The sequence below is a fragment of the Acinetobacter sp. TSRC1-2 genome (assembly GCF_049895885.1).
GTDB lineage: Bacteria > Pseudomonadota > Gammaproteobacteria > Pseudomonadales > Moraxellaceae > Acinetobacter.
The window spans coordinates 1-57,671 of sequence record NZ_JAFCTF010000003.1 but is presented as its reverse complement, the minus strand read 5'-3'; the positions used below and the strand labels follow the sequence as shown (position 1 = coordinate 57,671).

The 57,671-nt window shown below is 39.8% G+C and carries 58 protein-coding genes and 4 pseudogenes (1 of these 62 running past the window's edge); 37 read left to right on the top strand and 25 right to left on the bottom strand.

Features of this window, described 5'->3' with window-relative positions; translation table 11 throughout:
* The 4 genes and pseudogenes from ACP69Y_RS04975 to ACP69Y_RS04960 form a co-directional block, all read left to right on the top strand.
* Nucleotides 1-396: the 3' portion of a GNAT family N-acetyltransferase gene (locus ACP69Y_RS04975; protein ID WP_425916690.1), read on the top strand. It extends 54 nt beyond the left edge of the window; only the last 396 of its 450 coding nucleotides appear in the window; its start codon lies off the left edge, out of view; the stop codon is at nt 394-396.
* 192 nt (nt 397-588) lie between these two features.
* Nucleotides 589-1,299, top strand: a pseudogene (locus ACP69Y_RS04970) (hypothetical protein).
* 202 nt (nt 1,300-1,501) lie between these two features.
* Nucleotides 1,502-4,441 carry an insulinase family protein gene (locus ACP69Y_RS04965; protein WP_425916688.1) on the top strand — a complete coding sequence of 980 codons (2,940 nt, stop codon included), beginning with the start codon at nt 1,502-1,504 and terminating at the stop codon, nt 4,439-4,441.
* Between the two features lie 24 nt (nt 4,442-4,465).
* Nucleotides 4,466-5,620 (top strand): phospholipase A, encoded by a 1,155-nt coding sequence (locus ACP69Y_RS04960; protein WP_425916686.1) that lies wholly within the window; start codon nt 4,466-4,468, stop codon nt 5,618-5,620.
* A gap of 68 nt (nt 5,621-5,688) precedes the next feature.
* Here ACP69Y_RS04960 and ACP69Y_RS04955 read toward each other — a convergent pair whose 3' ends face one another.
* Nucleotides 5,689-7,029, bottom strand: coding sequence for a TrkH family potassium uptake protein (locus tag ACP69Y_RS04955; RefSeq protein ID WP_425916684.1), 1,341 nt, complete (start codon nt 7,027-7,029; stop codon nt 5,689-5,691).
* A gap of 3 nt (nt 7,030-7,032) precedes the next feature.
* The gene (locus ACP69Y_RS04950; protein WP_425916682.1) at nt 7,033-7,683 is read right to left on the bottom strand and encodes a potassium channel family protein; all 651 of its coding nucleotides are present in this window, start codon (nt 7,681-7,683) and stop codon (nt 7,033-7,035) included.
* 305 nt (nt 7,684-7,988) lie between these two features.
* Here ACP69Y_RS04950 and ACP69Y_RS04945 point away from each other — a divergent pair, with 305 nt between their 5' ends.
* Nucleotides 7,989-8,534 carry a hypothetical protein gene (locus ACP69Y_RS04945; protein ID WP_425916680.1) on the top strand — a complete coding sequence of 182 codons (546 nt, stop codon included), beginning with the start codon at nt 7,989-7,991 and terminating at the stop codon, nt 8,532-8,534.
* 60 nt (nt 8,535-8,594) lie between these two features.
* Here the strand turns inward: ACP69Y_RS04945 and ilvA are convergent, their stop codons facing one another.
* A complete protein-coding gene (gene ilvA / locus ACP69Y_RS04940; RefSeq protein WP_425916678.1) occupies nt 8,595-10,133 on the bottom strand; it encodes a threonine ammonia-lyase, biosynthetic in 1,539 nt (512 codons plus the stop codon).
* 107 nt (nt 10,134-10,240) lie between these two features.
* On the opposite strand from ilvA, the gene rpiA reads away from it, so the two are divergent.
* The 8 genes from rpiA to ACP69Y_RS04900 all read left to right on the top strand — a co-directional run bounded on the left by rpiA (nt 10,241) and on the right by ACP69Y_RS04900 (nt 17,750).
* Entirely contained in the window at nt 10,241-10,912 is a 672-nt protein-coding gene (rpiA, locus tag ACP69Y_RS04935) for a ribose-5-phosphate isomerase RpiA (RefSeq protein ID WP_425916676.1), read from the top strand.
* Nucleotides 10,913-11,076: 164 nt separating this feature from the next.
* Nucleotides 11,077-11,754, top strand: a complete 678-nt coding sequence (locus tag ACP69Y_RS04930; RefSeq protein WP_425916674.1) for a M48 family metallopeptidase — start codon at nt 11,077-11,079, stop codon at nt 11,752-11,754.
* 220 nt (nt 11,755-11,974) lie between these two features.
* Complete coding sequence (locus ACP69Y_RS04925; RefSeq protein ID WP_425916672.1) at nt 11,975-12,316, top strand: hypothetical protein; 342 nt, start codon at nt 11,975-11,977, stop codon at nt 12,314-12,316.
* A 362-nt stretch (nt 12,317-12,678) separates the two neighbouring features.
* Entirely contained in the window at nt 12,679-13,734 is a 1,056-nt protein-coding gene (gene argC / locus ACP69Y_RS04920) for an N-acetyl-gamma-glutamyl-phosphate reductase (protein ID WP_425916670.1), read from the top strand.
* 78 nt (nt 13,735-13,812) lie between these two features.
* The gene (locus ACP69Y_RS04915) at nt 13,813-14,568 is read left to right on the top strand and encodes a DUF6776 family protein (protein WP_425916668.1); all 756 of its coding nucleotides are present in this window, start codon (nt 13,813-13,815) and stop codon (nt 14,566-14,568) included.
* Between the two features lie 18 nt (nt 14,569-14,586).
* Complete coding sequence (clpS, locus tag ACP69Y_RS04910; protein ID WP_425916667.1) at nt 14,587-15,000, top strand: ATP-dependent Clp protease adapter ClpS; 414 nt, start codon at nt 14,587-14,589, stop codon at nt 14,998-15,000.
* 9 nt (nt 15,001-15,009) lie between these two features.
* Entirely contained in the window at nt 15,010-17,286 is a 2,277-nt protein-coding gene (gene clpA / locus ACP69Y_RS04905; RefSeq protein ID WP_425916666.1) for an ATP-dependent Clp protease ATP-binding subunit ClpA, read from the top strand.
* A gap of 110 nt (nt 17,287-17,396) precedes the next feature.
* Nucleotides 17,397-17,750, top strand: a complete 354-nt coding sequence (locus ACP69Y_RS04900; protein WP_425916664.1) for a YnfA family protein — start codon at nt 17,397-17,399, stop codon at nt 17,748-17,750.
* A gap of 25 nt (nt 17,751-17,775) precedes the next feature.
* On the opposite strand, the gene ACP69Y_RS04895 is transcribed toward ACP69Y_RS04900, so the two are convergent.
* The 3 genes from ACP69Y_RS04895 to ACP69Y_RS04885 form a co-directional block, all read right to left on the bottom strand.
* On the bottom strand, nt 17,776-18,246 hold the full coding sequence (locus ACP69Y_RS04895) for a hypothetical protein (protein ID WP_425916662.1): 471 nt from the start codon (nt 18,244-18,246) through the stop codon (nt 17,776-17,778).
* A gap of 99 nt (nt 18,247-18,345) precedes the next feature.
* Nucleotides 18,346-19,266, bottom strand: coding sequence for an ornithine carbamoyltransferase (argF, locus tag ACP69Y_RS04890; protein WP_425916660.1), 921 nt, complete (start codon nt 19,264-19,266; stop codon nt 18,346-18,348).
* 112 nt (nt 19,267-19,378) lie between these two features.
* Complete coding sequence (locus ACP69Y_RS04885) at nt 19,379-20,029, bottom strand: TetR/AcrR family transcriptional regulator (protein WP_425916658.1); 651 nt, start codon at nt 20,027-20,029, stop codon at nt 19,379-19,381.
* Between the two features lie 248 nt (nt 20,030-20,277).
* Here ACP69Y_RS04885 and prpB point away from each other — a divergent pair, with 248 nt between their 5' ends.
* Together prpB and prpC are read left to right on the top strand one after the other, a co-directional pair.
* Nucleotides 20,278-21,153: a methylisocitrate lyase gene (gene prpB, locus ACP69Y_RS04880; RefSeq protein WP_425916656.1), complete on the top strand. Its 876-nt coding sequence runs from the start codon at nt 20,278-20,280 to the stop codon at nt 21,151-21,153.
* A gap of 24 nt (nt 21,154-21,177) precedes the next feature.
* Nucleotides 21,178-22,314, top strand: a complete 1,137-nt coding sequence (prpC, locus tag ACP69Y_RS04875) for a bifunctional 2-methylcitrate synthase/citrate synthase (RefSeq protein WP_425916654.1) — start codon at nt 21,178-21,180, stop codon at nt 22,312-22,314.
* 51 nt (nt 22,315-22,365) lie between these two features.
* Here the strand turns inward: prpC and ACP69Y_RS04870 are convergent, their stop codons facing one another.
* The 3 genes and pseudogenes from ACP69Y_RS04870 to ACP69Y_RS04860 form a co-directional block, all read right to left on the bottom strand.
* The gene (locus ACP69Y_RS04870; RefSeq protein ID WP_425916652.1) at nt 22,366-22,989 is read right to left on the bottom strand and encodes an aminotransferase; all 624 of its coding nucleotides are present in this window, start codon (nt 22,987-22,989) and stop codon (nt 22,366-22,368) included.
* 2 nt (nt 22,990-22,991) lie between these two features.
* Nucleotides 22,992-23,468 (bottom strand): annotated as a pseudogene (locus ACP69Y_RS04865) (CinA family protein).
* Nucleotides 23,469-23,732: 264 nt separating this feature from the next.
* Nucleotides 23,733-24,173 (bottom strand): internalin, encoded by a 441-nt coding sequence (locus tag ACP69Y_RS04860; protein WP_425916650.1) that lies wholly within the window; start codon nt 24,171-24,173, stop codon nt 23,733-23,735.
* A 226-nt stretch (nt 24,174-24,399) separates the two neighbouring features.
* On the opposite strand from ACP69Y_RS04860, the gene ACP69Y_RS04855 reads away from it, so the two are divergent.
* The 7 genes from ACP69Y_RS04855 (at nt 24,400) to ACP69Y_RS04825 (ending at nt 31,315) form a co-directional block, all read left to right on the top strand.
* Nucleotides 24,400-26,040 carry a CTP synthase gene (locus ACP69Y_RS04855; RefSeq protein WP_425916648.1) on the top strand — a complete coding sequence of 547 codons (1,641 nt, stop codon included), beginning with the start codon at nt 24,400-24,402 and terminating at the stop codon, nt 26,038-26,040.
* 35 nt (nt 26,041-26,075) lie between these two features.
* A complete protein-coding gene (gene kdsA / locus ACP69Y_RS04850; protein ID WP_171537914.1) occupies nt 26,076-26,933 on the top strand; it encodes a 3-deoxy-8-phosphooctulonate synthase in 858 nt (285 codons plus the stop codon).
* Between the two features lie 45 nt (nt 26,934-26,978).
* Entirely contained in the window at nt 26,979-28,268 is a 1,290-nt protein-coding gene (gene eno / locus ACP69Y_RS04845) for a phosphopyruvate hydratase (RefSeq protein WP_425916646.1), read from the top strand.
* Between the two features lie 16 nt (nt 28,269-28,284).
* Nucleotides 28,285-28,680 (top strand): septum formation initiator family protein, encoded by a 396-nt coding sequence (locus ACP69Y_RS04840; protein WP_425916644.1) that lies wholly within the window; start codon nt 28,285-28,287, stop codon nt 28,678-28,680.
* Nucleotides 28,640-29,362: a 2-C-methyl-D-erythritol 4-phosphate cytidylyltransferase gene (gene ispD, locus ACP69Y_RS04835; RefSeq protein ID WP_425916642.1), complete on the top strand. Its 723-nt coding sequence runs from the start codon at nt 28,640-28,642 to the stop codon at nt 29,360-29,362. Before ACP69Y_RS04840 ends, ispD begins: the two co-directional genes overlap by 41 nt.
* 82 nt (nt 29,363-29,444) lie before the next feature.
* Nucleotides 29,445-30,581 (top strand): rod shape-determining protein RodA, encoded by a 1,137-nt coding sequence (rodA, locus tag ACP69Y_RS04830; RefSeq protein ID WP_425916640.1) that lies wholly within the window; start codon nt 29,445-29,447, stop codon nt 30,579-30,581.
* Nucleotides 30,582-30,655: 74 nt separating this feature from the next.
* The gene (locus ACP69Y_RS04825; RefSeq protein WP_425916638.1) at nt 30,656-31,315 is read left to right on the top strand and encodes a DUF6988 family protein; all 660 of its coding nucleotides are present in this window, start codon (nt 30,656-30,658) and stop codon (nt 31,313-31,315) included.
* Between the two features lie 46 nt (nt 31,316-31,361).
* Here ACP69Y_RS04825 and ACP69Y_RS04820 read toward each other — a convergent pair whose 3' ends face one another.
* From ACP69Y_RS04820 to ACP69Y_RS04770, 11 genes and pseudogenes are all read right to left on the bottom strand, one after another.
* On the bottom strand, nt 31,362-31,658 hold the full coding sequence (locus ACP69Y_RS04820; RefSeq protein WP_425916636.1) for a cyd operon YbgE family protein: 297 nt from the start codon (nt 31,656-31,658) through the stop codon (nt 31,362-31,364).
* A gap of 3 nt (nt 31,659-31,661) precedes the next feature.
* Nucleotides 31,662-31,763 carry a cytochrome bd-I oxidase subunit CydX gene (gene cydX, locus ACP69Y_RS04815; protein WP_002120988.1) on the bottom strand — a complete coding sequence of 34 codons (102 nt, stop codon included), beginning with the start codon at nt 31,761-31,763 and terminating at the stop codon, nt 31,662-31,664.
* A 31-nt stretch (nt 31,764-31,794) separates the two neighbouring features.
* Nucleotides 31,795-32,940 (bottom strand): cytochrome d ubiquinol oxidase subunit II, encoded by a 1,146-nt coding sequence (gene cydB, locus ACP69Y_RS04810; RefSeq protein ID WP_425916632.1) that lies wholly within the window; start codon nt 32,938-32,940, stop codon nt 31,795-31,797.
* Complete coding sequence (locus ACP69Y_RS04805) at nt 32,937-34,523, bottom strand: cytochrome ubiquinol oxidase subunit I (RefSeq protein WP_425916631.1); 1,587 nt, start codon at nt 34,521-34,523, stop codon at nt 32,937-32,939. The genes cydB and ACP69Y_RS04805 overlap by 4 nt, the downstream gene beginning before the upstream one ends.
* A complete protein-coding gene (cydP, locus tag ACP69Y_RS04800; protein ID WP_131214356.1) occupies nt 34,523-34,714 on the bottom strand; it encodes a cytochrome oxidase putative small subunit CydP in 192 nt (63 codons plus the stop codon). The genes ACP69Y_RS04805 and cydP overlap by 1 nt, the downstream gene beginning before the upstream one ends.
* A 421-nt stretch (nt 34,715-35,135) precedes the next feature.
* Nucleotides 35,136-35,931 (bottom strand): annotated as a pseudogene (locus tag ACP69Y_RS04795) (IS982 family transposase).
* A gap of 161 nt (nt 35,932-36,092) precedes the next feature.
* Nucleotides 36,093-37,205 (bottom strand): porin, encoded by a 1,113-nt coding sequence (locus ACP69Y_RS04790; protein WP_425916629.1) that lies wholly within the window; start codon nt 37,203-37,205, stop codon nt 36,093-36,095.
* 255 nt (nt 37,206-37,460) lie between these two features.
* Nucleotides 37,461-37,874 (bottom strand): HIT family protein, encoded by a 414-nt coding sequence (locus ACP69Y_RS04785; RefSeq protein WP_005247210.1) that lies wholly within the window; start codon nt 37,872-37,874, stop codon nt 37,461-37,463.
* Nucleotides 37,875-37,906: 32 nt separating this feature from the next.
* Complete coding sequence (locus ACP69Y_RS04780) at nt 37,907-38,176, bottom strand: YARHG domain-containing protein (RefSeq protein WP_067724748.1); 270 nt, start codon at nt 38,174-38,176, stop codon at nt 37,907-37,909.
* Between the two features lie 81 nt (nt 38,177-38,257).
* Nucleotides 38,258-39,130, bottom strand: coding sequence for an NAD(P)-dependent oxidoreductase (locus ACP69Y_RS04775; RefSeq protein ID WP_425916626.1), 873 nt, complete (start codon nt 39,128-39,130; stop codon nt 38,258-38,260).
* A 10-nt stretch (nt 39,131-39,140) separates the two neighbouring features.
* Nucleotides 39,141-40,232, bottom strand: a complete 1,092-nt coding sequence (locus tag ACP69Y_RS04770; protein WP_425916934.1) for an alpha/beta fold hydrolase — start codon at nt 40,230-40,232, stop codon at nt 39,141-39,143.
* A 135-nt stretch (nt 40,233-40,367) separates the two neighbouring features.
* Between ACP69Y_RS04770 and ACP69Y_RS04765 the strand changes: the two genes are divergently transcribed.
* From ACP69Y_RS04765 to trpB, 9 genes and pseudogenes are all read left to right on the top strand, one after another.
* The gene (locus ACP69Y_RS04765; RefSeq protein WP_425916624.1) at nt 40,368-41,555 is read left to right on the top strand and encodes an O-succinylhomoserine sulfhydrylase; all 1,188 of its coding nucleotides are present in this window, start codon (nt 40,368-40,370) and stop codon (nt 41,553-41,555) included.
* 45 nt (nt 41,556-41,600) lie between these two features.
* Nucleotides 41,601-41,930, top strand: coding sequence for a YbaB/EbfC family nucleoid-associated protein (locus ACP69Y_RS04760; protein WP_425916622.1), 330 nt, complete (start codon nt 41,601-41,603; stop codon nt 41,928-41,930).
* 12 nt (nt 41,931-41,942) lie between these two features.
* On the top strand, nt 41,943-42,539 hold the full coding sequence (gene recR / locus ACP69Y_RS04755) for a recombination mediator RecR (protein ID WP_425916620.1): 597 nt from the start codon (nt 41,943-41,945) through the stop codon (nt 42,537-42,539).
* Between the two features lie 225 nt (nt 42,540-42,764).
* On the top strand, nt 42,765-43,907 hold the full coding sequence (locus ACP69Y_RS04750) for a ribonuclease D (protein ID WP_425916618.1): 1,143 nt from the start codon (nt 42,765-42,767) through the stop codon (nt 43,905-43,907).
* 128 nt (nt 43,908-44,035) lie between these two features.
* Nucleotides 44,036-44,344 carry a YcgL domain-containing protein gene (locus tag ACP69Y_RS04745; protein ID WP_131291061.1) on the top strand — a complete coding sequence of 103 codons (309 nt, stop codon included), beginning with the start codon at nt 44,036-44,038 and terminating at the stop codon, nt 44,342-44,344.
* Between the two features lie 21 nt (nt 44,345-44,365).
* Nucleotides 44,366-44,749 carry a hypothetical protein gene (locus tag ACP69Y_RS04740; protein WP_131214347.1) on the top strand — a complete coding sequence of 128 codons (384 nt, stop codon included), beginning with the start codon at nt 44,366-44,368 and terminating at the stop codon, nt 44,747-44,749.
* 21 nt (nt 44,750-44,770) lie between these two features.
* The gene (locus ACP69Y_RS04735; RefSeq protein WP_425916616.1) at nt 44,771-45,622 is read left to right on the top strand and encodes an AAA family ATPase; all 852 of its coding nucleotides are present in this window, start codon (nt 44,771-44,773) and stop codon (nt 45,620-45,622) included.
* A 13-nt stretch (nt 45,623-45,635) separates the two neighbouring features.
* A complete protein-coding gene (locus tag ACP69Y_RS04730; protein ID WP_425916614.1) occupies nt 45,636-46,823 on the top strand; it encodes a vWA domain-containing protein in 1,188 nt (395 codons plus the stop codon).
* Nucleotides 46,824-46,869: 46 nt separating this feature from the next.
* Nucleotides 46,870-48,073, top strand: a pseudogene (gene trpB / locus ACP69Y_RS04725) (tryptophan synthase subunit beta).
* A 164-nt stretch (nt 48,074-48,237) separates the two neighbouring features.
* Here trpB and ACP69Y_RS04720 read toward each other — a convergent pair.
* The 3 genes from ACP69Y_RS04720 to ACP69Y_RS04710 all read right to left on the bottom strand — a co-directional run bounded on the left by ACP69Y_RS04720 (nt 48,238) and on the right by ACP69Y_RS04710 (nt 49,548).
* Complete coding sequence (locus ACP69Y_RS04720) at nt 48,238-48,669, bottom strand: CBS domain-containing protein (protein WP_425916612.1); 432 nt, start codon at nt 48,667-48,669, stop codon at nt 48,238-48,240.
* A 132-nt stretch (nt 48,670-48,801) separates the two neighbouring features.
* Complete coding sequence (locus tag ACP69Y_RS04715; protein ID WP_425916610.1) at nt 48,802-49,176, bottom strand: DUF2750 domain-containing protein; 375 nt, start codon at nt 49,174-49,176, stop codon at nt 48,802-48,804.
* 138 nt (nt 49,177-49,314) lie between these two features.
* Nucleotides 49,315-49,548: a hypothetical protein gene (locus tag ACP69Y_RS04710; protein ID WP_067865878.1), complete on the bottom strand. Its 234-nt coding sequence runs from the start codon at nt 49,546-49,548 to the stop codon at nt 49,315-49,317.
* Between the two features lie 225 nt (nt 49,549-49,773).
* Here ACP69Y_RS04710 and ACP69Y_RS04705 point away from each other — a divergent pair, with 225 nt between their 5' ends.
* Together ACP69Y_RS04705 and ACP69Y_RS04700 are read left to right on the top strand one after the other, a co-directional pair.
* Nucleotides 49,774-50,133 (top strand): hypothetical protein, encoded by a 360-nt coding sequence (locus ACP69Y_RS04705; protein WP_425916608.1) that lies wholly within the window; start codon nt 49,774-49,776, stop codon nt 50,131-50,133.
* A 106-nt stretch (nt 50,134-50,239) separates the two neighbouring features.
* Nucleotides 50,240-50,560, top strand: coding sequence for a hypothetical protein (locus tag ACP69Y_RS04700; protein ID WP_425916606.1), 321 nt, complete (start codon nt 50,240-50,242; stop codon nt 50,558-50,560).
* Here the strand turns inward: ACP69Y_RS04700 and ACP69Y_RS04695 are convergent.
* Nucleotides 50,487-52,070: an insulinase family protein gene (locus tag ACP69Y_RS04695; protein ID WP_425916604.1), complete on the bottom strand. Its 1,584-nt coding sequence runs from the start codon at nt 52,068-52,070 to the stop codon at nt 50,487-50,489. The two genes, ACP69Y_RS04700 and ACP69Y_RS04695, sit on opposite strands and share 74 nt — an antisense overlap.
* An 11-nt stretch (nt 52,071-52,081) precedes the next feature.
* Complete coding sequence (locus tag ACP69Y_RS04690) at nt 52,082-53,413, bottom strand: M16 family metallopeptidase (protein ID WP_425916602.1); 1,332 nt, start codon at nt 53,411-53,413, stop codon at nt 52,082-52,084.
* A 232-nt stretch (nt 53,414-53,645) separates the two neighbouring features.
* On the opposite strand from ACP69Y_RS04690, the gene ftsY reads away from it, so the two are divergent.
* The 4 genes from ftsY to ACP69Y_RS04670 all read left to right on the top strand — a co-directional run bounded on the left by ftsY (nt 53,646) and on the right by ACP69Y_RS04670 (nt 57,269).
* A complete protein-coding gene (gene ftsY / locus ACP69Y_RS04685) occupies nt 53,646-54,752 on the top strand; it encodes a signal recognition particle-docking protein FtsY (RefSeq protein WP_425916600.1) in 1,107 nt (368 codons plus the stop codon).
* A 169-nt stretch (nt 54,753-54,921) separates the two neighbouring features.
* Nucleotides 54,922-55,608, top strand: coding sequence for a nitroreductase family protein (locus ACP69Y_RS04680; protein ID WP_425916598.1), 687 nt, complete (start codon nt 54,922-54,924; stop codon nt 55,606-55,608).
* 198 nt (nt 55,609-55,806) lie between these two features.
* On the top strand, nt 55,807-56,400 hold the full coding sequence (locus ACP69Y_RS04675; protein ID WP_425916596.1) for a nitroreductase family protein: 594 nt from the start codon (nt 55,807-55,809) through the stop codon (nt 56,398-56,400).
* Between the two features lie 209 nt (nt 56,401-56,609).
* The gene (locus ACP69Y_RS04670; protein WP_425916594.1) at nt 56,610-57,269 is read left to right on the top strand and encodes a DUF2057 family protein; all 660 of its coding nucleotides are present in this window, start codon (nt 56,610-56,612) and stop codon (nt 57,267-57,269) included.
* Nucleotides 57,270-57,671 lie beyond the last annotated feature (402 nt).

The window sequence follows — 57,671 nt, the reverse complement described above, 5'->3', positions numbered from 1 at the left end:
GCCAAGCAAGCTCATAAAGAAGGATTGCAGTTGGTTGATCAATTGATTGAAGAATATGAAAGTGGAAAAAACAGGTTTGATCAGCCCGGCGAATTTCTTCTTTTTGTTTATGATGATGAGAAACTGATCGCCTGTGGCGGTTTAAATCAGCAGTGGAATGAAAACGAAATTGATACCCGTATTGGTCGGGTACGTCGTTTTTACGTATTGCCGAAATACCGTAAGCATGGTGTGGGTAAACAGCTTTTACAACATCTGGAAAAAAATGCCCGTGCAAATTTTTCTGCACTTTGTCTAAGTATAGACACAAAATCTGCAGCAAATTTTTATCAGAAACAAAATTATGTTTTTGTTGAAAATCATCCGAATTATAGCTATTTCAAATATCTACTTTAGTTTTATCACATCTGGTTATGATGCTGAGGAGTGTAAGTTTGCTTATCAGCATTATGATTACAATCACTTTTAAATTTCACGGATGAGTTTTTAATTGCTTCGGTAGATGCTATAAAAAACCCTCTATATTTTAATGTTGAATTAAGTACATTGCTTAAAAATATCAGCAAAGACCTTTAATGAGTCAGACTGATGAAGCAACAACAAAATATTAAAGCTCACATTTCTAAAGTTCCTCAAATCACTGCACTTTTCTGGAGCACTAAAATTTTTGCCACAACCTTCGGTGAAACAGGGGGGATGCAGTATCGATGTCTTTAAATTTGGGATATCTAATCAGTACCTTTATTTTCGCGGCATTATTTACAGCCCTGCTATTTTTTCAAATCAGTGCTAAATTTTATCGACCGTATCTATACTGGTTTACCATTATTGCCAGTACTACCGTGGGCACAACATTGGCAGATTTTATCGATCGGTCTTTGGGGATTGGTTATGTCAGTAAAAGTAGTCTATTGCTGGGTTTGGTCTGCTTGTCTTTATTGAGTTGGTATAAAGTTGAAGGCAGTATTTCACCGCATACAGTGAATTATCCACGGGCAGAAATTTTCTATTGGATCACCATTACTTTTTCCCAAACTCTGGGTACGGCTTTAGGGGACTGAGGTATAGCGGCGGTATTATACTTTTTGTGGGTTTGATTTTATTGATTTTGGCACTTTACCTTTTTACGCATGTGTCGCGGACTGTGTTATTTTGGAGTGCATTTGTTCTAACCCGTCCGTTGGGTGCAGTGGTCTGGATTTAAGCCGCTTCACCGCTCCAGCTTTGATATTGATCGCAATTTTATTGTGTATTTATTTAAGCCATAAAGTCACTTCAAAACCGGTTTTAAAGACATAAAAATGGTTTTAGATCTGATTTAAAAAAATAGCACTCGGTTGCTATTTTTTTTTGCATTGAAAATAGCGCTGATTTTGATTAAAAATAAGGACGTTGAAACCAGACTGAAATGCTGGGAAATTCGTAACGGTGCGAATCCATATCGTTCAAGATTCAGGTATAATCACAACATCTGATAAATATGTATACATTAGGAGATCACATGACTGTAGATGTCACTGAAACCATTACTCAAACTGTTCACCCTGCGTTTCAGTTGATACGTCAACACCATGTTGAGGCCTTAGACGTTTTTGTGTCTGAATATAAACATAAAGTGACAGGTGCAACGCATTATCATCTTGCAAGTGACCTTGATGAAAATGTCTTTCTGGTGGCGTTCCGTACTCAACCCATGGATTCAAAGGGTGAGGCGCACATTTTAGAACATACCGTATTATGTGGTTCTGAAAAATTCCCTGTTCGTGACCCATTCTTCCTGATGATTCGTCGTTCACTCAACACCTTTATGAACGCATTTACCTCAGCAGACTGGACAGCTTATCCTTTCGCAACGCAGAACAAAAAAGACTTTCAAAACTTGCTGGAAGTGTATTTAGATGCTGCTTTTGCTGCGAATTTAAATGAACTGGATTTTGCTCAAGAAGGTATTCGTATTGAGCTGGAAAATGGTGAACCCGTCTATAAAGGCGTAGTGTTTAATGAAATGAAAGGGGCGATGAGTTCTCCTTCAGATCAGCTGTATCATCAACTGGCACATCATTTATTCCCGAAAACCACTTATCATTACAATTCAGGTGGTGATCCGAAAGATATTCCAGACTTAACTTACCCAGAGTTAGTTGATTTCTATAAGTCACATTATCATCCAAGTAATGCGGTGTTTATGACTTTTGGTAATGAATCTGCCTATCATTTACAAGAACAATTTGAAACCTTAGCCTTGTCTAAATTTGAGAAAGGCCAAACGCTGCGTTCAACGCCTGAAATACGTTTGACTGCACCGGTTGAAGTGACAGAAACTTATGCCTTAGATGCAGAAGACTTAAAAGATAAAACCTATCATGTGATTTCATGGCTATTGCCTGAAGCAAGCGATATTAAATTGCGCTTGGGTATGCGTTTGGTTGAAGGGATTTTGCTTGAAGATTCTGCTTCGCCATTACGTCATTACCTGGAAACCTGTGATTATGCACAATCTACCGGTCCAATTATGGGTGTAGATGATTCAAATTTTGAAATCACTTTCTTCTGTGGCGTGCAGGGTTCAAATCCTGAGCATGCGCAAGAATTTAAAGAGGGGGTATTCAAAATTCTGCAAGATGTTGCCTCTAAACCCGTTGATTCTGCAATGGTCGATGCCATTTTGCATCAGATTGAATTGCATCAGCGTGAGATCAATGGTGATGGTATGCCCTATGGTCTAAGCCTGATTTTAAACGGTTTAGGCAGTGTCATTCATCATAGTGACCCGATTCATGTTTGGGATGTAGATACTGCAATTGAGCAAGTCAAAGAAGAACTCAAAAACCCAATGTGGTTGTCGAACCTAATTCAAGAACATTTGCTGGATAATACCCATCGTGTGCAAATGACTTTAGTGCCAGATGCAACGAAATCTGCGAAAGAAGCTGAAGCAGAAAAAGCACGTCTAGCTGAAATTGGTGCCAAACTGACTGATGAGCAAAAAGCGGAAATCATTCAGCAAACTGAAGCCTTAAAAGTCCGTCAAGATACGCCAGACGATATGAACTTGTTGCCAAAAGTAGGGCTGGAAGATGTGCCTGCTGATCTGCATATTGTGCAGGGTCAATTACGCGAAATTATCAGTAATAATCACGATACACCTTTGAATCTGTACCATGCAGGTACGAATGGTATTTACTATCAACAAGTGACGGTTAAAATTCCGAATGAAGTGGTGCAATCACCATATTTCAACTTGCTGTCTGTTTTGTTGGGTGAAGTCGGTGCAGGCGAGTACGATTATCTTGAGCTTCAGCAACTACAAACCGCAGTCAGCGGTGGTGTGGGGATGGGTGCATCTTTACGTTCAAAAGTCGATGATAAAAACAAAATCAGCGCATGGTTAACGTTGACGACTAAATCATTGGTGAATAATTTTGAAGCGATCCGCATATTAAAATTGGCATTTGAACAACTGCGTTTTGATGAAAAAGACCGCATTATTGAATTGTTGCAGCAACGTAAAACACGTTGGCAATCACGTATTTCAGGTTCTGGTCATAGCTATGCCATGCAAATTGCATCACGTAATTGCAGCGCCTTGGCACAACGTGATTATCAAAATACCGGTTTGGGTGCGCTGAACTGGTTAACTGAGCTGGTGACTAAAATTGAAAATGATGAAGCTGCCTATGATGCTTTAATTGCGGAATTGAAAGCCATTCATCGTGTACTTTTACAAGCACCGAAGCAATTCTTGTTGGTGTGTGAAGAACATCAGTCAGATCGTTTGATTGAAGAAATTCAAGACGTTTGGGACAAGTTGGCGGTTGATCAAACACCGGTAGAATTAACGACAGTTTTCACAGAAAATAGCAATAAAGACGAAGCATGGTTAATTCAGGCCAATGTTCAATTCTGTGCCTCCGCTTATCCTGCTGTAGAGGTATCCCATCCGGATGCAGCACCTTTAATGGTGTTGGCTGCATATTTGCGTAATGGCTTCTTGCATAGTGCGATCCGTGAAAAAGGGGGTGCTTACGGTGGTGGCGCCAGCTATGACGGCAATGCCTGTTCGTTCCGTTTTTATAGTTATCGTGATCCACGTTTGGCAGAAACGTTTAAAGACTTTGAAGCAAGTATTGACTGGTTGTTGAATACCGAGCATCTACCGCATCAGCTTGAAGAGGCAATTTTAGGATTGGTTGCGAGCATGGATAAACCCGGTTCTCCTGCGGGTGAAGCCATTAGTGCTTGTTATGCTTTATTGCATGCACGTACGCCGGCAGTTCGAAAACAATTGCGTGCACGTTTGCTTGCAGTGACTTTGGATGATTTAAAACGTGTTGCAGAACAATATCTGGTTCAGCAAAAACCCGTAAGAGCAGTGGTTGCACCAGTGGCTAAGCGTGACACGTTGCTTGAACTTGGTTTTGAGATCAAACAAGCAAACTAAAAGAATAAACTGAGGTAACACCCTATGGCGTTCAAAAAACTTGAACGCACTACTTTGCAACTGAGCATGCTTATGCTCAGTTCATTGTATGTGACGAATGTAAATGCGGTAAATCCAGGATCTTTAATTACACCGGCCAGTCCTGAAGCCTGTGTAGCTTTGGAATCCAATGCAGATCGGTTGGCTTGTTACGATACGCTGTTTAAGATACCTGAGGCAGAAAAAACCCCACTGCTTTCTGAGCGTCAAGCGGCAATTGAACTGGCACCTAAACCGACTGAACCTGAAACGATTAAAGAAAAAATCAGTCAGGGCGTAAGTAGCGTATTTTCTGTTGAAGGTCCGAAAATTGATCCCAATCGATCTTTACTGGATAAGCGTTGGGAATTATCTCCAGACAGTAAGCTTGGAACCTGGAACATTCGTGCGCATCAACCGGTTTACCTGATGCCGGGATTTTGGACTTCTGACAAAAATGAACGTCCTTCCAGTCCCAATGAAAATAATACGGTACAGGTAGGTGATGACCAAAATTTAAAATCGATGGAAGCGAAATTTCAGTTGTCATTAAAAACCAAAGCGGTCGAAAACCTGTTTGGTGATAATGGTGACATCTGGTTTGGTTATACTCAGTCATCTCGTTGGCAAGTCTATAATGCTGATACCTCACGTCCTTTCCGTGAAACCAATTATGAACCTGAAGCTAGTCTGATTTTTCGTACCAATTATGAACTATTGGGTTTAAACGCACGCTTACTCGGTTTGACATTTAACCATCAATCGAATGGTCGTGCAGATCCTTTATCTCGTAGTTGGAACCGTGTGATGCTGAATCTTGGTTTTGAGCGCGACAACTTTGCACTCATGGTACGTCCTTGGTATCGCATTGAAGAAAATGCCAAAGATGATAACAATCCTGATATTAAAAACTATATGGGTCGTGGTGATTTAACCGCATTTTATCGCTGGAATGATCATGATTTTTCACTCATGCTGCGTCACTCGCTCAAAGGCGGTGATAATGCCCATGGTGCTGCCCAGTTCGATTGGGCATTCCCGATTAGTGGTAAGTTGCGTGGTCATTTCCAGTTGTTTGATGGCTATGGTGAAAGTCTGATTGATTATAACCATCGTGCGACTTATGTCGGTTTAGGTGTGTCATTAATGAATTGGTACTAAAATTTATCAAGACATTATAGAAAAACCACTCGCTTGAGTGGTTTTTTTATATCGAAAATTAAGAGTAATTAACCAATTTGAATATCTGCCGGCGGGTGCTTTAAGCGACTCTTCTTTGGGGTAGCAATCAGGTAAGCCAAAGTCAACGGTCCTAAACGACCTGCGAACATGAGTAAAATTAAAGCAAGCAAGCTTGCAGGTTGAAGCTCACTGGTGATGCCACGGGATAAGCCAACTGTACATGCGGCTGAAACGGCCTCAAAAAGTAAATCCAAAAAATTCTTGGTCGGCTCTAAAATCAGAAGCGTAAATAGTCCTAAAAATATCAAGATCGATGTAATAGAAAGTACTGCAAACGCCTTAAATGAAGTCACTTTTGAAACAGAGTGATTAAATACCCTTAATTCTTCCGAGCGCCGTAAAAAAGTAATCACACTTAAAACCACAATAATAAAAGTGCCGACTTTAATGCCACCTGCCGTACTTAAAGAACCTCCACCAATAAACATCAATATCATGGTCACTAGAGTAGAAGCATCGGTCATACTGGACATGTCTAAACTGTTGAAACCCGAGGAGCGCGGAACAGTGGCATGGAACCAGGCATTTAATGCCTGATCACCTAGGCTCATGCCGGACAGTGTCAGCGGATTATTGGCTTCCAATGCCCACAGCACGATAAACGCAGTCAAGTTTAATCCTGCAATGGTGGAGAGGATTAGTTTGCTATTGGTGCTTAATTTTTTCCAGCGATGGGCACGTTTAATATCCATGAGCACTACAAAGCCAATTCCACCAATAATGTAGAGCATACTGATGGTAAAGGTAATCAGGTAATGGTCTGCAAAACTCATCAGGCTATTGGGAAAAAGGGAAAAGCCACCGTTATTAAAGGCAGAAACACTATAAAAAGCAGCATAAAAAAAAGCACGTGGAAAATCATATTCCTGCATCCAGGCAATGGTCAGAATAACCGTACCGACAGCTTCAAAAAATAAGGAATATAAAAGCACACCCTTAATAGTGAAAGAGACTTTGGCCAGACTGGTTTGACCAATCGTTTCCTGTGCCATGACTTGCTGTTTTAATTTGATATTGGAAGACAGGCTGAGTGCGGCAAGGATGGCAAAAGTCATAAAACCCAAGCCGCCAATCTGCAGCAAAAGCATAATCACCACTTGGCCAAAAGTGGTATAGGCCTCTCCCACATTGACTACAGAAAGTCCGGTAATAGTTACAGCAGAGGTGGAAGTAAACAGGGCATTGAGCCAGCTTAATTCCCCATGATGTGAAATGGGAAGTTTGAGCAATAAGGTACCGGCAAATATAAAACTTAAGAACCCTAAGGCAAGTAAGCTGGGAGGACTCAGATTGACGGTATTATGGTTTATATTTTGCGGCTGATTCATATTTTATTTAAACCGGGCAGACAGTTTTCGTAGTGGTTCAAGTTCACCTTCAACCACTAAGATATCACCTTCTTGCAGAATTAAATTAGGATCAATACTATATAAAATTTCCTTGCCACGTTTATGCAGAAGCGTTTTAATCTCTGAGGCATGATCCATAAGATGATGAAAGCGTTCACCCTTTTGATTTGCCTTAATTTCGATTTTAACGATGAAGTGATTGTCTTCTAACCCCATATAACGACTGACCATCGGGTAACTTAAAGACTGGGCAATACGGGTACCCATATCTTCTTCTGGATGAATGATTTTATTCACGCCAAGATGGGTCAGAATCATGTGATGGGCTTTGGATTTCGCCTTGGCCCAAATCTTGTTCATGCCCATGTTTTTCAGATGCAAGACACATAAAATACTGGCTTCAATGTCTTCACCAATCGCAACCACAACGGCTTCACAGTTTTGAATATTCAGTTCTCTAAGAACATGTTCGTCGGTTGCATCGGCAATAACAGCATGAGTAATTTCATCTGAAATGCTTTCCACATACTTTTTATTGTTGTCGATACCAATCACATCGTGATTTAAGCTCACCAGTTGGGTTGCAACGGTGGCACCAAAACTACCTAAACCGATGACTGCAAATAGTGCCATGCAAATATTCCTTATCCGTTTTTATGGGCTTTTGCTTGATAAAATGTAGGTAAATGTGACTTCATTTTATAATTTTAATATTCATTCAGCTATCCGGCTTACAAAATTATATATTACAAAGGTTTATTTTTAAGCTGGTCTTATTCTGTAACTACATATCCACACGCATGATTTTATAAATGATTGAATTTATTTTGCTATTTTAATTGTTTCAGAGAGTGATCGGCTGAACGAATAACGTCATAAAATGTTCAAAAAATCGGAATATAATTTATCCCTATAATTCTATTTTTATAGTGATGAAAATGGATGATAAAAAGATTTTCAAGCTTTTGCAGGAATGGTTTCCGGTGCTGGAACTGAAGGAAATCCCCAAGAAGAAAAACCGACATAGCTTTCAGCAATTTCTGATGTGGATGCCAGCTGAAAAAGTGGGTAAGCATTTTCAAACTTATTTGATGTCTGTTGATGCTGAAAACCCTCATGACAATGGTTTGGAGCGATGTGCTGTTTTGCAGCACATGAATATTGATATTGGTTTAACACAGCAAAAAATTCGTAAAAGAACTATGCCTTTATATCAGCATTATGAGCAGCATAAACAGGTCATTGGGAAGTACTACAATGTGAATGCACAGGCTTTTGATATTGTTTTTGAAGAAATTTATGCCTTACTCAAGTCACAAAATTTTGAATTGTTAATTATTTATGCGGAAACCGCTTATTGGATGGCAGTGCCTGATCAGGATGTCAAAATTCATAAATTATGTAAGTCTTTCTCGAAGCAATTTAAAGATGAAGGGATTTGTATAGAACACTATATAAAACTGGACTGTTTAAGATCGACTTAAAAATCTTCGATTAAAAAAAAGAGCCAATGCATGGCTCTTTTTAATGTCGTTTTTAATAACTTATTTTAAGAAACGTTGATAACCCAGGTTATTGGTAATTTCTGCATATGGATAAGTGATACTTTCCAATGTTTCAATTAAACCGTCGGGATTTTGTTTCGCGTCGCTTGCCTCTAAGCCAACCAGTACTCGACCTTCAGCAGCGCCGTGGTTACGGTAGTGGAACAGGGTAATATTGTGAGTTGGACCAAGGCGTTCCAAGAAAGTCAGTAATGCACCGGGACGTTCTGGAAACTCGACACGGAATAAGCGTTCATTTTCAATATCCGCATGTCCACCAACCAGATAACGAATATGCAGTTTTGCCACTTCATCATCAGACAAGTCATCAACATCATATTGTATTGCCAAGATGTCATAAATATCGTGACGTTCCTTTTCGCCGCCTTTTAAGCTGATGCCGACAAATACTTGAGCAGCGCTGGAAGTGCTGGCACGGTAGTTAAATTCAGTGATATTACGGCCTTGAAGGGCGCGGCAGAAATTCAGGAATGAGCCTTTTTCTTCCGGAATGGTGACTGCAAAAATGGCTTCTTTGCGTTCACCCAGTTCAGTACGTTCAGCAATATAACGCAGGCGGTCAAAGTTCATGTTGGCACCACAAACGATTGACACCATATTTTTATTTTCTAAGCCATGTTCAGCCACATATTTCTTGATTCCCGCAAGTGCCATGGCTCCAGAAGGTTCAACAATACTACGACATTCATCATAAGTGTCTTTAATGGCTGCACAGATTTCATCAGTGTTGACCAAAACCACATCACGTTCAACAATTGGACCCGAGTTATCCGATTTTTGCAGGCGAATCACATCGAATGGTTTTTCCCCAATTTGAGCGACCGCAGTACCGTCCGCAAATAAACCTACAGATGGCAGAATCACACGTTCGTTGGCTTCAAAGGCTGCTTTTAGGCAAGCAGATTCATCATATTCCACAGGAATGACTTTGACGTGTGGAGCAACATCACCCAGGTAAGCAGCAACACCAGCGATTAAACCGCCACCACCAACGGCGACGAATACATATTCAACATCACGCCATTGACGCAAAATTTCGTTGGCAATGGTGCCTTGACCTGCCATGACCAGTTCATCGTCATAAGGGGGAATAAAAGTCATGCCTTCATCTTGCGCACACTGAATGGCATATTTATTGGCAACATCAAAAGAATCGCCGTGTAACACGACTTCACCACCAAGACGTTTTACTGCTTGGACCTTAATGTCGGGCGTGGTTTTTGGCATCACAATAATGGCGCGAATTCCCAGTTTTTGACCAGATAGAGCCACACCTTGCGCATGGTTACCTGCTGAAGCCGTAATCACGCCACGTTCCAACTGAGATTTCGGTAATTGACTAATACGGTTATAGGCACCGCGTAGTTTAAAGGAAAAGACAGGTTGTAAATCTTCACGTTTAAAGCGAATGTTATTGTTTAGCTTTTCACTAATTCGTGGCGCTGCTTCGAGTGGAGTTTCGATTGCAACGTCATATACCGTTGCTTGTAATATTTGTCGAACCAAACGAGACAGCATGTTAATTTTCCATCTAACAGTTTAAAATAGGCGTTTATTGTAACAAACCCCTGTACATTTGGGCTGTTTAATCAGCAACAAATGTCAAAAAATAGTTGAGCCAAGTTATGAGTCTGTATGCGACCCAAGATGAAAAGAAACAAGCTGCTGCAAAAGCGGCTTTAAAGCACTTGCCAAAAGGCGGGATTTTGGGTGTAGGTACAGGAAGTACTGTGAACTTCCTCATTGAATTATTGCCGGAATTGCAACTGGAAGCTGCGGTTGCAAGTTCTGAAGCGACTGCACAGCGCCTTAAAAAATTAGGCATTGAAGTGGTGGATATGAACTCTGTAGGCGGTTTGGATGCCTATGTAGATGGTGCAGATGAAATTGATCGTCATATGCACATGATTAAAGGTGGCGGTGCTGCGCTGACTCGTGAAAAAATTGTTGCTTCAATTGCGAAAAAATTCGTTTGTATCGTAGATGACTCTAAATGGGTAGAACAGTTGGGTCATGATTTCCCGCTGCCTGTAGAAGTAATTCCAATGGCGCGTTCAGCGGTAGCACGTAAAATTGTGAGTCTGGGTGGGGATCCAGTTTATCGTGAAGGCGTAATCACTGATAACGGTAACGTGATTTTAGATGTGCATAACTTCAATATCTTGAATGCGCTTGAACTTGAAAAAATCCTTAATAATATTCCGGGTGTAGTGTGTAACGGTATCTTCGCGATTAACAAAGCGGATGTTGCCATTGTTGCAACTAATAACGGTATTGAAGAACGTACTGCGATTTAATTTAAATAATCCCCCCTAAAAATCCTCCTTTTCTTGTGTTTCATTTTAAAGCACTGCTTTAAAATTAGCTCAGGGGGACTTCCAAGTCCTAACTTTATAAAAGTACGGTTTTCTCCCTCCTTTGAAAAAGGAGGGTTGGGGAGGATTCTAAGAATAAAAGAAAAATGACGCTAAACGAATTACCAGAAATCAAAATTGTCCGTCATGCGCGAGCGAAATGTTTACGCTTACGTGTTGACTCGACTCAAATTCGTTTAACTGTACCGGTACTTTGTAGCAAACGAAAAATTCAAAATTTTATTGATCAAGCCGAAGAGTGGTTGCTAAAGACCTGGCAACAACAAACACAGAATATACAGCAACAGACTTTACCCACAGAATTAAAGCTTTTTAATTTAGATCAGCCTTTACAAATCGTTTATCAAACCCAAAAACAGTCATTCATTTTTGACAAAGTAAAAATTCGACTTTTAATCAGCGATTGTCAGCCCGAACAATATCTAAAAGCTTTTGTGATTGCTTATGCAAAGCAGCATCTTCCTCTTTACTTGGAGGAAGTGAGTCATGAAATTAGTTTAAGTTTTGGGAAATGTGCAATTCGTCAGCCTAAAACGCGGTGGGGAAGTTGTACTTCCAAACATGACATTATGTTGAATAGTAGTTTGGTATTATTTCCGAAGCATATCGCCCGTTATGTATGTGTACATGAATTGGCACATACCAAACATTTTGATCATAGCCCGTATTTTTGGGCAGAAGTTCAAAAACATGATGAGAATTTTCAACAGCATCGGAAGTTATTAAAAAGTAGTCCGATGCCATATTGGTGGTATTCATCATAGAATAATATTTTAATTATTAAATTTAATGAGTTGTGTTAGGTATATAAATATAAAGTTAAATCTTAACTTTTAAAATACTGTCTGGCATAGAGGTAAAAATCAGGATTAAAATTCAATTTATTTGCTGGAATTTATAATGTGGAACTTAATAAAAAATGATTTATGAAAGAGTCTATTCTTTTTAGTTATCGGCCCAGTACAATGCAGTGATCATAATTATGTGAACTGGCAGGTTGCCAAATTCACTGTGGAGATTGAATTGGAAATTTGTATTGAAACACCAGACAAAGAGACTTGGGATAAAGCTCAACAGGCCTGCTTTAAGCTTGGATGGGACTGGGAGAGAGAAGAATGGCCTGAGTGGGATGAAGAAACGGGCAAGGATGTATGGAAAGAAGATCCTGAATTTACATTAAATAATGATAGCTGGGATGAAACAGTAACTCATCTTTGTGTGGTAGAAGGAATCTTGTGCACCAATAATATTGAAGATGGTGATCCGACGGAAGATGGCTATAAATTAATGAGTATTAAAGATTTAGAAAATCTAGCCGTTAAATAATATCCCAAAAGCTCAACTCATCATATTTAATACAAGCCCTCTTCATTAATGAACTGGGCTTTTTTAAGGTCTGGGAAAAGTTATGAAAGCGGTCCGATTTTAAAATTACAAAAGATAGAAAGATTTCAGTTGGTGAGAGTAAACTTGATTTACTTCCTTTTTCGGAAGCGTATATAGAAAATACGGAGCGATTTATAAATGATCTATATCAATTGTTGTGATGTATATTCATAAGTGCGATATAAATACGTATATTGGGTTTTAAGGTTAAAAACTTTAATCAGCTATCCAAAACAGTTTAGAAAACCAAAACTTCCTGTCATACTACGCAGTTACGAAATGAACACTTTAAATTTGAGGTAGTGATCGTGATTACTGTTGGTATTGTCGGTGGTACAGGTTATACAGGCGTTGAATTGTTGCGTCTTTTACTACGACACCCAAATGTGCAAGTCAATGTACTGACATCACGTACCGAAAAAGGTCGCCGTGTAGATGACATGTTCCCAAGCTTACGCGGTCATACCGATCTTGAATATTCAGATTTAAACATTGATGAACTAAAAAAATGTAATGTGGTGTTCTTTGCTACCCCTCATGGTGTGGCAATGAAACACGCGGCAGAACTGGTTGCAGCGAATACTAAAGTCATCGATTTGGCAGCAGATTTCCGTTTACAAGACTTAGAACAATTTGAAAAATGGTATGGTCTTGAACATGCCTGCCCGGATATTTTAAAAGATTCAGTTTACGGTTTATCAGAATTAAATCGTGACAAGATTAGACAGGCCAATGTGATTGGTAACCCGGGTTGCTATCCAACTACGGTACAACTGGGTCTTGCGCCATTATTTAAGCAAGCAGAAGCTTTAGTAAAACCTGAAAGCATTATTATTGATGCAAAATCAGGGGTTTCTGGCGCAGGCCGTAAAGCAAGCCTCGGCATGATTTATTCTGAAAATGCTGACAACTTTAAGGCTTATGGCGTTGCGGGTCACCGTCACCATCCTGAAATTGTAGAAGCACTGGAAAATATCTCGGGTCAAAAAGGTGTGTTTGATCATATTCTCTTTGTACCGCATTTGGTTCCCATGATTCGTGGCATGCTCAGTACTATTTATGTTGACTTGACCGACGCAGGGGACGCAGCAGACCTACAAAGCTTATATGAACAATTCTATGCCAATGAACAATTTGTTGATGTGATGCCAGCAAACAGCTCACCTGAAACACGTTCTGTGCGTGGTGCAAACCAGCTTCGTATTGCATTGTACAAGCCACAGCCGAAAAAACTGGTTGTTTTATCTGTACAAGACAATTTGGTGAAAGGCGCCGCAGGTCAAGCCGTGCAAAATATGAACTTGATATTTGATTTTGCTGAAAATGCAGGTCTGACAGGTATTGGTTTATTACCATAAAAAACGTTTTTCAGCTTCACACACATTTGGATTTGGATTTAAATGTGTGTTTTGAATGAATCAAAATAAGAGATGACGATGCCGAACACTGAATCAAATACTCAGTCACAACAGACACCACTCAGTAAAAAGCCTTTTGTTAAGGGGAATTTACCTTTAGCTATTGGCGCTGCAATTCTGATTGCAGGTAGTGGCCTACTGGGCTATTCAGTTGGGCATCGGCAAGGTCTGACTGCTGTAGGTTTTGAAGCTGATGCTGAACAGCTGGTTGAAGTTGTGCAAAAGCAAAAGAGTAGTCTGGAAACACTGAATAAAAATTTGAATCTGGCTGTGCAAGAGCGTGATGTTGCCGTGAGTAATTCAAATGACTTATTTGCTGCTCTGAATCAGGCTCGTGAAGATAAAGCTCAGGCTGAGGGTTTGAGTTCTATTTACCGTGAAGTGTTGGGGCAACGGGGTGGGCTAAGCTTGACGATTCAGAATATCGGGATTAAACCTTTACCGGACAATGCTTATGAATATGAGCTGGATCTGGTACAAGTCAGCCCGAATAAACGTAGTATCTCTGGAACGGTGGAACTGCGCTTAATTCAGGACACAGAAGTTCTGATTGTTCCAATGGAAGACAAGAACTTTAATTTTCAAGATTATGAACGTTTAACGGGCCGCTGGACCATGCCTAAAGGTTTTACGCCACAATTCATTGAAGTCCGTTTAACAGGTGGAACAAGTACTCCGGTGATTAAACGTTTTAGTTGGGGCCGTGGTAAACCGATTGAGAGTCAATCTGCATTTATTTCTGAAATTCCTCAAGCAGAAGCAAATGCACAATAAATGTGAATTTTAAATCCTATGCGAATCAATAAGCGTCAAAATTGTTTAAATGCCATCAAAAGTTCTTTTCATCAATCCGGATATGTCGACTGGCATATTAGTCCACGCTTAGGTAATGACTCGCAAGACGAATCTGAGGGTGAGATCGCGGTACAGACTGCGCCACCTGAACTAAAACGTCCACCCATGTATGCTGTTGTTTTAATGAATGACGATTACACCCCAATGGACTTTGTAATTGAAATTTTACAACAATACTTTGCTTTGAATCTTGACCAAGCGACTCAAGTAATGCTAACTGTACATTATGAAGGGAAAGGTGTTGCAGGCGTTTATCCACGAGACATTGCGGAAACGAAAGCGAACCAGGTCAATAATTACGCTCGGTCACAAGGTCATCCATTGCTTTGTCAGATTGAGCCAAAAGATTAAGGGGATTACATGCTCAGTCGTCAATTAGAAGTATCTTTACGTTTGGCTGTAAGCATGGCTCGTCAAAAGAGACATGAGTTTCTCACGGTTGAACATTTATTGTTGGCTCTACTGGATAATGACTCTGCTGTAAATGCGCTTAAAGCGTGTGGGGCGGACATTATCGTTCTGCGTAAAGAACTAGAAGAATACGTCGAACAACACACCCCTAAACTAGGCGAACATAGTGATCAGGCGCCACATCCGACTGAAAGTTTTGATCGTATTCTGCAACGTGCGATTTTCCATGTGCAATCCAGCGGTGGTGATCGAACTGTTGAAGGTGCAGATATTCTTGTTGCAATGTACTCTGAACGTGATTCTTTTGCGGTTTACTTGCTTAAACGTCATCAAATTAACCGTTTAACTTTAACTCAATACTTATCTCACGGTACGCGTAAAGAAGAAGTGCAAGCCGAAGAAGAAGTTGAAGAGTTGGATGGTGAAACCTCGAGTTCCTCAAATGCAGGACCACTCGATTTATATACTACTAATTTGAACGCCGAAGCTCAAAAGGGGAAAACAGATCCTTTAATTGGGCGTGAAAAAGAAATTGAACGTGCTGCGCAAATTTTATGTCGCCGTCGTAAAAATAATCCTTTGCTTGTGGGTGACCCAGGTGTAGGTAAAACCTCGATTGCTGAAGGTTTGGCTTGGCTGATTGTAAATGGTAAAGCACCTAAACCATTGGCCAACGCAGAAGTATATAGCTTGGATATTGGTGCACTGGTTGCAGGAACCAAATATCGTGGTGACTTTGAAAAACGCTTGAAACAATTGTTGAATGCGTTGAAGAAGAAACCAGAAGCAATTCTGTTTATTGATGAAATTCACATGATCATTGGTGCAGGCTCCAGTATGGGTAGCACTATGGATGCATCAAACCTGATTAAACCTGCCTTGTCGAATGGTTCATTACGTTGCATCGGTTCAACGACTTTTCAGGAGTATCGCCAGGTTTTTGAAAAAGATCATGCTTTATCACGTCGCTTCCAAAAAATTGATGTCAATGAACCCTCTATTTCTGAAACGATTGATATTTTACGTGGCTTAAAATCTAAATTTGAAGATTTTCATCATGTTCAATATGAGGATAAATCTTTGGTTGCAGCAGTGGAGCTGTCATCTAAATTTATTAATGATCGCTTCCTGCCGGATAAAGCCATTGATGTGATTGATGAAGCGGGTGCACAGCGCCGTTTGAAAGCAGAGCAAGATGATACTTTGATTACGGTCGAAAATATTGAAGATATCATCTCTAAAATTGCACGTATTCCACCGAAAACCGTATCGAAAGATGACAAAACGGTATTAAGTAATCTAGAGCGTGATCTGAAACGCGTGGTATTCGGTCAGGATGATGCAATTGAAGCCTTGGGTTCTGCGATTAAATTGTCGCGTGCAGGCTTGAAATCACCTGATAAACCAGTAGGTAGCTTTGTGTTTGCAGGTCCTACTGGGGTGGGTAAAACTGAAGTCACCAAACAGTTGGCCAAACTTTTAGGGGTGGAATTGGTTCGTTTCGATATGTCTGAATATATGGAACGTCATGCGGTTTCACGTTTAATTGGTGCACCTCCGGGCTATGTTGGTTTTGACCAGGGTGGCTTGTTGACTGATGCGATTCATAAAAGTCCACATTGCGTATTGCTACTGGATGAAATTGAAAAAGCGCATCCAGATGTGTTTAATTTGTTATTGCAAATTATGGATCATGGCGCATTGACCGACAACAATGGTCGCAAGTCAGACTTCCGTAACGTGATTCTTGTTTTAACAACCAATATTGGTGCGGAAAGTATTTCTCGCGCGAGTATCGGATTTATGGAACAAGACAATAGTAATGACAATAAGGATGCAATGAAGAAAGCATTCTCGCCTGAATTCCGTAACCGTCTAGATGGCGTGATTCAATTCAATGCATTGCCAACTACAGTTATTGAAAACGTAGTGGATAAATTCCTGACTGAACTTCAAGCTCAACTTGATGATAAGAAAGTGGTTCTTGAAGTAGATCAAAGTGCGCGTGAATGGATGGCTGAACATGGCTATGACCGTTTAATGGGTGCGCGTCCAATGCAACGATTAATTCAAGAACATTTGAAGAAACCGCTTGCTGAGATGATTTTGTTTGGTGAGCTTGCTGAACACGGTGGTAATGTAGCTGTCTCTGTGAAGAAAGAAGATGGTAAAGCGGTTGGCTTGAAATTGGAAGTATTTGAAGATCAAACTGCGGAACCTGCATAATCCCTATATTGCTAAAATAACCCGTGTTCGCACGGGTTATTTTTTTATTGTAACTTTATTTCCGTCTTTTTCTAAAACAAAGAAAAGATATCAGGTAACTTAAAAAATTTATGGATATTCAAATTGCCAAGGTGATGACTACTTTTTGCCTTTTTTTTGTCACAGCAATCGCAGAAATTTTGGGGTGTTATTTTCCGTATTTAATTTTAAATCAAGGAAAATCCCATTGGTTGTGGCTTCCAACAGCCATAAGCTTGGCTGTATTTGTGTGGTTACTGACATTGCATCCGGCAGCTTCGGGGCGAATTTACGCAGCATATGGCGGAATTTATATTTTTACTGCTTTAATGTGGCTACGCTATGTTGATCAAGTGATTTTAACGCGTTGGGATATGTTGGGTGGATTAGTAGTGATATTGGGTGCGATGATTATTATTTTACAACCGCAAGGTTTGATACGTTAGAGGGCTAACGCATCAAATGAGCAGGTTAAAACTGACACTCGGTGTTTTTAATTTTCATTTTATAATTTTTATCATCTGAACTGAGCTTGATTGCGACATGGTAAGGATTTATACGTTGGAATTCGTGCTCAAAGAATAAATGACAATTTTGAATTAAATTTTGTTTAATCAGGTATTTTACTTCTTTATCCCCAATATCTTCAGCAAACTGAGTAAAGTCTGGTGTAGTGATGATGCCTTGAAGATCAATATGATCGGCATATAAACGTAATTGTTCAATCACCGTGTTTTGATCAACTTGATAGGGCATGGTGCGTGAATCTTCATCGCTCATCACATCTAAAATTTCATTCAGTGCTTTAGTGTTTTTAATTTTATAAGTTTGATCGAGGATTTTCTTTTTAAGCAAATATTGGTCAAGTTCTGTGGCTTTGGCCTGTGCGATGTTGGCTAGAAGCAAACTGCTGAGGCATAAAACGATTATTTTTAAAGACATGGTTATAATCACTTATAAGATTTATGGATTTATTATAGTCATTTGAGTGTAAAAAAAGCACCCGAAGGTGCTTAATTATTTTAAGATTTTTCTAATCAATTAGTCTTTTTTTAAATTTTCATTCAGTAAAAATTCAACCAAAGCTTTTTGAGCATGTAAACGGTTTTCTGCTTCATCCCAAACCACAGCATTTTTATGGTCCAGCATATTTTCAGAAATTTCTTCACCACGGTGAGCAGGCAAGCAGTGCATGAACAAGCAATCTGGATGCGCTAAATCCATGAGTTTTTCATTGACCTGAAAATCGGCAAATGCTTTTTCACGAATTTTTTGCTCTTCTTCTTGGCCCATGCTGGCCCAAACGTCAGTCACGATCAAGTCGGCATTCACAGCAGCATCTTCAGCGGAATCAACAAGTTCTACACAGTGAGCAAATTCAGACAAGAATCTCTCGTGTGGCTCATAACCTTTAGGTGCGGCAACTTTTAATTTAAAGCCCCACATATGTGCTGCTTCAATATAAGAGTTACACATATTGTTGCCATCACCAATCCATGCAACTGTTTTGCCTTCAATAGAACCACGGTGTTCTAAATAAGTTTGCATGTCGGCAAGCAACTGGCAAGGGTGATGATCGTCAGTCAAGGCATTGATGATAGGTACTTTTGAATAAGAAGCAAAGCGTTCTACGATGTCATGACCAAAAGTACGGATCATAATAATATCAAGCATGCTTGAAATCACACGTGCAGAATCTTCAATCGGCTCGCCACGACCTAGTTGAGTATCGCGAGAAGAGAGGAAAATTGCACTGCCACCGAATTGACTCATACCTGCTTCGAACGAAACACGTGTGCGGGTACTCGATTTTTCAAAAATCATGCCCATAACTTTACCGACGAAAGGTTGGAACACCTCATTGCTATGTTGCTTGCGTTTAAGTTCAATCGCACGCTGCAGAATTTGGTTAAGTTCTAAAGTCGATAAATCGCGTAAGGTCAGAAAGTGACGTAGAGCCATGGTTACTCCACAATAATTGCTGAATAGAAAACAAAACAACAATTAGTTGTTGGTTGGTTAAGTAAAAAGGGAATCGATTAATATACTATAAGCAGGTGAAATTGCAAAAAAACTAGACTTTTTGATGGCCTTCCAAGAATCGATCAACACAATAATTGATGTATTTGATCGTTTCCTGATCATTTTCCTGAATTGGAATACCCATTAAAATGCGCCATTCTAAATTTCGTAAAATACCAAAATAGAATTGGGCAGAATAAATAGGGTGATCACATTTTAATAGACCATTGTTATGCGCCTTTTCTAAAGCACAAGCAATAGCATTTTGAATATGTTTTGGACCTTGTTCATGAATATATACAGCAAGCTCTGAATTATGTTGGGTGCGTTCTAGGACTAAACGCATAAATGCTGCATTTTCTGGTTGTAATAAATGATTATGAAAATTAAACAGCGTATTAATCAGGTAGGATCTTAAATTATCTTTATCTTGTTCAAAGGGTAGACAAATGTCTTTAAAAAATTGTTCACGGCGATAATCACAAATGGCCGTGAATAGACCTTCTTTATTGCCAAAAAATTTATAAATGGATGCTTTGGAGCCACCCGCATGATTAACAATATCATCTAAAGACACAGCATCATAACCACGTTCTAGAAATAGCTCATTTGCGCTAAGCAAAAGTGCCAGGCATCGTTCATGACCACGTTTGGTTTGTGGTACGTCACGAGCCAGGGGTTCTAATTGAGCGAGTTCTTGCATATGGTCTATAACGTCAATAATCAAAGAAATGAAATCATTTGCAATGATAGCAAAAATATGTACACATTTTCTTAAAATAACAGTTTTGTCTTATTTGCTCACAATTATGAAGAATCGAAATAACACTATAGCCTTGGTGAATATTTGACTAAAGTTTTAGAGTATAAGTTCTAAATAGTCATAGATATGAAGGTGTTTATGGCTATACTCGAAATTCAATAAGTAAACTGAAAACTGTGGAAAGGAATATGACACAACAAATATCTGCAGGCTTAAGATTTAGACAAGCACTGGAAGTGGAAAAGCCATTACAAATTATCGGCACAGTCAACGCCTACGCAGCCATGATGGCGAAAGAGGTGGGTTATAAGGCCATTTATGTATCTGGTGCAGGTGTTGCCAATTATTCTTATGGTTTACCTGACCTGGGTATGACCAGTTTAGACAATGTTCTTGAAGATGTGCGTCGTATTACTGAACGTGTAGATACGCCATTGTTGGTGGATATTGATACCGGTTGGGGCGGGGCATTTAATATTGCTCGTACTGTTAAACAAATGATTGCTGCAGGGGCTGCCGCAGTTCATATTGAAGATCAGGTTGCGCAAAAACGTTGTGGTCACCGTCCGAATAAGGAAATCGTGACCCAACAGGAAATGGTCGACCGTATTAAAGCTGCTGTAGATGCAAAAACCGATTCAAACTTTGTAGTAATGGCACGTACCGATGCGTTGCAGAAAGAGGGTTTGCAGGCGGTCATTGACCGTGCTTGTGCCTGTGTCGAAGCAGGGGCAGATGCGATTTTTGCTGAAGCAATGACTGATATCACCATGTACCGCACTGTGTGTGATGCTGTAGGTGTGCCTGTTTTAGCGAATATTACCGAATTTGGTGATACACCTTATTACACCGTAGATGAATTGGGTGAACAAGGGGTCAGCATGGTGCTTTATCCACTTTCTGCTACGCGTGCAATGCAAAAAGCAGCCTTGGAAGTGATGCGCTCTATTCGTGAAAATGGTACGCAAGTCAACGTATTAGATAGCATGCAACAACGTAAAGAACTTTATCAATTCCTTGATTATCATACCTTTGAAAACACCTTGGATAAATTGTTTAAATAAATAATTCAAAATGGAGAATTAAAAATGGCTGAAGGAAAAGTACTGACAGGCGCGGGATTGCGCGGACAAGTGGCAGGTAAAACAGCGTTATCGACTGTAGGTAAGAGCGGCGCGGGCTTAACCTATCGTGGTTATGATGTGCAAGACTTGGCCGAAAACTGCCAGTTTGAAGAAGTAGCTTATCTGATTTTCTTTGGTGAATTGCCAACTGCAGAACAGCTTGCAGCTTATAAAGCCAAATTGAAATCACTTCGCCATTTGCCGCAGGCATTGAAAGAAGTTCTGGAACGTATTCCTGCGGATTCGCATCCGATGGATGTGATGCGTACTGGTGTTTCTATGCTCGGTAATCTGGAAACAGAACAATCTTTCGAGATACAGCAAGATGTTGCAGATCGTATTTTGGCGACTTTACCTGCAATCATCTGCTACTGGTATCGTTTTAGCCATGATGGTGTGCGTATTGAAGAAAATACCGATGACGATTCAATCGGTGCGCAATTCCTGCATTTACTTCGTGGTGAAAAACCAAATGAATTGCATGAGCAGGTGATGAATGTATCGCTGATTCTGTATGCAGAGCATGAATTTAACGCTTCAACCTTTACTGCGCGTGTCTGTGCCTCAACCCTGTCTGATATGCATTCATGTATTACTGGTGCAATTGGTTCACTACGTGGTCCATTGCACGGCGGTGCCAATGAAGCTGCGATGGAAATGATTGAAAACTGGACCTCGCCTGAGGAAGCAGAACGTGAAATGCTCGGCAAGCTTGAGCGTAAAGAAAAGATCATGGGCTTTGGTCATGCAATCTACAAAGATAATGACCCACGTAATGGCATCATCAAAATCTGGGCTAAGCGTTTAGCGAAAGATGTCGGTGATACAGTACTTTATCCAGTATCAGTACGCTGTGAAGAAGTGATGTGGCGTGAGAAGAAATTATTCTGTAACGCGGATTTCTTCCATGCATCTGCGTATCATTTTATGGATATTGCAACCAAACTATTTACGCCAATCTTTGTGATGAGCCGTGTAACAGGTTGGGCAGCGCATGTAATGGAACAGCGTGCGGACAACCGTATTATTCGCCCAAGTGCGGATTATACCGGTCCGGAATTACGTAAAGTGGTTCCGCTTGCAGATCGTACAGCAGCGTAAATTATAAAAGTTGTTATAAAGCCTCTTCGGAGGCTTTATTTTTTTAGGTATTTATTTTTTAAGTGTGAGTAAGACAGGATCTTCAATGGTATAGCCCGTTTCAAAAGGAATCCCTAAGTACTTAATCGCTACAACCATTTTATTATGTTGCGGAATTTTGAATGCTTGTGAAATATTTAAGTTGGGTTTATAGGCCACAGCTTTCTGCTGCAGGCTGCTTAATTGCGGAGTGGTTACTTTATAACGATACTGATATTCGGTAATCAAATCATCAAATCCAGAATTTACAGATTTTTGTACGCGCGTTTTTTTCACGATTTGAATTTTAGTAAAGGCCTTATTTACAGCAATTAAGGGAGTCAATCTTTTTTTAATTTTAAAAATATCTTGATCAAACCGCGTGCTGTCCTGATCATAATCAATCTTCTTGGTTTTAGGATTGATATAAAGAGAATTCACCTGGATGAGTTTTTCAGGCTGCTTGTTGTTTTTTAATTGATAATAGTAGAGTTGTGGCAAACGACCACGACCATCTTGATAGTGTTTCAGTAGATAGACTTTTTGGTCTTTGGCATCATAACCCAGAAATTCTACATTGTGAGGTCCTCCCACAGTTGCAAAACTGGTGCAGGGAAGTAGTATTAAACCGAATATAAAGGTTTTGAATTTTAACATAACTAAACTCCCTCAATGAGTTTGATAATTTCAGTTGCAATATGCTGGGTTAAGGCGGAGAGCCTGTGTAAAAGCGTTCCATCAATAAAATAATGAAAGTTGTGTGTTTCATTTAAATATAAAATTGAGGTGAAAAATGTACCTTCAGGTTTTGTTTTTGTTACGCTACCACCAGGTTTAAGTAGGCCGGTACAAGCAACCACAATATCTGCTTGAGTAAATAGTTTTTTTCCATGGATTGCCATGGCCGCTGTGACTTCGGCTGATGCTGCCGTGTACTATTCAATGAGTGCAGGATTAATCTTGAGGAGGTCGACCTTAATAGAAGGATCATAACTGACCAGTCCACCCGGTAAGATATTTGCACCACTGTTTTTACAAATAGAAAATTAACTGGAAAGGTAGCCAGAGCTGGCACTTTCAATAAAAGCAATCTTTAACTGATGTTGTTCGAGTAGGTCGCAACATTTTTTTAACATTATTGAAAACCCTAAAAGTTATCTCTATTTTGACTTAAACCTCACTTAGCGCTCGGGTGGATGGCAGTGAAGTAGGGAATATTAATTTTTAAATGTTCTAGTTAGTTTTTTCATTTGAAAGGATATCGTGATTTTTATTTTTAGCAGAATTAAATTTTTTAGATAAAATTAAATTGGTACTTTGAGTTATCAAATATAGATGAATTATTTAATAAAAAACCCAGTGGAATGACTGGGTTTTTGCATTTTAAGCTAAAATTTAACTTAATTTTCGAGCGCAGGTGTTGCAGCAGCAATTGCGGCCGCGACAGCATCATCTTCAGACTGACTAGCTGAACTTGATTTTGATGGTGTTGCTTGAGCCGGTTTTTCTTCCGCTTTAGGGGCTTCAGCCTTTGGTGCCGCAGCTTTAGGCGCTTCAGCCTTTGGTGCTTCGGTAGCAGCTGGTTGAGTTACTTCACGACGAATGACCGTGGTTGTATTCTCGGTTTCCTGACGTTCGATTTCGACCTGTGCAGGAGTTTCAGTTTGTGTGTTTTCAGCTGAATCTAATGGTTGTAACTGAACAGGTTCATTTACTTGTTCAGTTGGTTGAGTGGTCTCAACTTTTTCTTGTTCATCTTCCTTCGGTGCTTCCTTTTTTACACACGCCGTTAATAATAGAGCTGCTGCAATAGCGCCACAAATCAAAAAATTTTTATTCATAATTGCACAAAACAAAGCATTAATAGGATGTAACCATTATAACAGCAAATACCAAGATGAAAATCCTATAAAGTCCCTCTAATTTTTTATCGGAAATGCTGATAGAATAACCAATTGTTTATTGTTCTTTGAATTGATGCGGAATGACTTTGCTTTATAGGTACAGAGTAAAGTAAAATTGCGCAACATTGCAGGCCGCTTTAGGCTCGATTGTACGAGAAACCCAATGACCCATTTTATTTTCGTGACTGGTGGTGTAGTTTCATCACTAGGTAAAGGTATTTCAGCTGCTTCAGTTGCTGCACTTTTAGAAGCCCGTGGTTTAAAAGTAACCATGGTCAAAATGGATCCATATATTAATGTCGATCCGGGGACAATGAGTCCTTTCCAACATGGTGAAGTTTTTGTCACAGAGGATGGTGCTGAAACTGACCTAGATTTGGGTTATTACGAACGTTTCTTGCGTCGTGCGAAAATGACCAAACTGAATAACTTCACTTCAGGTCGTGTTTATCAAGACGTACTCAATAAAGAACGTCGTGGTGACTACCTTGGGGGTACTGTTCAGGTTATTCCACATATTACGGATAATATTAAAGAACGTGTTCTTCGCGCAGGTGAAGGGTATGACGTAGCAATCGTTGAAATTGGCGGCACAGTAGGTGACATTGAATCTCTCCCATTCATGGAATCTGTTCGTCAGTTAATGGTTGAGCTCGGTCATAACCGTACTATGCTGATGCATTTAACATTATTGCCATATATTAAATCTGCTGCTGAACTCAAAACCAAACCAACGCAGCACTCTGTAAAAGAGCTCTTGTCGATTGGTATTCAGCCAGACATTTTGATCTGCCGTACAGAATATGATGTTGATGCAGACACGACACGTAAAATTGCGTTGTTCACTAACGTTCAGGCGCGTGCGGTGGTTGTTTGTAAAGATGCGCGTTCAATTTATCAAATTCCACGCACTTTCTATGAACAAGACGTTGATGATTTAATTTGTGAACGTTTTGGTTATAACGATCTTCCAGAAGCTGATCTTTCAGATTGGGATAATGTAGTTGAAGCATTATTTAATCCTGAATACACAGTTCGTGTAGCCATGGTCGGTAAATACGTTGAACTTCCAGATGCATATAAATCTGTAAATGAAGCACTTTTACATGCTGGGGTTAAAAACCGCGTTAAAGTTCAAATTGATTATATCAATGCTGAAGAACTCGAAAGCCAAGATGTGAACGAAGTATTGAAAGATGCTGATGCAATCCTGGTTCCTGGGGGTTTCGGTGAGCGTGGTACTGAAGGCAAAATGAAAGCGATTCAATTTGCCCGCGAAAATAAAGTGCCATTCTTGGGTATTTGCCTAGGTATGCAACTTGCGGTAATTGAATATGCACGTAATGTTGCCGGTATTACTGATGCAACATCTACCGAGTTTAATCGTTCAACTAAATCACCACTGATTGGTTTAATTACTGAATGGTTAGATGAGCGCGGTGAAGTTCAACAACGTAGTGTTGAATCTGATCTGGGTGGAACGATGCGTCTGGGTGCCCAAAAATCAGAATTGGTTGAAGGGACTAAAACTCGTGAAGTGTATGGTAGTGCGGATATTATTGAACGTCACCGTCACCGTTACGAAATGAACAACCGTTATATTCCTGTGCTTGAAGAAAAGGGCATGAAAATTTCAGGTTATTCACCAGTACAACATTTGGTAGAAACTGTTGAAATTCCTCAACATCCTTGGTTTATTGCTGTACAATTCCACCCGGAATTTACAAGTTCTCCACGTGATGGACATCCATTATTTGCTAGCTTTATTGACGCTGCTAAAAAACAGTATCAAAAAACCAAATAATGTTGCTCTAGGAATAAACTAGGAAAGTTTAAATAATGTCGCAATTAAAACCACAAGAAATTGTACGTTTAGGCGATATACAAATGGCAAACCACTTGCCATTTGTATTATTCGGCGGAATGAATGTACTTGAATCTAAAGATTTAGCTTTTGAAATTGCTGAAACTTATGTTGATATCTGCACACGTCTAGATATCCCGTATGTATTTAAAGCAAGTTTCGATAAAGCCAATCGCTCTAGCTTGAACTCTTTTCGTGGCCCCGGTCTGGAAAAAGGTCTTGAGTGGTTAGCGGACATTAAAAAACATTTCAATGTACCCATCATTACGGATGTACATGAGCCTTACCAAGCTGCCCCTGTTGCTGAAGTGGCTGATATTATTCAGCTTCCGGCATTTTTAAGTCGCCAGACTGACCTTGTTGAAGCCATGGCAAAAACTGATGCCATCATCAACATCAAAAAAGCACAATTCCTTGCTCCACATGAAATGCGCCATATTTTGCATAAATGTTTAGAAGCAGGAAACGACAAACTGATTATTTGTGAACGCGGTTCAGCATTTGGTTACAACAATTTGGTTGTAGATATGCTGGGCTTCGACATCATGAAAGAAATGGATGTCCCTGTGTTCTTTGATGTCACGCATGCGCTTCAAACTCCAGGTGGTCGTGCGGATTCTGCAGGTGGACGCCGTGCGCAAATTACCACGCTTGCGCGTGCAGGTATGGCAACCGGTTTGGCAGGTTTATTCCTGGAAGCACATCCAGATCCAGAACATGCAAAATGTGACGGTCCATGCGCGCTCCGCATGTCGCAGCTTGAGCCGTTCTTGGCGCAATTAAAAGAATTGGATACTTTGGTTAAAGGATTCAAAAAGTTAGATACTCATTGATGCTTGAAAAGGCATCTAGTTATTCAATCAACTGAGGAATTGTTCATGAGTCAAATCGTTGACATTCGTGCACGTGAAATTTTGGACTCTCGTGGTAACCCAACCATCGAAGCAGACGTAATATTAGAATCTGGCGTAGTTGGCCGTGCATGTGCACCATCTGGTGCTTCAACTGGTTCTCGTGAAGCTTTAGAACTTCGTGACGGTGATAAATCACGTTACTTAGGTAAAGGTGTTCGCACTGCTGTTAATAATGTAAATACGTTAATTCGTGATGCTTTAGTTGGTAAATCAGTATTCGAACAAAAAGACATCGACAATACGATGATCGCATTGGACGGTACTGAAAATAAAGAAAAATTAGGTGCAAACGCAACTTTAGCGGTATCTTTGGCTGCTGCGCGTGCTGCCGCTGATGAAAAGAAAATTCCTCTTTTTCAATACATCGCAGATTTACGTGGTCAAACGATTTTAACGATGCCTGTACCAATGATGAACATCATCAATGGTGGTTCACATGCAGACAACAACGTTGATATTCAAGAATTCATGATTGAGCCTGTTGGCTTCACTTCATTTTCTGAAGCGCTTCGTGCCGGTGCTGAAATCTTCCATTCTTTAAAGTCAGTATTAAATAAAAAAGGTTTGAATACTGCTGTTGGCGATGAAGGTGGTTTTGCACCAAACCTTCGTTCTAACGAAGAAGCAATTACTGTTATTCTTGAAGCGATTGGTCAAACTGGCTACAAAGCAGGTTATGACATTATGCTTGCGCTGGACTGTGCATCTTCAGAATTCTACAAAAATGGTCAATACATTCTTGCAGGCGAAGGCAACAAAGCGTTCACCAGCAACCAGTTCTCTGACTATTTGGCTGGTCTCGTTAAGCAATACCCAATTATCTCAATTGAAGATGGTTTGGACGAGTCGGATTGGGAAGGTTGGTCTTACCTGACTTCTATTCTTGGCGACAAAATCCAGTTGGTTGGTGATGACCTGTTCGTAACGAATCCTAAGATTTTACAACGTGGTATTAATGAGAAAGTCGGTAACTCGATCCTCATCAAATATAACCAAATCGGTACTTTGACTGAAACTTTAGATGCAATCTATCTTGCTAAAGCAAATGGTTACTCTACCGTGATTTCACACCGTTCAGGTGAAACTGAAGATTCAACCATTGCTGATCTTGCAGTCGGTACAGCAGCGGGTCAAATCAAGACCGGTTCACTTTGTCGTTCTGACCGTGTTGCGAAATATAACCAATTGCTTCGTATTGAAGAATTGACTAATGCTGCATATCGCGGTAAAGCTGAATTCAAAGGTTTGAACTAAGCGACTAATGCGATTTATGTTAAGTATATTTAACTCCATAGCGAGTAAAGTATTATTGGGCCTTGCGATCATTTTGATCGCAGGGTTTCAGTACTTATTCTGGTTTGGCGAAGGTGGTTACCATGACCATCAAAAATTAGCCCAAAAAATTCAACAACAAACAGAAATAAATACGGAATTAAAAGAACGTAATCGTGTGTTGGCTGCTGAAGTCTATGATTTGAAAAATGGTATTGAAGCCATTGAAGAGCATGCACGTTTAGATCTGGGTTTGATCAAGCCACGTGAAACTTTTGTGCAAATGAGTACGATTGGTACACATTATAAACCCATTTATATTGATCCAAATGCCAAAGTTGATGTAAGAACAAATGAAGATGGTTCGGGAGCTTCAACAGCAAATGCACCATAAAGTTTGGGCGGTTATTCCTGCTGCAGGTTCTGGAAGTCGTTTTTCTAAAACTGAAATTAAACAGTATCAAATGATTCAAGGTCAAACGGTATTGGAACATACAGTGAGCCGTTTGAATGATTTGCCGTTGTCGGGGTATGTGCTAGCGATCAGTGAAGACGACTCAGTTGCAAAAACATTAAATTTGACTCAGCCAGATAAAGCTCATTTTTGTCTGGGCGGGGCAGAACGGGTTAATTCTGTTCTGAATGCTTTGACCTATTTAAGCCAGATTGCTTCATCTGACGATTTGGTCTTTGTACATGATGCTGCACGTCCTTGCGTCAGCTTAAATTGCTTGAATCGTTTAGTGAATACTGCCATACAGGAAAACTGTAGCGCAATTCTAGCTATTCCCGTCCGTGATACTTTAAAATTTGTTGAACAAGAACATAATATTGCTAAAACCGTGAGCCGTGATTATTTATGGCAAGCACAGACTCCGCAAATTTCAAGACTCGGCATATTGAAGAGTGCGATTGAACAAGCATTGCGGAATGGGGTAAATATTACGGATGAAGCCAGCGCATTGGAATATGTAGGCGAAACCGTGAAAGTGGTACAGAGTCGATCAGATAATATTAAAATTACCTATGCTGATGATTTAGAATTGGCCAAATTGATTTTATCCTCGCAAAAATAAAATAAAAGATGGCTTCAGATGTATTATCTCTACAGCTTTAAATTTATACTCTGGCATCACATTTAAACACTCAATATTTCAAATGATACCATCATCTCAGTATCGTTTTTTACGTCACTCTTTACGTGATGGTAGAAGCATAAAACATGATTCATCCAGATGGGCTAGATTACATTTAGATCCATGGCTACTTTGTTTTCTTTTATTGAATTCAATCCTGGGATTGATGGTGGTATATAGCGCAACTATGCAAGATAGCAGTATGGTGATCCGCCAAGCCACAAGTTTTGGCGTTGGCTTTATTATCATGTTTCTGTGTGCGCAAGTTCCTCCAAAAGTATATCAGGCGGCAAGCCCGTATTTTTATATACTCGGCATTGTGCTGTTGGTACTGGTGCTGATTATTGGTGATACGCGTTTAGGGGCGAAGCGTTGGCTGACTATTCCAGGCATTGGCAGTATGCAGCCCAGTGAAATTATGAAATTTGCCATGCCATTAATGATGGCTTGGTTTTTTTCTCGTCGTGCTTTTCCACCCACATTCATGCAGATTGTGATTGGACTGATGTTAATGATGTTTCCTTTTGTGTTAGTGGCCTTACAACCCGACCTGAATATTGGACTCATTATTCCCGGTGTTTTTGCCTTATTTCTTTGCGGGATGTCGTGGCGTCTAATTCTAGGTGCATTGACGGCACTGGCGGTAGCAGCACCTCTTATCTGGATGTTCCTGCTCCAGACCTATCAGAAAAAACGTGTATTGACTCTTTTTGATCCAGAGTCAGATGCATTGGGAGCAGGCTGGAATATTATCCAGTCGAAAATTGCCATCGGTTCAGGTGGCTTAACCGGGAAAGGGTATTTGACCGGAACGCAGTCGCATCTGGGGTACTTACCTGAACACCATACTGACTTTATTATGTCAGCCTATGCTGAAGAATATGGCTTTATTGGGGTGTTTTTATTATTCAGTCTTTTTGCCGCGATTATTATCCGTTGCTTGATGATTGGCTTGAATAGCTTCCATAATTTTGGTCGCTTATTTGCCGGAACGATTGGATTGACCTTCTTTTTCTTTGTATTTTTAAACTCGGGAATGGCGAGCGGAATTTTGCCTGTCACAGGAGATCCTTTGCCGCTGATGAGTTATGGTGGTTCGGCGGTTATCTCCTTGTTGGCGAGTATGGGTATTGTAATGTCGATTCATACCCATCGATGAATATTTAAAAGCTGGATTGATTCCAGCTTTTTTATACCTTAAGTTTAGTGGTTAAATAAAAATGGAACGTAAATTTGACTAACATTTTTCGTGATTCTGACGCCATGTTGGATGAGTTAAATGCTGAACTTAACAATTCAATATTTTTGGATAGTGGATTGAGGCTTGATTTAGCATATGAATGCTGTGATTTATCAATTGTACATGGCGTAGCTATTTTACAATTATTAAAAACAAACCAAGATAGATCTGCCCTCGCATTATTTCGAATTCAGTTTGAATCTGTTGTAAGAGCTTATTGGTTGTTGATGGTTGCCTCTAATTTGGAAATTCAGAAATTTGAAATCCAGAGTGCAGATGAATTACTCCAAAATGTCAAACTTCCTACAGCTGCCGAAATGATTGTAAAATTAGAGAATGTTATAGAAATAAATCATATTGTTGAAATGTTTAAAGAATTCAAGTTTTATTCACTTAAACATTTACACTCAATTGTGCATTCGGGCAGAAACTCACTTATTCAAAAAAGAATAGGTTTAGCTGATAGTCAGCGTTTAGTGATTGTGAAGCAGGTTAATGGCTTTATTCTGATAGCAGCACAAATACTATTACGACATGCAGGTAAAGAAAAATGGATTCATAGTTTGCATGTTAAATACCGAGACTGTTTTTTAATGCAGGAAGATATTTCTGTTGAAGATAAACAACGAATTGATGCGATGTATAACAGATAAAAATGAAAAAGCCCTCAATTGAGGGCTTTTTTACTTCGAGATTATATTAGGTGAGAAACCAGGTGTCATAACCCCAGATCATCAGTGGCCATGCGATATATGGGCTAAACAGCCATTTCCACAGCCAGAACTTCGGCAGAAATCCTACTCCGTAAATAAATCCACCTGAAATGCCGATCATGATCATCATTAATGCACTATGGTTATAGTGACCATTGGCATCTAGCATAAGGGCAGGGTGAATCAATAGCACTGTAGCGAGCGGCAATGCCATCAAAAATGAAATGGCCATTACGAACTTATTTGGCTTGCTTTCTTCTGCTGTCATTGCGATTTCTGTCATGGTTTATTCCTCATCTAAGTCTTGATGATGTTCGATATAAAGGGCACTTAATACGCCTGCAAAGCACGCCATTAAAATCCCGAGAATCCAAGCAAAATACCACATATTGAATAACTCCTAGTTTTCCAACACAGCCTTAATAGAGGCTGTGTGAATTTTCTTGAACGTGTTTGTTGGTAATAACGCCCCACATTTTGTAATAACACCAAGTGGTGTAGCACAAAATAATTGGAACAAAAATGCAGGCCGCAACTGTCATTACAGTTAGTGTATTTTTACTTGATACTGCATCCCACATCGTCAAGCTTGCAACAGGATTGATGCTTGAAGGCATAAGAAATGGAAACAATGCAAAACCGGCAGTCAAAATTGCACCAATCACCATGAACGATGTGCCCAGGAAGCTTAAACCCGCTTTTGCTTTCGCAGCAGATGCAATCACAATCAGGCTACCCAAGATTGCCATTACAGGTGCAATCATAGTGATTGGATAAGTTGAATAGTTGTTCATCCAGCCATGGTTGGCATTGGTAATGACTTCTTTTGCAAATGGATTTGCTACACCATTGGTATCAAATGGCTGAGCTAGGCTATAGCCTTCAATACTACCGAAGTATAACCACGCACCTGCACCCAAGAAGCAAACCAGGAATATAACACCCATCAATTGAGTTGCTTTCGCAGAACGTGCATGTAAATCGCCATCTGTACGAAGCATTAACCAGGCACCACCATGCGCACATAGCATAGACAGGCTGACCAGACCACAAACAATCGCGAACGGATTAAGCAGTGCAAAGAAGCTACCGGTATAAGTTGAGCGTACGGTTTCATCTAAAGTAAACGGTACGCCTAAGAACATATTGCCGAACGCAACACCAAACACTAGAGCAGGAACTGCACCACCAACAGCTAAACCCCAGTCCCAAGACGTACGCCATTTTTTGTTCTCAAGTTTAGAACGATAGTCAAAGCCGACAGGTCTGAGGAATAAAGCGAAGAGTACAAGCAGGAGCGCCCAGTACATGCCGGAAAATGCGGTTGCATAGACCATAGGCCATGCTGCAAACAGTGCACCACCAGCAGTAATGAACCAGACCTGGTTGCCGTCCCAGTGTGGAGCAATGGTATTGATTGCGGCACGACGTTCGTCATCGTTTTTGCCTACGAATGGCATAATTGCCATGGAACCCATATCAAAGCCATCGGTGAGGGCAAAGCCAATCAGCAGTACACCCACCAGAATCCACCAAATGATTTTGAGTAATTCATATTCGATCATGATTGAGCCTCCGCAGCAGCGTGGTTTTGATCATCCGCTTTTTCAAAATGGTATTTACCAGTATGTAAAGAACTTGGACCTAAGCGGGCGAATTTGATCATCAAGTACATCTCGATAATCAGAAGTACTGTATAGAACGCTGCAAGCGCTAAGATTGAACCCCAAATGTCCCCAGTGCTTAAGCTTGAAGCAGAAAGATGGGTAGGTAAAACCTCACCAATAGTCCATGGTTGACGACCCCCTTCAGCCACATACCAGCCAGTTTGTGTAGCAATCCAAGGCAATGGAAGTCCGTAAAGTGCAAATTTAAGTAGCCACGGTTTGTTTTCTGCATTGCGTTTAGCCACTGCATAAGTTGCTAGGATAAACAGAAGCAGCATCAAGAAACCAGAAGCAACCATGGCACGGAACGAGAAGAACAGGGCAGTTACGTTCGGAATAGTATCCTTGGTTGCTGCCTTAATTTGCTCTTCAGAGGCATCCACTACATTTGGTGTGTATTTTTTAAGAAGCAAGCCATAACCCAGGTCTTTTTGGTTTTCTTGGAAAGAAGCCATAAGTGCTGGAGAGCGATCGCCTGCACGAAGCTTTTCAAGTTCGGCATACGCATGCATACCATTGCGGATACGAAGCTCATGTTGAACCATCAGGTCTTTTAGACCAGTCACTTCTTTATCAAGAGAACGCGTCGCAATAATACCCATCACATATGGAATGCGAACAGCGTAGTCAGTGCGTTGTTCTTCCTGATTTGGAATACCGAATAATGTAAATGGAGCGGGTGCCGGGTGAGTTTCCCATTCTGCTTCAATTGCAGCTAATTTGGTTTTTTGTACATCACCCAGTTCATAACCGGATTCATCACCCAGTAAAATAACCGATAATGTAGAGGCTAAACCAAAGATTGCAGCAATTGCGAAAGAACGGCGTGCAAAAGGCAGATCACGTTTTTTGAGCATGTAGTAGCTGGAAATTGCCAGAACGAAAATTGCACCAGTCACATAACCTGAAGATACCGTATGGACAAATTTAACCTGAGCCACCGGGTTGAAAATCAGCGCACCGAAATCAACCAACTCCATCCGCATGGTTTCAAAGTTGAACGCTGCACCGACAGGATTTTGCATCCAGCCATTGGCAACTAAAATCCACAGTGCAGACATGTTGGAACCGAGTGCAACCAGCCAGGTCACGCCTAAATGCTGAGCTTTGGAAAGTCGATCCCAGCCGAAGAAGAAAAGACCAATAAAAGTCGATTCCAAGAAAAATGCCATTAATCCTTCAATAGCCAGTGGCGCACCGAAAATGTCACCGACATAATGCGAATAGTACGCCCAGTTTGTACCAAACTGGAACTCCATGGTTAAGCCTGTAGTTACCCCTAAGGCAAAATTAATACCAAAAAGTTTTCCCCAGAATTTGGTCATGTCTTTATAAATTTCCTTACCGGAAATCACATAAGTGGTTTCCATAATGGCAAGAATAAAAGCCAGACCAAGAGTAAGGGGTACAAATATAAAATGATACAACGCGGTCATTGCAAATTGGAACCGCGAAAGATCGACCACGCTTTCAGAAATCATCAACGTGTCTCCTTGATTTGGGAAGGACTGCCGGCAATACGCTCGGCAACTTGAGAGTCAAAATTTTTGGGAATAGTGGGGGCATCGAACCAGATGTTTTTAATCAGCAGCAAGAGAGCAATCTTAATTATTAATATGATTGTGATCTCTCTAACTAATCTTTGATTAAAATCTTTGGGTATTAAGCTCATGCAAATAAGCCTATTTTTAAAATATAATTATATTATTAAACAAAAAGTAACTAAAAATAAATAGATTAAACATTTAAAATAAAAATATATTATTTAATTAAATAAAAACAATTACTTGAAAATATACATTGTTAAAAAATAAACTAAAATTTAGCTATTTTAAAGTTGACTAAAATGCTTAGTATTAATATTTTTAATTCCGACTAAAATGCTTATGTATTATATTTAAAGTTGACTAAAACAGTTGTATTTTATATTTTAAAGTCGACTAAAATACTTCGTTTTATCGATGGATATTATTTTGAGATAATATTTGTTGAATAAGACTAATTTGCATTTTAATTAAAATTGAGGCGTTTTAAAAATAGAATAATAGAGGAGAGGTATTAAATATTCTATTTAATCCGAATAATGGATAAGGTCATTTGACGAAAATCGTGAGCTTATTCTTTTGGCATAATTGATATGCACATAACCAAGCATATATATTGCTTAAATAACCAGAAATGGATTCTTTACTGTGTGCTGATCAAACCGAATTTACCCTTTAAGAGCCCAATCACTATTTCAATTTTATTTCGCTGTCTTAAATTCCACTCATCTGAAGGTGTCCATTTTACAGCTTGCATATTTTTTCAATGATAGGTAAACAGTTCAATTCCTCTGAATTTTAACTTTTCCTGCAAGGCTTTTGATCAATAACCTCGATCACCTAAATCTTCGCTTTCAACGCTTACGTCTGCCTCTCAACAGCGCAAATATCAGCATGTGACCCTGTCGTGATTTGTGGATTTGCTAATTCCCAATTGGTTCATCAACAGAGGTAATTTACAATCATAAAACCATCCCATTGAACTCATGCCACGTGTAGTAAGACTTTTAAGCGTTTTATGCCGGACTATTCTTTGATTTTTACATATAGGGAGTAAAATTAAATCTATCTAGAAATGTGACACGGTCTGATGATCCAAACAACTATGATGTAAAGCTTGCAACGTTAAGCGATGATCACTCATTAACTGAATTAAACGCTCATAACACGGCAGTCTACAGAAGGCTGTTAAATAGACTTGCCTCAGCATTTGATAAAATGCTTTGAAATTATTGATTTGTGACTGCTTGTACCACACAGCGATAAATAATATTTCATATAGTGCAAGATAAGCAGGTCGAAACCTTTGTCTAAGTTGCTCTTGCTTTAAAAATTTCTCATAAATAGGTTAGAAAGACAGACAAAAGTCATCAATTAAACAAAATAATTTACAGGCTCAGTCAATTTTTTATCCGCAATTCATGTTAGTTATGAAGGTGGTGATGCTGATTTGGTTTGAATTAAAAAAGACCGCCCTAAGGCAGTCTCATATTAGCTATTTTGAACTTAGAATTTGACTTCCATACCTAAGCCATAAACGGTTTCATCTGCATTTGAAGTGTTAATAGTAGTTCCTGTAACAATTGAAGCAGCTCCGCCACTTCCGCGTCTATTATCCCACTCGCGTTGTACTGCATTAGCAAACAATTTGGTTTGCTTGTTTAATTTATAATCTGCGCCAATACCCCATTGTTTTACAGAAGTATCGCCAGTTACGCCAGTAGTTCGTATAGCCCAGTCAGTATCAGCTTCTTGATACTGAGCTTTAAAAGACCAAGGTGTATTGCCAAGATTGTAAGTTGCTGAAACTAACCATGCATCTTCTTCTACATTATTATAGGCTTCAGTACCTTGGAAATCAGAAATTTCTGCAGTTTGCCACATTGCACCTAAATATAAGCCAGTCGCACCAATTTTGCCAAGATCATAAGAAGCACCTACACGAATTGCATCAGCAGGAGCATTTGAAATACCGACAGCCTTGAAGTCACCAATTGAATTAAAGTTTCCAGCAATAACAGCTTCGAAACCTAAATCTTTATTGGCATATGCAAGTGAAGTAGAGATACCATCACCAATGCTGTCACGCGCACCATCAGTATAATTTATAGTTTCGGTATTAGACTCACCTTGTTGAGCTTGAAGAGCAAATACTAAACCTTTCATTAGTTTAGGATCTGTTTCAATACCAATGACGTTTTCTACACGCTCTTCACCATACATCATTTCTTTGATGTCAGCGTGAGCGTAGTCATTGAATACATCACGGTATCCACCAGCAGCATCTTTAAATGGAGTATCCATAATACCCGCTTTTAAAGTACCTACATTTGCCCATTTTAAACCACCGAAGATATTACGTTTGTTAAATACGTCATCACCACCATCTACATCAATTTCCCATTCGGCTTGGTAAACAGCAGCGAGTTTTTCAGTTAGTTTTTCTTCACCTTTAACACCAATACGTGAAGCATTGGAGTTGAGTTCAATTTTATCATTTGCGCCATCATCATCCCAGCTGTCAACGCTTAAATTTACTTTACCATACAAAGTTGGTGCCGCTTGTGCTGCACTCGTCCCCATAGCCGCTACTACAGCAGCGAGAAGCAATTTTTTCATTGAGATTTCTCCAAAACACGGTTCTAAATGGCATTTGCCTTACTTAACACTTCTTTTTAGTTTGCTTGAGTACAAAAAGTTACAGAAGCTCACCAACTTGCTATGCAGTATCTGTAATGTTTGTGACAGCGAAGTGAACAATAAATGACAGTTTGATGACGTGTTTCGATTGATCTTTAAACTAAATATTTCTTTTTTTATTCTATATTTATAAAAAAATGGAGCCGAGGCTCCATTTTTTGAATTCATTTTAAATCAAAGTGCGGCTTTAATTCTTTCAGCCAATGCCTGGATTTTTTCTTGATCACCCATGTGTAAAGCATGTTTTCCCAGTTCATGAACTGAACTTGGAATAAGGTGGAAATGTACATGCGGAACAGTCTGACCCGCGGATGCGCCTGAAAGTTGCATAAGAACAATGCCTTTGACTTCAAGTGCGATTTCCATAGCCTGCGCAACTTTTTGCACAATTTGAATGGTGTAAGCAGCAGCATCAGGTGGTAGATCAAGCAAAGTTATTGCTGGTGTTTTAGGAATCACCAATGTATGACCTTCAGCCTGTGGCATGATGTCCATAAAAGCGAGGACTTGATCATCTTCATACACTTTAATTGCAGGAATTTCGTTGCGGATAATTCGTGCAAAAATATTTTGATCATCGTAAAGCATGGCTAATCCTTGAAAGTGATTGGGTACTGTAATTATTTACAGTTCAATTCTTTCTGACGATCTTTGATGGCGTCAAGTCGTTGTTGCTCTTTTTCTGAAAATTTTGGTTTAGTCGTATAGCAATTATCATTGCCAAACTTTGCCTTGGCATCAGGGTCTTTAAAGCAAAAACCTTTAGATGCGTAAATGACATCATGGTCATTCTTCAATTTTTGACATTCTTGCTCTGGCGTTGCTGCAAAAGCACTTGCCCCAATAAAAGTTGCAACACTAGCAAAAATTGCAACACTTAACTTAGTCATGAGAGTTTCCTCTGTAAGAACATTGTGTATAACACATAACCACAATATTAGGTTTCGTTATCATTATTCAATGGCGAGTTATTACTCAAGTGTAATTTTACTCCATGATTCATACATTTTTACAGCGCTAGAAAAGTCACTGTCTTTTTCTGCTAAATCACTGGAAGCTTGAATTAAACTTTGGGTGAGGGCAATCACTGGCGCAGACAGTCTAGCTTCACGAACCAAGTCTAAAGCAATACCGGTATCTTTGGCTAATAATGGTAGCGCGAAGGTCAACGGAAAACTACGGTTTAAAATACGCTGCGGTAAAACTGTTTCGGTTACGCCACTTTTACCACTGGATGCATTAATACAATCCAATGCTTCGTTTAGGTTTACGCCATGTGCTTTGAGTGCAGTAAAGCCTTCTGCCACTGAACAAAGATTTACAGCCAATAACATATTGTTTACTGCTTTCACTGCAAATCCTGCACCCGGGCCACCCACATGTTTAATCAGTTTGCCAAAGGCTCGAATTGCAGGCAGGGCCTGTTCAAAAGCAGCAGTTTCACCACCAATCATTACCGTTAAGGTCGCATTTTCAGCGCCAATGGTTTGCCCACTGACGGGTGCATCAAGGAAATCGATATTTTGTTCTTTTAATTGTGTTGCCAATTTTTTTGCCGATTCAGGAACACCACTGGTGCAATCTACCCATACAGCGCCAGATTTAATTTTGACACTGGCAATGAGCTCTTCGACTTCTCTGCTGGTTGGCAGGCAAGAAAAAATAACGTCGGCTTGAACTGCCTGTTCAAGTTCGACTGCTTGCGTGCCAAATTCAGTTGCATGCTGTTTGGCTTTTTCGAAATTACGGTTCCATACATAGACCGTGTCGAAATGTTGAGGAAAATGGGCTGCCATGCGGTAACCCATAGCCCCTAAGCCGATGAATGCAACTGACTGAATCATGATGTATCCTTTATATTTTGCTTGATCTGTGTTTTAGCCAGGTGGTCATAAATGGCCAGAATTCATTGGCACTAGATTGACTCGACATCAACCCTAAATGACCTCCCGGGATAAGAGTAAACGTGACATCCTGGCTATTTGTCAATTCAATTAAAGGTTTAACCGCTGCTGCTGATACGATCTGATCGCTACGACCCGCACCCACCAGTACAGAGCACTCAATATTCTTTAATTCGATATTCTTATCTTGTAATTGGATAATGCCATTTTTGAGCGGATTTTTTAGCCAGATATTAAAAATCATGTCCTGATTGATACCGCCCGGGTAGTCCATCATACGATTTAAAAAATTGCCCATAGTGGCATGTTCGTATAAAGCTTGCGGGTTATCAAGGTTCGCTAAAAACTGCTTTTGGCTTTGTACCCATCCTATAGGATCAATAATTTTAAAACCGAAAGCATTCAGTAATCCCGGAGTATGGAGCAGGGATTTGGGTAAGATTTCAGAATAGATCTTGTTTTGCAGGGCTTTATTTTTAGCAATCAGTTGATTGGCCTTTTGAAACAGTTTACCAATACGACCTGAAGCATAACTGTCCACTGGACTACCCAGTACAATCAGGTTTTTGACAAAATTTGGTTGTTGTAATGCGGTATATAGCATCACAAATACACCGGCCATACTCCAGCCATGCAGTGAAATTTCATCGCTACTGGAATGCTGACGAATTTTTGCAATGCAATGTGGAATGGCATCGTCAATAAATGACATAAAATTGAGGAAGCGATCTTTATAGTTATATTGACCCCATTCGATTAAATAGACATCAAAACCACTATGTTGAAAGTGTTTTACCAATGAGCGATAGGGATACAGGTCATAAATCGCCATGTTGATTGCAAGCGGGGCCACAAAGACTAACGGTTCTTTATATTGTTTATCTGGTGAAGCGTAATAACGTACACGGCTTTGTTTATATTCTGCAATGATTTCATAGGGCGTAGTTTGCGATAGAATCAGCGATTTTGAATTGAACAAACTCGTTGACAGGTTTTTGAGTTTGTTTCTATGTTTGGCAATTCTATTTTTAACTTGAATCATTGCGGGTACTGCTAACATATGAGTGGATTGATCGAAGTGTAGGCGATATTTATGCATTATACCTTGACCTTAAATGCTATAGGCGCTCAAAATGTTGGCAATTATTAGTAAAGGCAGCAGGACTGGGTAGGAAAAATGAGCCAACAAGACGACATTGAATACCAATTAGATACTTTAGCCATTCGTACAGGTCATACACGCAGTTTTGAAGGCGAGCACAGCGAGCCAATTTTCCTGACATCTTCATTTGTTTATGAAAATGCAGCAGAGGCAGCCGCTAAATTTTCAGGTCAGGAACCGGGAAATATTTATTCACGTTTTACCAATCCGACTGTAGCGATGTTTGAAAAACGTTTAGCTGCCTTGGAAGGTGCTGAACGTGCTGTGGCAACCAGTTCGGGTATGGCAGCAATTATGGCTGTTGCAATGTCATATTTGAAAATGGGCGATCATGTCATCTGTTCACGTGCGGTATTCGGTTCGACTGTATCTTTGTTCGAAAAATACGTAGCTAAATTTGGCGTAACTGTTGATTTTGTTGATTTGACAGATTTGCAAGCATGGAAAAATGCCATTAAGCCTGAAACCAAACTATTGTTTGTAGAATCTCCATCCAACCCGCTTGCTGAAGTGGCTGATGTTCAAGCCTTGGCAGACCTTGCCCATGCCAATGGTGCATTACTAGCAATTGATAACAGCTTCTGTACCCCGGTATTGCAACAACCGATTAAATTTGGTGCGGATTTGGTGGTTTATTCCGCGACTAAATACCTTGATGGTCAAGGCCGTGCTTTAGGCGGTGCTGTGGTGGGTAATCACCAACTGCTTGAAGAAGTATTTGGTTATGTGCGTACCACTGGCCCATCCATGAGTCCATTTAATGCGTGGGTATTCTTGAAAGGTTTGGAAACTTTACGTTTACGTATGCGTGAACATTCTGCAAATGCACAGAAACTGGCTGAATTTCTAAATACTCATCCAAAAGTTGAAAAAGTGTACTACGCCGGTTTAACTTCGCATGTGGGTCATGAACTTGCAGCGAAACAACAAAGCGGTTTTGGCGGTATTGTTTCGTTTGAAGTAAAAGGCGGTCGTGAAGGAGCTTGGAAAGTCATCGACAATACCCAATTTATTTCAATCACCGGTAATTTAGGTGATGTGAAATCGACAATTACGCATCCTGCTACCACAACTCACGGTAAACTCTCAGCAGAAGCGAAAGAAGCTGCCGGTATTCGTGAAGGTTTAATTCGTATATCTGTTGGTTTAGAAGATATTGATGATATTATTCGCGACATTAGTCGTGGTTTAGATTTAATCTAACTTTTTATAAATATCGATTTAGAAATTGATTGTTCGGAGAATTTTATGAACATTAATATGTTGATGCAGCAAGCACAGCGCATGCAGAAAGATGTTGAAAACAACATGAAAAAAGCCAAAGAAGAGCTTGCTCAAACAGAAGTTCATGCTGAAGCAGGCGGTGGTTTGGTGAAAGTCACCATGACTTGCCGTAACGTAGTAAAACGTATCGAAATCAGCCCTGAATTGCTTCAAGACGATGCAGACATGATTGAAGACTTGATCGCTGCTGCAATGAATGATGCTGCGCGTCAAGCTGAAGCGGTTTCTGAAGAGCGAATGAAAGCGGCTAACTCGGGTATGGGCTTGCCACCAGGCCTTTCCGGTTTATTTTAAGGAATACGTTTAGTGTTTAGTGATCGATTTGATCAACTGGTACAAGCTTTACGTATTTTGCCAAGTGTTGGGCCGAAATCGGCTCAGCGCATGGCATTGCACCTGATCATGAAAAACCGGGAAGGTGCAGTCGGCTTGGCACATGCCTTAAATGAAGCAACCACCTATATCCATGAATGTAGCATTTGTCATTCACTGACTGAAAATGAAGTCTGTGATATTTGCTTGTCCCATGAACGCGATGATCAGCTGTTATGTGTGGTCGAATCACCTGCAGATGTCATGGCGATTGAGCAAAGTGGCAGTTTTCGTGGCAAGTACCATGTACTGGGTGGGCATTTGTCGCCGCTAGATGGTATTGGTCCTGAAGAAATCGGAATTCCGTATTTGATTCGGCGCTTAAGTCAAGGCAACGTTTCTGAAGTAATACTGGCAACCAATGCAACCGTGGAAGGTCAGGCGACTGCACATTATCTGGTGGAAGCAACCAAGCATCTACCTCTCCAGATGACCCGGATTGCTCAAGGTGTTCCTCAAGGGGGAGAGCTTGAATATGTCGATAGCCATACCTTAAGTCAGGCGGTTCATAATCGTATGCGTATGAAATAAGTACCTAGGTGCTTATTTTATCATTTAAAGAGTAAACCAAGACTTTAGTAGCGTTTGCTTGATTGAAATCTAAACTTATATAAAAAACATATAAAAAATGCTTATTATTTAAAAGAAATACCTAAATTAAAGCAATATATTTTATAAACGTAAATTTTGTTATATCTAAATGCTATATATCGGTTAATATACTTTTTAAAAGAATCTGCTTTTAGACTCGGTAATATGTTTCAGTTCATTCAGCAACAAAAAGACTTAGAAAATATTTTGCATTTGATGGGTCAGACATCCATTTATGGATTAGACACAGAATTCATCAAAGTCGATACCCTGTGGCCTAAATTGGGTGTATTTCAAATTAATGTTGCAAGTCAGGTCTTTTTGCTCGATGGGACAAGTCTGGATTTGTCTGCATTTTGGAAAAAAATATTTCAAGCACATCAAAATGTCTTCCATGCTTGTAGTGAAGATATTGATTTAATTTACTACTATGCACAGCAAAAAAGCCTAAGCAATGTTTTTGATACCCAAGTGGGGTTGTCTTTTCTAGGGCACGGATTGCAAGTCAGTTATCAAAATGCGTTAAAACAGATACTCGATGTCGATATTGATAAAGATCAGACACGATCTGATTGGCTGGCACGTCCGCTTAGCCCAGAACAGCTGACTTATGCCGCCAATGATGTGCTGTATTTGATGAATTTATCTAATAAAATTCAGCATGAATTAACTGAGAAAAATTTACTTGAGTTTGCACTCGAAGATTGCCGTCATCTGACCCATGAAATTGGGCAAGAAACCCCATTGGATTTGCTCTACCATGATGTGGGCAATTACCGTCATTCACGCCGTCAACTGATGCAGTTGCAACAGCTGGCTGTGTGGCGTGAACAGATGGTTAAAGCGTTAAATTATCCACGTAGCTTTATTCTGAAAAATTCAACCATGATTGATTTGGTGGAAAAGAATCCACGTAATCATTTTCAGTTATCAGGAATTAAAGATATTCGTCAGAATATTGTGCGTGATCATGGGAAGACCATTTTAGATTTATTGAAATTCTTGCCTGAGCAGGCGGAATGGCCACTTCGTATGGCACGTCCAATTCGTCATTCATCTAAAGATATTGGTGAAAAAGTTGATAAAGTTATTCAGGCTGTAGTAGAAGAAACCACCGTACCGAAAGAAGTATTGATGCGTAAAAAATGGCTGAATGCACTGTATCAACATGTAGTTTTTCATAATGACGAACAGGATTTGCCTGCCTATCTTTTGGGTTGGCGTTATGACCTGTTAACCAAGCCATTAATTGATGTTCTGCATGCTGACGAGCAATATCTATCTACCCAAATGAAGGTGATGGAATAATTTTTAAACAGATTGATTAAAGAATTATCGTTTATACAAAATCAAGACTGATGCGTTAATAATCACTAATGTATCGGTCTTTTTTTTGCTGTATGCTTAAGCCAAGTTTTATGAGTACTGTTTCAACTATGCATTGTTCAATTTTCAAATCTAGCAAAAAAGATGAAATGTATCTTTACATTGCCCGTCCTGAGCCAACTGAAAACGAAGCTGAAGCAGCCAGTCCGCTTGAGGTTTTGCCTGAACCGATGCGTGTTGCATTCGGTCGTGCGACTTTTGTGATGGATTTAGAGCTCTCTGAGAGCCGTAAATTGGCACGTGTAAATGTGTTGCATGTGATTGACTCCATTCAAACTAAAGGCTTTTTTATTCAAGTGCCGCCAGAAGGTTTGATCAATCCTAATCAAGCTGCCCCAGAAGGGTTGCGCGGTGCCTAAAGTCGATTCAGGAGTTGCACGATGAATAGTTTTCTTTCACTACTAGATTCAATTCCTGAAGATAGCATCGCTGTCACGGTTTATGTATTGGGAAGTATTATTATTCTTTGGGCTTGGTATGCGATTGCAAAACGTTTGCCTCAACCTTTGGGTGGAATCACATGGATCGTTGGATTTGCGATTTTACTTACGCCTACGGTGTCTGAAGGGAATAATGCTTCCATCGCCCCAGCAATTTTTGGGCTGTTATTTGGCGTTTTAACCAAAGAAACTGCTTTGGTCTGGTCAAATGCTTCCCTTATCTTATTTGTTGTGGGACTTGGTCTGGTGGTTGGCTATTTATGGTCAAGATATACCGCCAACAAAGCAAAATTTGTAGTCAACAAAAATAGTTCACCGCTTTAAGTAAAACAATAAGGTTAAATTATGTCTGTGGATACTCAACAATTTTCTGGTACAGATCAGTACATTGCGACTGATAGTTTAAAACTTGCTGTAAAAGCTGCGCGCGCACTGCAAAAACCGCTTTTGGTTAAAGGTGAGCCGGGTACAGGTAAAACTTTACTTGCAGAACAGGTCGCTGAAAGTTTGGGTTTAAAATTGCTTACCTGGCACATCAAATCCACCACCAAAGCCCAGCAAGGATTATATGAATACGATGCAGTCTCACGCTTGCGTGATAGCCAACTGGGCGATGATCGTGTTTATGATATTAAAAACTATATTAAACCTGGAAAATTGTGGGAAGCATTCACCAGTGAAGAGCGCTGTGTATTGTTAATTGATGAAATTGACAAGGCAGACATCGAGTTTCCAAACGATTTATTGCATGAACTGGATAAAATGTCCTTCTTTGTTTATGAAACAGGGGAAACTATTACCGCGACACAACGTCCAATCGTGATTATTACTTCAAACAATGAGAAGGAGTTGCCGGATGCATTCTTGCGCCGTTGTTTCTTCCATTATATTGAATTTCCTGATGAAGCGACCATGCGTGAAATTATTGATGTGCATTTTCCGCAAGTCTCTACGGCTTTAGTTAATGAAGCATTGCAAGTATTCTTCAAGCTGCGCCAAATTCCGGGATTAAAGAAACCGCCGTCAACGTCTGAACTGATTGACTGGTTAAGCTTGTTGATGGCAGATGACATGCCTGAAGATATCCTGCGTAATCATGACAAATCGAAAGCCATTCCACCGCTGTATGGTGCGCTGATTAAAAACGAGCAAGATGTCCAGTTGCTTGAACGTTTAGCCTTTATGTCACGACGTTAAGGAGACATCGCCCATGTTTGTGCGATTGTTTTATACTTTGCGACGTTACGGCGTACCGGTATCGACGCGTGAATTGATTGATCTGAATGAAGCAGTGGCTTCAGGTCTGGTTTTTGCCGATCAGGACGAGTTCTATCAACTGGCAAAAACAGTCATGGTCAAAGATGAGCGTTTCTTCGACAAGTTTGACCGGGCAATGAAAGATTACTTTGATGGCATCTCAACTTTTGATCTGGATGATTTGCTCAATCAAGTACATAAATTGCCGAAGGACTGGTTTGATCTTGAGCTTCTGGAAAAACATCTCACTCCTGAGCAGCGCAAAGAACTTAAAAAAGCCGGTTCACTTGAAGAACTGATGAAGATGCTGGAAGAGCGTCTTCGTGAACAGCACAAGAAGCATCAAGGTGGTAACAAGATGATCGGTACGGGTGGTACATCGCCATTCGGTGCCTATGGTGATCATCCTGAAGGTGTGCGTATTGGCGGGCCGGGTCGTAAACGTTCTGCTGTTAAAGTCTGGGAACAGCGTAAATATCAAAACCTCGATGATGATCAAATTTTAGGTACACGCCAAATGCAAATGGCGTTGCGCCGTTTGCGTAAATTTGCGCGTCAAGGTGCAGCTGAAGAACTGGATATCAATAGCACCATTCGCGAAACTGCCAAGCAAGGCATTTTAGATGTGCAGTTGGTGCCAGAACGTCGCAACCGTATTAAAGTTTTAATGTTGTTTGATGTCGGTGGATCAATGGATTCGCATATCGCGCAATGTGAAAAATTATTCAGTGCGGCCAAAACCGAATTTAAAACCTTAGAGTATTTTTATTTCCATAACTGTTTGTATGATTATGTGTGGAAGGACAATATTCGTCGTTCTAACACGCGTATGAATACCTGGGATTTATTCAATACCTATGGCCGGGACTATCGGGTGATTGTCGTTGGGGATGCCAGTATGGCCCCCTATGAGCTAAGCTCGGCGGGCGGTTCTGTTGAATATATGAATGATGAAGCGGGCAATGTCTGGTTGCAGCGTTTACGTCAGCATTTTGAAAAAACCGCATGGCTTAATCCTGAAGAAGACCGTTATTGGCATTACACCCATACCATTGGTCAAATTAAGCAGATTTTTGAAAATCATATGTATCCAATGACCTTGAAAGGTGTGGAAGATATGACAAAATATTTAGCTCGCTAAACATAATAAAACTCAATGCGTTGGTGCTAAATAAAGAAATTGGAAAATAGATCATCAAATTAATGGTATCCCACTGCCAAATGAAGAAGGTTTCTTTGGACAATACGGTGGTCAGTTTATTCCAGCTCATTTAAAAAAGTGATGGATGAAATTAATGTGGCGTATGAGCAAATTCGTCATACGGCCGAATTTCAAAATGAATTGGCAGCTTTATTTGCCAATTATGTTGTTCGTCCAAGTCCATTGTTTCATGCCAAACATCTGTCGGATCAATTGAGTAGTGCACAAAGCTATTGAAACGTGAAGATTTAAACTACCCTGGCGCGCACATAAATAACCATTGTTTAGGTGAGGCTTTACTTGCCAAATATATGGGTAAAAGCAAAGTCATTACTGAAACAGTTGCAGGGCAGCAGGGTGTGGCCTTGGCTAGGGCATGTGCGTTAGTCGGTATTCCGCGTAAAATTCACATGGGACAAGTGGATATTGAAAAAGAACATCCAAATGTTGTGAAAATGAAAATTTTGGGCGCGACTCTGATTTCAGTCACACGCAGGACTGAAATTTTAAAAGATGCTGTGGACAGCGCGTTTGATAAATATCTCAAAGATCCGAAAAAGGTCATCTATGCCATGGGTTCAGTGGTGGGTCTGCATCCAGTTCCCAAAATGGTGCGTGATTTCCAGTTCATTATCGTCGATGAAATTAAAAGTGCAGACTCAAGACCGTTTCTGTTCGAATTCGGATTATATCGTGGCCTGTGTCGGTGGTGATTCAAATGCGATGGATGCTTTCACCGCATTTTTAAATGAACCAGATGTGAAACTTGTGGGGGTTGAACCTGCAGGACATGGTTTGGATTCAATATGCATTCGGCAACCTTGACTTTGGGTAAACCGAGTCAATTGCATGGCGTGTTATGTGCTTGAAGATGAGCAAGGTGAGCCATTGCCGGTGCATTCAATTGCTTCTGGTCTGAATTATTTGGGTGTAGGGGCCCAACACACAGCTTCTTTGAAAGACTTGGGGCGAGTGGAATACTCAACCGCAACAGATCAGGAAGGCTTGGATGCCTTTATGACATTGTCGCGTGTAGAAGGTATTGTTCCTGCGCTTGAAAGTTCACATGCAGTAGCATAGCGATATGTGAAGCACCAAAAATGGCTAAAGATGTGAAAATGATAGTGAACTTATCCGGTCGTGATGATAAAGACTCTGACTATGTGGCTGCAAAATTAGGTTTGAATTAGTTATAAAAATCTCTCTTGTGTCATATAGGGTTCATCTTATAAAAAGAAGGACTTTCTCCTCTGTTTTTTTAAAGGGATGAGTAAAAGTCTCCTTTGTTAAAGGGAGATTTAGGTGGATTAAAAAAACCTCTCATTACGAGAGGTTTTTTATTAGATTTAAGCATTTAACTAGCAATATATTGTTGTAACTGATCAATGAGTTTACGCTGATCATCCATGACGGCTTTAACCAAGTCACCGATCGAGATTAAGCCGATAAGTTTGTCATTTTCAACTACCGGAAGGTGGCGCAAATGGCGATCGGTCATTAAGCCTAAGCAATCTTCAACACTGGTCGATTTGGTAACTGTTAATACCTTTGCAGTCATAATTTCACTGACTGAAGTTTCTTTAGACGTACGTTCCATCAACATAACCTTACGTGTGTAATCACGCTCAGAAAGAATACCGACTACTTTATCTTGGTCAGTGACCACAACTGCACCAATGCCTTTATCTGCCATAAGTGAAATTGCTTCAAGTACAGTTGCTTCAGGACTAATCGTAAAAATAGTTTGTTCAATTTTATCCTGAATAACTTGTGCTACATTGGTCATTTACTGTCATCCTTTATTGTTTGTTATTTGACATTAAACTTAGCGCGAAATGAGAAAAATGCCAATACTATTCAAGTCAGAAACTTAATTTTATATTTCTCTGTATTTCGCTTTAATAGTTTGCACAACTGCCTAAGCAGGTTGCAAAGATTCAGAGAAAAAGAAATGACGCATTTGTTGAGTGGTCAATTTAAATTTTCGACTTGAAGAATTACATAAAGCAGGGGTGACTTTTAAACGCGTTAATGTCGGCAGCAAAGATTCTTGAAAATCATGAGGGGTGATTTTACGCGGCGTATAGTCGGGCCAATGTAATTGGGCATACTTATGTGCTTGAACACTGTTCAGCCAAAATGGAAAAATATAGTCTTCATGGTCAGACATCATTGCCCAGCCTTGTTGGTGATATAAACCCCAAAGTACACCGCAATACGTCATCGACTTTAAAAGCGTAATTTTAAAGAACAAGTCTTTAGGAATAAGGTGTAAAGATCTAATCTGATTCATACCAAAAGCATCTAGTGACTTCAGGAGCTATTGTAGGAAATTTAGATTAAAGTTCAGTGTAAGCTTTGAGAAACTATGTAAGGAAATATGTATTTAAAAACAATAGGCATTAAAAAACGCCACCTTAGTGACGTTTTATTAAGCTTGCATAGTGGCTAAATTCTGCCAGTATTGGGCTTTTAGCGAATCACGTTCTACACGGAAACCTTGATAATAAAGTTCCGCCAGGAACAATGCTGCTTTACCATGCCCAGCACGAGCGACATCTTCCAATTTTTGAACTGCATCTGCAAAATTCATTTGTGATTGAATAGTATTTACTGCATCTGCATATGCATGTTCTAAGTCTTGGTGAGAGAGTTGTTGAATCATATTAAACTCCTTATTGTAATTATGATTGCTAAAGCTAAGACTTTTAAGTTCGTCTTGATACTAATTTAACTAGCTATTGTTAAAGTAATATTACATTTGACTTGAATTGTCAAACAATATATGTGGGTCATTCTTATTAATTCAAGTTTACATGATTAAACAATGCACTAAATGATTTTTTATTAATATGGATATACGGAAACTCGTAACTATAAGGAGAATAACATGACAAAAACATTAGATGGTTTGAATTTTGATTTGCCTCCAACAGCCGCTCAAATTGTTGAACTGGCTCATCAACATCGCAAAAATTTAGACGAAGCAGTTTTTCATCAAGAAATTCACTTAGGTGATTTTTGTTTAGCTCAGCGTAAAAGAGTTTACGATTTTACCCGTCAGTTGGATCCACAACAACGTGAACAATTTTATGATATTTATAATGGCGAGTTAAAGCGTGTCGCGGATGATGATGAACTGCATCCAGTTGATTCAGAAAGAGGTGTCGGGGTTTTTGCGATTGCGCTTGTTTTAGGGATTATTGCGTTGGTACTTTACTTTGCCGTGATCAGAAACGTAATAGGATAAGCACTTGAGGATTGCTCAATTTCTGCTGCAAGTGCTTTGAAATTGAGCAAATCTGCTTGTACTTATTTTTACCGCACCCTACACTACCTTGAGTTCGAGGTAGGTTATGCATATCGCTATACAAAAAATTGTTCAATTAAAATCTGAAATAAAGCTGGAAAATGTTTATAACGTGCTCATTGTTACGATTATCGCCATTATATTAACGCTGGCTTTAATTGCCCTGCATCGACCAATTTCAGTTTCACAATTTGAAAATATTGTGAAACTTTCATCTCAAGCCAATTATCCTGATACCCAAGAAATGGCCTTGCACCTGATGCAGCAGCCTCAGGTTCCTTATGCTCAATACCTTAAATTGATGCAGGCGCATCAGTTGGAAATGAAGCAGGCACATCAATTATCTCCTTTGCAGGTGGAGCAATAATCGTTTTAGGTATTTGCTCTATTGAAGGTGTAGCAAGCTTTGGCACCTGTGGAAGTAAATTTTGCTTGAGTGTGGTTTCCAAAGCCCGTTTATCTAATTTGTTATTGACCACAATAAGGGTTAAGCGTTCAGGATGAAGATGTTTCTGAATCGAATTTTGTACATCTTGAGCGGTAATTTTCTCTAATAAGGTTGGGTATTCATTCAAATAACCGGCCGCTTGATTATAAAAACCCATTGAGCCTAACTGGGCATTGATATTGGCATTGCTACTATAATTATTTGGAAAAGCCCGTAACATGCCAGCTTTGGTTTCCTCCAGCTGTTTTTGATCAATTGGTTGTGTCACAAAATTCACTAAAGCCTGATGAGCGACTTGCATACTCTCGAGGAGTTGGTCTTGTCGGGTTGAGTAACTAAAACTAAAAGTCCCCGGAACTTGGCTGAATGAAAATGAACTATAAGCCCCATAGGTGTAGCCACGTTTAACCCGCAGTTCTTTCATCAAGACAGAATTAAAACCACTCCCACCGAACATTTGATTGGCCACTTCTAAAGCTAAACGATCTGGATCAAAGCGTGTGGTGCCTAAATGCCCCATAGTCACATGTGCTTGACTGGAATTAAAAGTAAGGTGGCGAATATCAAAAGTTGATTTATGGACTGGTTGAGCCAGCGGCTTGGCTTTTTGCCCCTGTTTTAAGTTTCCTGCAATCCGTTCAGAAAGTTGTAAGGCTTGTTTGGAGCTGAGCTGGCCAGTAATGGCGATATTCAGATTTTGTGCCACCAGAAATTGATCACTAAATTGTTTCAGTTGTACTGGGGTGATTTTACTAATACTGCTTTGTGTTCCGGTAATCGGTTCTGCATAGGGATGTTTTCCATACAAAGCACGATAAAACTGAACATTCATCATCCGGCTTGGACTTTCCTGGATCTGCTTTTGACCTACTTGGGTATTGCTTAATACCAAATTAATACTCGATTTTTTAAAAGTCGCATGATTTAAAATTTCCATCATCATGCCTAGTGCCGGCTCAAGTTTTTTCGGATCTGATAGCACCCTTAGTTTTACAACGAACATATCCCGATAAGCTTGAGCACTAAATTGCGCGCCAACTTGTTCAAAAGCACTCGCAATTTCGTTAGCAGTATACTTTTCTGTGCCTTCATCAATCAGCTTTGCTGCCATATTGGCAACCCCATACAAACCTGGAGCGATCTCTTCATCCCGTGCGGCACCTGCATTAAATGTCAGTTGGATATCCACCATAGGGAGATCTTGTGATTCAACAAACAGGGTACGGACTTTATAGCGATTTTTCAGTTCATGAACATAAGGCGCATTAAATTGAAGTTGTTTATTATTGATTTTTAAGCTTTGTAACAGGGGAATCGAGGTTAAATGCGTCGGGTTTTCATCGCCCATGCTATTTAAATTTACCTCGGCAAGTGTAGATTGGACACAGATAATTGAGCCGAGTAAAACCAGAGGGTGTAGCTTCAACATGTAAAATTCCGTTATTGTGCTTTATTTTCGGGAGAAAGATATAAAGTGCTGAGATTGTCACGGGTAAAATAAATATTTGCCACGCGCTGAATATCATGAGGGCTTACGGTTTCAAAGTGCTTTGGAAGTTGATCCATTAAGCGAAAACTTAAACCATTGATTTCTAAGTTGCCGATCATTTTGGTTTGTCCCGCAATATCGTCTTGGCTGTAAACCAAGTTAGCCACGTATCTAGCCGTTACACGTTCAACTTCTTTGGGTTTAATCAGTTCAGTCTTTAATAAATCAATTTCATTTTGAATGGCTTTTTCAGCCTCTTGCAAACTCACACCATCCGTAGGTAATGCGGAAATACTGAGTAAGCTGTCTCCACGACTATAGGGGTCGTAAGAAACGCTAACTGCGGTCAAAATTTTCCTGTCGCGGACTAAGCGATCTTGGAGTCTTGAGGAAATACCACTGTCTAATACGTTTTTAATAATAGTGAGTGCATAGGCATCTTGCGGATTTTTCGCGGTCACCAGTGAACGTACATTCCAAGCCATATATAAATTTGGCACTTGTACAGGTAAGTTGAGTTCCATATGGCGATAACCCACTCGGTCAAACTCCAATACGTCATTTCTGGCCGGTGTTTTTCTGGCCGGGATGTCGCCAAAATACTTTTGCACTTGTAATAAAGTGCTTTCAGAATCAACATCACCGACAATAATCAATATGGCATTATTGGGGGTATACCAGTCGCGATACCATTTTTTCACATCTTCAAGCTGAATGTTTTGAAGATTTTTCATATACCCAATCACCGGTTGCCGGTAATGGCTGGTTGGATAAGTAATCCATTTAAATCGTTCAAAGGCCAATGATCTTGGATTGTCATCTGTACGTAAGCGCCGTTCTTCCATTACTACTTTTATTTCCGGATCGAAATCTTGCTGCCGTAACAGCAGATTGCTCATGCGATCCGCTTCAAGCTCTAAAGCCATCGGTAAATAGGTTTTCGGGTAAAGCTGATAATAGTTGGTGTAATTGGTAAAGGTTGAAGCATTCACGCTGCCGCCATAAATACGGCTTAAACGGGTAAACTCGTCATTCGGAACTTTATTGGTGCCTTTAAACATCATGTGTTCAAGCACGTGGGAAATTCCCAGTAAATTCCCTGATTCATCGCTGCTTCCCACGCCGTACCAAATTTGAGTCATCACCATGGGGGAGCGATGATCTTCACGAATAATCACTTTTAAGCCATTTTTGAGCGTGGTTTCAAAGGTGGTACGCGCTAATTCACTGCGGGTCTCGGCATGAAGCCATCCGCTTTGCGTTGAGAGTAAGGCAAAGCCCATAGGTAAAATGTATTTTTTAAAAAAAGATAGCTTTGGAAAAAGTGAGAAGTAACTTTTGGGCACAATATTTACCAAAGTGATTAATTGTATTTATGGTTATTTTTAAGAAATTCCCGTTTGAAAGCAAGGCGGAGTTGTTCGTTTTTGGTGTGTTGTACGTCTACTGGGGATTGCAAAGGAAATCTATGCTAGAATCCTTGTTTTTCAACGCAATGCTTTTCAAGGATTCGGCATGCAACAGCAATCTAATGGGCAAAATAAATTTTTGATTGATGCTGATATCGGGGATGACGATGTCACTTTACCGAATTTACCTGCGGTAAATGTACCTATTGTTGAAACTCCAAAACAAGAACAAGCAACTGTTTCTGCGCCTGTAGCCACAGAAACTGAGCAAGATGATGCATCTAAGAGTGGTTTTTTTAGCCGCATGAAAGTGGGCTTAACTAAAACCCGTAAAAACCTTGCTGATGGCATGGTAAATATTCTGATCGGTGGTAAAGAAATCGATGATGAATTATTAGAGGAAGTTGAAGAGCAATTACTGGTTGCAGATATTGGTGTTGAAGCGACTAAAACCATTATTGCTAATTTAACCGAGCGTACTACGCGTGGTGATTTGATCTATTCACATTCGTTGTATAAAGCTTTGCAAGAAGAGCTGTTGGCGATTTTGGCTCCACGTGTCAAGCCTCTACACATTGACCCAAATAAAGCGCCGTTCGTTATTTTGGTGGTGGGCGTCAATGGTGTCGGCAAAACCACGACCATTGGTAAACTGGCAAAACGATTACAAGGTGAAGGCAAGAAAGTCATGTTGGCAGCGGGCGATACATTCCGTGCTGCAGCAACAGAACAGCTTCAGATTTGGGGTGAGCGTAATAATATTGCAGTGGTATCGCAAGGTCATGGTGCAGATAGTGCTTCGGTCATTTTTGATGCTTTTGAAAGTGCGCGTGCTAAAGGTATTGATGTACTTATTGCTGATACTGCAGGGCGTTTACATAATAAAAGCCACTTGATGCAAGAGCTCACCAAAGTTAAACGCGTAATGCAAAAAATTGACGCAACTGCACCGCATGAAATTATGTTGGTGGTCGATGCAGGTACGGGTCAAAATGCCATTAATCAAGTTGAAATGTTTGATGAAGCGGTTGGCTTAACCGGGCTTACCATTACCAAGCTTGATGGTACGGCAAAGGGTGGTGTGCTGTTTAACATTGCCAGTCGTACCCATGTGCCGATTCGTTTTATTGGTGTGGGTGAAAAAATCGACGATTTACGTCCATTTTCGGCAAAATCTTTTGTTGCAGCATTGTTTGAAACTGAAAATAAATAGTGTGTGATAATTCACACAAACTCCGCTAAGTGCGGAGTTTGTTGTTTTTAGGCTAATTGACTGATTTAAAAAACAACATCTAAGAATAACTTATTCAAAGAAGTACGCTGGAACAAATTAGAATCGAAAGATATTAAAAGCTTTAGCATTCGTATTGGGGAGTACTGCTGTGGCATTGTTAGAGAAAATTGGGCATGTCCTGAAGTCAGATATCACCAAAGATTTTAAGCTTAAAAAAAGAGCTGCTGAAGAAATGCAGGAACTCACTTTTGTTGATCATTTGAAAAAACGTCGCAGCATCTATGTGCTTGGAAAAAAGGTCCATTATAGTCAAGCCTACTTGGCAGAACTCATTCAAGAAGCGGTAAGAAGTTGTCCATCTGCCTTAAATTCTCAAAGTTCACGTATTGTGGTGTTATTTGGTGAGTCTCATGAAAAATTTTGGGACATTGTCAAGGATGTACAGCGAAAATTGGTTGCTGTGCATGTTTTTGCCGGTACAGAAATGAAGATAGAGCAGTGTGCCGCAGGTTTTGGTACGGTACTTTTTTATGAGGATCAGCAAACCATTCAGTTATTACAAAAGAAAATCCCTTTCAATGCGGGTGATTTTCCGGTCTGGTCAGAACAGACTTCAGGCATGGCGCAATATGCAGTATGGACGGCCTTGGCTGATTCGGGTATCGGAGCTTGCCTGCAACACTATAACCCGAGTATAGATTCAGCTGTTGCAGACTATTTTAATATAGACGCATCGTGGTTGCTTCGAGCACAACTGGTTTTTGGTTCAATTGAACAGGAACCTGGCTCTAAACATGATTCCCAAGATGGAGATCGATTTAGAATATTGGTCTAATTGATGTTATATAAATAAAGCACTTTTAATAGGTGCTTTTTTGAGTTTTTAAATCGGCATAAAATTCTGAAAATACTTCATAAAACTGTTCTATAAATAAAACACAATGTCACTTTTTTAGTCATGTACTCATACTAGAATTAACTTAAGATAAACTCATCCTAATAATGTTTAACAAAAATCAGAGGGAAATAAATCATGTCATTTCTAGAGCAAATTAAACAACGCCGTAGCATTTACTCAATCGGTAAAAATGTTCGATTGGCACAAGATAAAATCGAAGAAATTATTAAAGATGCGGTACGCAATAGTCCATCTGCTTTTAATTCACAAACATCACGTATTGTTACCCTATATGGTGAATCACATACCAAGTTTTGGAATATCGTACGTGAAACACTCCGTAAAATGGTGCCAGAAGACGCATTTGAAAAGACCGATACAAAAATTAATAGTTTTGCGGCAGGTTATGGCACTGTTTTATTTTTCGAAGATCAAGATGTTGTCAAATCGTTGCAAGAGCAGTTTTCATTATATGCGGATCATTTCCCGGCATGGTCAGAGCATTCAAGCGGTATTGCGCAGTTTGCCGTGTGGACGGCATTGGCGGAACACCATATAGGTGCTTCATTACAGCACTATCATCCAGTGATTGATAATGAAGTTGCCGAGACTTTTGATATTCCTAAAAACTGGAAATTACGTGCTCAGTTGGTGTTTGGTTCAATTGAGGCACCTGCTGGAGAAAAAACCTTTATGGATGATAAACTGCGCTTTAAGACATTTAACTAAGCATTTCTTTACTTAAAGGCAAAGAGAGCGTTATTGAACGCTCTTTTTTATGTCTCAAAAAATCTTAACTTCATATCTGTGAAATTGAAAAGCTTATCTCAACAAAGTCTTGAAGATACTGGTGTATTAAAAATGGCTTTGTCATAAAATCGTCATTTATACATTGCATAGTGCAACTGAATTTTAACAATGAAAGAAGAGAAAGCAGAATGGCTTTAAGATTAACTTTTGCTGCAGCCGCATTAATGATCAGTGGTGCTGCATTTTCGGCAGTCACGATTACAGTACCTGAAGAAATCAAAATTCTTGCGGTAAATGATCAGGAAGTTAATACAGGATTATTCCGTTCAGCGAACAATCAATATAAAGTCGATGCAGGTGAAAGTAGTATTAGTGTGCGTTACACCCAATATTTTGAACACTTGAATGGTGAACACGATATTGTTAAGTCTGGGGTGGTGACGCTAAAAACTCCATCGCTAAAAAATGGTGAAAATTACCGATTAGATTTGGTAAACGCACCAACGAGTTTTGAAGCTGCAAAAAAATATGCTGAACAACCTGTCGTGGCTTTATTCGATAAGAATAAACAAATGCTGGTTCAACAAAGTGGTGCAAATACAGAACAAAAACCTTGGTTAGGACGAGGTATCTTGGCAAAAGCCACAGATTTGACTCAAAAGAAATCAACACCAGTTAATCAGCCAGCTCCAGTTTATACACAGGCAGCAGTTGTTTCAGGTGCTGCTTCACTAGCTAACTTAGATTCTAGCAATACAGCAGATCAACAACTGATTCAGCTTTGGAAAAATACAAATAAAGCCGAACGTCAAAGATTTATGAGTTGGTTGGCTGACCAAGCAAACTAATGCATGCGTTCATTCATTTAAAAGAAAAGCTAGTTTAATGCTGGTTTTTCTTTTTATAGCTATGGTTGTGAGCTGGGAATTGCTCTTCTCTAGATGGGAAAGTGTAGAAAAAAGATTCAAAAAGTGAGAAAAGCAGCATTTTGGTTTAAAAAACAAACAGTCGGTTCTATTTTTAAGTTATTTTGATAAATAGGGGTTGCGTCCCTTAATAAACTGTATAGAATACGCAGCATCCCGACGCGATACAGCAAACGAACTTAGCTGATTGGGTTAAGTTGTTGAGTTTATTGCGTTGAAACTTGTCTCTGACGAAGAGCAAGATAGATCATTAAGAGATTATGAAGAACAACTTGTGTGGATTTTTACTGGTTGATCGATCGAAATTATTTTCATTGATTGATG

Coding starts and splice junctions, on each gene's coding strand:
- ACP69Y_RS04965 (WP_425916688.1), top strand. CDS start 1,502: ATGACTGTAGATGTCACTGAAACCATTACTCAAACTGTTCACCCTGCG.
- ACP69Y_RS04960 (WP_425916686.1), top strand. CDS start 4,466: ATGGCGTTCAAAAAACTTGAACGCACTACTTTGCAACTGAGCATGCTT.
- ACP69Y_RS04955 (WP_425916684.1), bottom strand. CDS start 7,029: ATGAATCAGCCGCAAAATATAAACCATAATACCGTCAATCTGAGTCCT.
- ACP69Y_RS04950 (WP_425916682.1), bottom strand. CDS start 7,683: ATGGCACTATTTGCAGTCATCGGTTTAGGTAGTTTTGGTGCCACCGTT.
- ACP69Y_RS04945 (WP_425916680.1), top strand. CDS start 7,989: ATGGATGATAAAAAGATTTTCAAGCTTTTGCAGGAATGGTTTCCGGTG.
- ilvA (WP_425916678.1), bottom strand. CDS start 10,133: ATGCTGTCTCGTTTGGTTCGACAAATATTACAAGCAACGGTATATGAC.
- rpiA (WP_425916676.1), top strand. CDS start 10,241: ATGAGTCTGTATGCGACCCAAGATGAAAAGAAACAAGCTGCTGCAAAA.
- ACP69Y_RS04930 (WP_425916674.1), top strand. CDS start 11,077: ATGACGCTAAACGAATTACCAGAAATCAAAATTGTCCGTCATGCGCGA.
- ACP69Y_RS04915 (WP_425916668.1), top strand. CDS start 13,813: ATGCCGAACACTGAATCAAATACTCAGTCACAACAGACACCACTCAGT.
- clpS (WP_425916667.1), top strand. CDS start 14,587: ATGCGAATCAATAAGCGTCAAAATTGTTTAAATGCCATCAAAAGTTCT.
- clpA (WP_425916666.1), top strand. CDS start 15,010: ATGCTCAGTCGTCAATTAGAAGTATCTTTACGTTTGGCTGTAAGCATG.
- ACP69Y_RS04900 (WP_425916664.1), top strand. CDS start 17,397: ATGGATATTCAAATTGCCAAGGTGATGACTACTTTTTGCCTTTTTTTT.
- ACP69Y_RS04895 (WP_425916662.1), bottom strand. CDS start 18,246: ATGTCTTTAAAAATAATCGTTTTATGCCTCAGCAGTTTGCTTCTAGCC.
- argF (WP_425916660.1), bottom strand. CDS start 19,266: ATGGCTCTACGTCACTTTCTGACCTTACGCGATTTATCGACTTTAGAA.
- ACP69Y_RS04885 (WP_425916658.1), bottom strand. CDS start 20,029: ATGCAAGAACTCGCTCAATTAGAACCCCTGGCTCGTGACGTACCACAA.
- prpB (WP_425916656.1), top strand. CDS start 20,278: ATGACACAACAAATATCTGCAGGCTTAAGATTTAGACAAGCACTGGAA.
- prpC (WP_425916654.1), top strand. CDS start 21,178: ATGGCTGAAGGAAAAGTACTGACAGGCGCGGGATTGCGCGGACAAGTG.
- ACP69Y_RS04870 (WP_425916652.1), bottom strand. CDS start 22,989: ATGTTAAAATTCAAAACCTTTATATTCGGTTTAATACTACTTCCCTGC.
- ACP69Y_RS04860 (WP_425916650.1), bottom strand. CDS start 24,173: ATGAATAAAAATTTTTTGATTTGTGGCGCTATTGCAGCAGCTCTATTA.
- ACP69Y_RS04855 (WP_425916648.1), top strand. CDS start 24,400: ATGACCCATTTTATTTTCGTGACTGGTGGTGTAGTTTCATCACTAGGT.
- kdsA (WP_171537914.1), top strand. CDS start 26,076: ATGTCGCAATTAAAACCACAAGAAATTGTACGTTTAGGCGATATACAA.
- eno (WP_425916646.1), top strand. CDS start 26,979: ATGAGTCAAATCGTTGACATTCGTGCACGTGAAATTTTGGACTCTCGT.
- ACP69Y_RS04840 (WP_425916644.1), top strand. CDS start 28,285: ATGTTAAGTATATTTAACTCCATAGCGAGTAAAGTATTATTGGGCCTT.
- ispD (WP_425916642.1), top strand. CDS start 28,640: ATGAAGATGGTTCGGGAGCTTCAACAGCAAATGCACCATAAAGTTTGG.
- rodA (WP_425916640.1), top strand. CDS start 29,445: ATGATACCATCATCTCAGTATCGTTTTTTACGTCACTCTTTACGTGAT.
- ACP69Y_RS04820 (WP_425916636.1), bottom strand. CDS start 31,658: ATGACAGAAATCGCAATGACAGCAGAAGAAAGCAAGCCAAATAAGTTC.
- cydX (WP_002120988.1), bottom strand. CDS start 31,763: ATGTGGTATTTTGCTTGGATTCTCGGGATTTTAATGGCGTGCTTTGCA.
- cydB (WP_425916632.1), bottom strand. CDS start 32,940: ATGATCGAATATGAATTACTCAAAATCATTTGGTGGATTCTGGTGGGT.
- ACP69Y_RS04805 (WP_425916631.1), bottom strand. CDS start 34,523: ATGATTTCTGAAAGCGTGGTCGATCTTTCGCGGTTCCAATTTGCAATG.
- cydP (WP_131214356.1), bottom strand. CDS start 34,714: ATGAGCTTAATACCCAAAGATTTTAATCAAAGATTAGTTAGAGAGATC.
- ACP69Y_RS04790 (WP_425916629.1), bottom strand. CDS start 37,205: ATGAAAAAATTGCTTCTCGCTGCTGTAGTAGCGGCTATGGGGACGAGT.
- ACP69Y_RS04785 (WP_005247210.1), bottom strand. CDS start 37,874: ATGCTTTACGATGATCAAAATATTTTTGCACGAATTATCCGCAACGAA.
- ACP69Y_RS04780 (WP_067724748.1), bottom strand. CDS start 38,176: ATGACTAAGTTAAGTGTTGCAATTTTTGCTAGTGTTGCAACTTTTATT.
- ACP69Y_RS04775 (WP_425916626.1), bottom strand. CDS start 39,130: ATGATTCAGTCAGTTGCATTCATCGGCTTAGGGGCTATGGGTTACCGC.
- ACP69Y_RS04770 (WP_425916934.1), bottom strand. CDS start 40,232: ATGATTCAAGTTAAAAATAGAATTGCCAAACATAGAAACAAACTCAAA.
- ACP69Y_RS04765 (WP_425916624.1), top strand. CDS start 40,368: ATGAGCCAACAAGACGACATTGAATACCAATTAGATACTTTAGCCATT.
- ACP69Y_RS04760 (WP_425916622.1), top strand. CDS start 41,601: ATGAACATTAATATGTTGATGCAGCAAGCACAGCGCATGCAGAAAGAT.
- ACP69Y_RS04750 (WP_425916618.1), top strand. CDS start 42,765: ATGTTTCAGTTCATTCAGCAACAAAAAGACTTAGAAAATATTTTGCAT.
- ACP69Y_RS04745 (WP_131291061.1), top strand. CDS start 44,036: ATGCATTGTTCAATTTTCAAATCTAGCAAAAAAGATGAAATGTATCTT.
- ACP69Y_RS04740 (WP_131214347.1), top strand. CDS start 44,366: ATGAATAGTTTTCTTTCACTACTAGATTCAATTCCTGAAGATAGCATC.
- ACP69Y_RS04735 (WP_425916616.1), top strand. CDS start 44,771: ATGTCTGTGGATACTCAACAATTTTCTGGTACAGATCAGTACATTGCG.
- ACP69Y_RS04730 (WP_425916614.1), top strand. CDS start 45,636: ATGTTTGTGCGATTGTTTTATACTTTGCGACGTTACGGCGTACCGGTA.
- ACP69Y_RS04720 (WP_425916612.1), bottom strand. CDS start 48,669: ATGACCAATGTAGCACAAGTTATTCAGGATAAAATTGAACAAACTATT.
- ACP69Y_RS04715 (WP_425916610.1), bottom strand. CDS start 49,176: ATGAATCAGATTAGATCTTTACACCTTATTCCTAAAGACTTGTTCTTT.
- ACP69Y_RS04710 (WP_067865878.1), bottom strand. CDS start 49,548: ATGATTCAACAACTCTCTCACCAAGACTTAGAACATGCATATGCAGAT.
- ACP69Y_RS04705 (WP_425916608.1), top strand. CDS start 49,774: ATGACAAAAACATTAGATGGTTTGAATTTTGATTTGCCTCCAACAGCC.
- ACP69Y_RS04700 (WP_425916606.1), top strand. CDS start 50,240: ATGCATATCGCTATACAAAAAATTGTTCAATTAAAATCTGAAATAAAG.
- ACP69Y_RS04695 (WP_425916604.1), bottom strand. CDS start 52,070: ATGTTGAAGCTACACCCTCTGGTTTTACTCGGCTCAATTATCTGTGTC.
- ACP69Y_RS04690 (WP_425916602.1), bottom strand. CDS start 53,413: ATGGGCTTTGCCTTACTCTCAACGCAAAGCGGATGGCTTCATGCCGAG.
- ftsY (WP_425916600.1), top strand. CDS start 53,646: ATGCAACAGCAATCTAATGGGCAAAATAAATTTTTGATTGATGCTGAT.
- ACP69Y_RS04675 (WP_425916596.1), top strand. CDS start 55,807: ATGTCATTTCTAGAGCAAATTAAACAACGCCGTAGCATTTACTCAATC.
- ACP69Y_RS04670 (WP_425916594.1), top strand. CDS start 56,610: ATGGCTTTAAGATTAACTTTTGCTGCAGCCGCATTAATGATCAGTGGT.